Below are 57,671 nucleotides of genomic sequence, written 5' to 3'. Positions count from 1 at the left end.
CCGGCCAGGACAAGCGCTGTTTTCGCAATTGGCATAACCCCGCCCTCACCTCATCGGCTTCTTCAGGCTACAAGCCTAGCTGGCTGGCGACCGTTTCCACGAGAATGATGACGCTACGCTACACCCACACTTAATTGAGCATCGTGGTTTAGGTTAGCGTCTACACTCGAACTTAGGTTATGACGTTATTCAGATTTGGAGCTTTCTCCAATGCCCGGTGCACCTGAAACGACCAGTACCAAAAAGCTGAATTCGCAAAACAGCCATCCTCGCTGGTTGAGGCTGGCCCATTGGCTGAACGCCCTGGCGGTGTTGGTCATGGTCACGAGCGGATGGCGTATTTACAACGCCTCTCCCCTTTATGGTTTTGATTTTCCAAAGTCGATTACCTTGGGCGGCTGGTTGGGAGGCGCGTTGCAATGGCATTTCGCAGCCATGTGGGTGCTGGTTGTAGTCAGCCTGTTCTACATACTTTTCAATCTTTTTAGTGGTCGGCTGTCACGACGTTTTTTCCCTGTATCACCCAAAGGCTTTTTTCATGACCTGTGGTCTGCACTCCATGGTCGGCTGGGGCATGACGATATAAGCCATTACAACCATGTGCAGCGTGTGGCGTATTTGTTCGTGATGCTCGACGTTACCGTTCTGGTGATTTCCGGGTTGGTCTTGTGGAAGTCAGTTCAGTTTCCGCTACTACGCGAACTGCTGGGCGGCTACGACAGCGCACGGCACGTGCACTTCATTGCGATGTCTCTGCTGGTGGCGTTCATCGCAGTGCATCTGGTTATGGTCGCACTGGTTCCAAAGACGTTATTGGCCATGTTTGTCGGCCATAGGGAGCGCGTATGAGGAAGCGCGAGCAAAGCCCAGAGCTGGATGAGTCGTCCATTTTGAAGGATGCACGGAAAATTATTTCGCTCCAGGTCGAAGATCGCTCACGACGCTCCTTCCTGATGCGTAGCTTGACCTTGGGCGGTGTCGCCATGCTGTCCGGCTGCAATATCACCGATAACGATCACGTTGAAACGGCTCTGTCCTCCATGTCGCGCTTCAATGATAGGGTGCAGGGATGGCTGTTCAACCCGAACGCCATGGCCCCGACCTACGCAGAGTCGATGATTACACGGCCATTTCCCTTCAATGCCTTCTACGGCATCGACGAAGCGCCCGTCGTCGATGAAGACTCCTATCGACTGGAAGTAACCGGCATGGTCGCCGACAAGCACAGCTGGAAGCTTGATGAACTGCGAGCCATGGCCCAGACCGATCAAATCACCCGGCACATCTGTGTCGAGGGCTGGAGCGCCATCGGTCGATGGGGTGGCATACGCTTCAGTGATTTCCTCAAGCGCGTTGGTGCTGAGACCGACGCAAAGTACGTCGGCTTCAAATGCGCCGACGATTACTACACCAGTATCGACATGGCCACGGCACTGCATGCTCAAACGCTGCTGACGCTGACCTACGACGGTGCCGTACTGCCGCGTGAATATGGCTTCCCAATGAAGCTGCGCATGCCCACCAAGCTTGGTTATAAGAACCCAAAACACATACAAGCGATTTTCGTCACTAATACCTATCCGGGTGGTTACTGGGAAGACCAGGGCTACAACTGGTTCGGTGGCAGCTGACGTCCATGGCAACCTCATTGCGCGGCCCGGGCTGCGCTTATTCGCAACCTGAGCTTCAAGGAGCCTCAATATGAAAACTTTAACTACCGCAATCCTAGGTTTTTGCTTGGCAGTGGGCGTCGCAACTGTGTATGCCGATGACACGATGAACAACGACACTATGAAAAAGGACTCCATGTCCAAAGATACAATGCAAAAGGACACTATGAAAAAGGATGAAATGCACAAAGACTCAATGAGTAAGGACGCGATGAAGAAAGATAGTATGGGCAAAGACACGATGAAGAAAGATTCCATGTCCAATGACGGCATGAAGAAAGACGATATGAAGAAGAATGATATGTCCCAATAGATCAGAGCTTCACAGGAAAAATCAAATGCGTTTGGAAAGCCCGCCTCGGCGGGTTTCCTCGATGGCATTTACAGGTACTCTCCTGCTTCAACGCCGATGGTATGGGGAGCAAGCTGGAACGCTCTACTCTTCTCGGCAAAGCGCTTGTAGTTCCGAACACAGGAGATTTTTTTTGGTTGGCCAGGATAGTTATTTTAATGTTTACTCAAGTGAGGACTTTTTAATCAGATGACAACTATTGATACTAACCAATAAAATCACCTCAAGATATAAGAGCCAGGGATTCACTCATACATCGCGAAGGGGGAATTCCAAGGGAATGCTAGTATCTACTCCGGTGCTCTCAACAGTTACCCGACCGCCATGCAGTTACATAATCGAGCGAACGATTGCTAACCCCAGGCCACCAGAATCATCTAACTGATTGAGTGACGGGGCGCACCGGTAGAAGCGCTCAAACAGTCGAGGTAGATGTTCCGCTGAAACCAGGCGGCCTTGGTTGTGAACAGTGACTACACAAGGCGAAGAGTACGATTATAAAGACTATCCAATCTTGGTTGGATCCCGGCAACCCCTTCAGCCAAAATGGCCTTGCTCAAAATCCCGGAGGTACAGATACTTTGGACTTAAATGCATAGGCCATATCAATGCGCCCAACTACTGTGCGCACACTTGGATTGCTGATGCGGCCCGTCTGCGAGGACGCGCACCAGACTCTGGGGTAGGACTGTTGAGCGCTACCCCATAACTATCTAATTGCGCTTAAAGTGAATGACGTTGACAGCCAAAGACTCGGTGTATTGAAAGATCATCCGAACTGATCCATACACCTTCGGGTCTAGACTGTATGCATCCCAACCGCCCTTCTTTCCGAGCACTGGAAGCGTTACGGGCCCTTTTGAGTCTACCGGGGCACCAAATCTTTCTATCACCCAGCTTTGGTTTATCTGTTTGACCAAGGGCTCAGGCAAGGGGCCTTTATACTCTTTGGTGCCCTCAACAGTTTTAAGAAGTGTCACATAGACATGCTGAAGTATCTTCTCCTCAGAAAAGCTCAAGCTCAAACCGTCTTCGACAGTCAAATATGGCTCATGATCACCTTCAAATAAATACTGAAGGCTCTTTTTAGGAATAGTACCTTCCGCCAGCAATACAGAATAACTCTTACCGATACTTTTTACGTACTCGTCTACTTTAGTAGTCATTTGTACCACCCCTGCTCTTTGTGCAGATTATGCAATCACCGGCGAAGTCGACGACAACACCGTGCAGCGTTTGGCAGGCAAGGTTCCATGGGAGGTACGGCATGGTTGAGCGCGCAATGGAGCGTGATAGCCCTCTACGCTGACGCCAGATTCAATGCCCCTCAATTCGCTACAAAAAAGGCCCTTTCCGGGCCCTTTTGTACTCAAATCGAAGTCACTTGGTGAGCCAAGACTCGACCGTGTCGGAGCCGTGTTCTACCTTCCATTCTTTGAGGCCTTTATGGTTGCCGCCCTTGGTTTCGACGACTTCGCCAGTGTGAGGGTTTTTGTAGACCTTTACTTGGCGTGGCTTACGAGTGCCAGTCTTGGACTCGGCTGCTGGTGCGCGACGACCAGGCTTAGGATCAAGCAAGTTGATCACGTTCGGTAGGCTGTAGCCGTACTCAGCGAGCAAGGCGCAAAGCTTCGTTTCGAATTCGATTTCTTTCTTGAGGCCAGCATCGCCTTTCAGGGCTTCGAGCGCTTGGAGCTGCTCTGCTAGATGTTTTTCAAGTTGGCGGAACTCGGCGAGCTTGGACATGGAAAACCTCTTCTGGATTAATGTTCTAACGGTACACCAAAAAAAGAGATTTGCATTAATGGCAGGGACAAGTGGCCGATATTTCCGCCAATAATTTGAATCGCGCAGGCAGCACAATGTCACCAATTAAGTAACCGTCCGGCCCAGTCATCTACCCAGGCCCGCAAAGCCAAGACATGGTGTGCGCTTAAATTTAAGTGGGCACCAGTTCTAGCCTTTTAAGCGGGTACTTCATGCAGCCAACACGCCGTTCCTATTCCAAATCCTTCTAGGCCCAGGTCATTCAAGAGTGTGGCTAGCCCGGTGCCTAGATTGTATCCGCCAGCGATCCTCATCACTCATGTCGCACGCTTGGCGTTTAACTTCATACAAGCCGCCAATCGAATGCAGTGCCTACGGCGACATCAAATTCAAGAAGACGTAACGATAAGGAGCAACCCCGTCATGGCAACGTAAGCGTCTGCCAAACCCATCTTGCCTGAATCAATTCCTATGATTGACACATGGAATACGCGACCGGTACAGCATTGCTGGCCAATTCCAGCAAACCTAGAAATGCGTTGTGATGAATTTAAGGATACTGCCCGCAAGCGCCGTATAACGTATGCGCTCAACTCAGTAAGCCCACTTCACTTTCCTTGATATGCCCTATGAAATTGAAGCTGGAGTTCGGCTGGCGGCGCTTCGGCCAAGTTCCCAGAGCGCTGCACAAATACTTGATAACGACCACTTTCAAGTTTTATACGAGTCAAGTCGGCATTTAAATCTCCGCTCCCCCACGAGGTCAATTTTGGATGGGTGACTTGCTGGTTCAACATCTCTTTTCCGCTGGGGATTTCATTAATGCGGATTTGAAAAACAAAGGGGGAACCCGACTCTTGCCATAAGCCGTCCTTGAGGGAATCACCTCCTGCAAGCGCCCAAGCTTTTTTCCGTTCGACACCGTCGATGTATGGGTAGCTCAGAGACACGGTGTAGGTGTCAGGTTTGCTTACACGTACCACTAAGTTGGTCGTGCTTACTGGGCCATCGATTTCGAGCGGCACGCCATAGGATGGGGAGCGGTTAGCAGCCTGCAGCGCGGCTATCAGCGCGATAGTCACGATTACGAGCGCCAAAAGCGCTAGTACACCGATTAGTAATTTCCTAAGCAAAGCAAGCCTCCATGCACACACGTGCAGGGGTCAATATATCTGGATATCGTTAAATAAGGGAAACACGCACCGTGTGGTTAAACAGCTGCCCACTTTTGCGGCAGCAGCTCGTAAATCTCACTCGCACGCTGCGTCGGCAGCCGCGTCAGCACATCTTTGAGATAGGCATACGGATCATGCCCATTCATGCGTGCCGACTGGATCAAGCTCATGATCGCAGCTGCCCGCTTACCGCTGCGTAGTGACCCGGCGAACAACCAATTCGAGCGTCCAAGTGCCCACGGCCGTATCTGATTTTCGACCGCGTTATTATCGATGGGCACAGCGCCGTCCTCGAGATATCGAGCCAGTGCCGTCCAGCGCTTGAGGCTGTAATCCAGAGCTTTGGCGATAGCCGACCCTTCGGGCACAAGATCGCGCTGGGCCAGCATCCAGGTATGCAGTGCATTGAGTATCGGCGCCGCTTTTTCCTGACGTATTCTCCAGCGATCTTCGTCGGTCATATCCCGCGCTTGCCGTTCGATTTCGTATAACCCGCCAATCGAGTGAAGCGCCTGTTCGGCCAGTTGGCTTTTGTTGGTCGCATGCAGATCGAAGAACTTGCGGCGGGCATGCGCCATGCAGCCGATTTCAGTGATGCCTTGCTGGAAGCTTGCTTTGTAGCCGGCGAAATTGTCGCACACCAGCTTGCCATTCCACTCGCCAAGGAAGTTGCGCGCATGTTCGCCCGCACGGCTCGGGCTGAAGTCATAAACCACTGCCTTGAGCGGCGAAAAAGGCGTAGAGCAGTAAGCCCAGACGTAAGCACGGTGGGTCTTCTTCTGGCCGGGCGCGAGCATCTGCACTGGCGTTTCGTCAGCGTGGATCACGCCTTGGGCAAGTACCGTTTCGCGTAACGCATCGACCAGCGGCTGGAGCTGCACGCCGGTTTGGCCGACCCATTGCGCCAGTGTCGAGCGAGCCATAGCCAAGCCGGCACGGCCAAAGATTTTCTCTTGCCGATACAGCGGCAAATGGTCAGCAAACTTGGCCACCATCACATGAGCCAACAGGCCTGCGGTCGCGATACCTTTGTCGATCACTTGCGCCGGCACCGGTGCCTGGATAAGCGTTTCACACTCGCGGCAGGCCCATTTTCCACGTACGTGTTGCTCGACCGTGAACACGCCTGGCGTGTAGTCCAGCCTCTCGCTGACGTCTTCGCCGACGCGCTGAAGCTGGCAGCCGCACACGCACTGGGTGTTCTATTGTTCGTGACGGATCACGGTGCGTGGAAACTGCGGCGGCAACGGCGCACGCTTAGGCTGCTGGGGCCGAGATAGCAGGTGAGACTGCCAAGTTTGTCTGATGCGGCATCGGCAATTATGTATTCGCCTTTTCGCGCAAGCGCCTAGCCTTTCAGAACAGCATTTCTAACTAGGAGTGGGAACCGATAGCCTGGCTATCTACAGGCGCTCAAGGATGCCCCTCAGGACAATCCTCACTGTTGCGCACAGAAAGTGGTGCACCGATGCCATTATGCTGCAAAAATTCAGTGCGCTGAGAACCTGAACGGCTTCTCTTCAAATCTCAATCAAGAAATCAGGATCAAAACCAGTACTTTGATTCGGATAGCCCCTTGGATTTGAAACAATGCGGCACCTATTCTTGAGGAAATCTGCTGCGACGTGGGTATGTCCGTAGACCCAAAGATCGGCCTTACCCAATAGCTCCGGCCAATCATTCGCATAGGCTGCGACCAAGTGTTCAGGCAAGTCATCACCCACGTGATCCAACGTTGGCGCGTGGTGCGTAACCACTACGGTTATGCCGTCGAATGGCTTATCCAGCTCTGCAGAAAGCCAGGCGTAGGCTACCTTGGATTTCGCAATCAGGTCATCAGGGCGAAGCCGCCGGTAACTCGCATCTTTTCTGATCACTGTGAAATCGTTCATCCACTCCCAGGCGATGCGTTTCGCCGCAACGATATCTCCTGTCGACGAGTAATCTGTCCACGCTGTAGTGACCAAAAACCGGGTCTGATCCAAGATTAAAACCTCGTTTTCGAGTACGTGGACGTGTGGTTTTGCCGCTTCCTTCATCTTCCGCAGCGTGTGGTCAAGGTGGCCACCGTAGTACTCGTGATTTCCGCACACATAGATCACTGGACACTGAAAAGTTTCGTTCGCCCATTTCACTCCGCGTGATTTCAGATCAATGTCACCCGCAAGAATGACAACGTCAGCATCGCTTACAGGTGGATTGAACCGAGCAAACTCATTGTGCAGATCTGAATAGATTTGAAGCTTCATTGGAGTAACCGCCTTGACGGGACTTCGGTGTACCCAGCTTTGTGGAAATCGTGGTTGCCGTCGATCAATCTTGACGAACCTATAGATTTCCCGAAAGGTTCCCGCCCTATCAGGCACACAGCCCTCTACTGCAACACTGGCGGTGTGAAGTGATAACGCCCCTGCGCTGATCGTAGGTAGGTTTGGAGGCTAGCCCTACCAATCACCTTCTTGAACGATGCAACCACGTAACGCGAGCGCATGGTCGTAAGCACCCAGAATCGGCCTTCTTTGCGAGCGAACCGGATATCGGATGTGCGCATCAGATGGCCGTCTTCGAAGCGTCCAAACTGATCCGTTCTCTCATGACCGAACACAATGCCCACGGCAGAATTGGAGAAAATGAAGACATCACTGAGATAGGCGGTGATAGGAGCCGAGTAGGCCTGATCATAGGCGCGCGAGATGCGCTTGAGATGGAACTCAGTAAGCCGTTTGCCGTGCAGCTCAGCATTGATCGTGTTCAGCATTTTTATGCACTCCTGAGGCGTAATTGCTGGCTTGTAACGTGTTTTTTGATCGGTAACATAGCCGTTGTTACATTGGAAAAATTGCGTTACAGCTTTTGGTTGCGCTGCAAATACTCAGTAAATTCTTCGAAGGTCGGTCAGGGTACTGGCGTCGAAATTCCGGTCGTGAGTGTCGGAGTAGACCTCGCCCCCTTCGACCTCGACCAGACATACGACGACGTCATTTTTGTCGAAGCCAATAGACACAGACATCAGCTTTTCCATTTTCCAGTTCAGACTTTTATTCATCCATGGTGGAGTGACCACCTGAACATCGTCGACGATCAACTCCTGGCTTTGATTGGTGAAGAGGTCGTTGAGTCTGACTTCGTCATTGATCATGTGGACGAAGGTGATGAGGCGGCCTTCATGAAACTCCTGGACACTCACGTGATACCAGTGCATTGCAAGAACGCGCGACACGGAATTCCAGTGCGTGAGTCCTTCGCCAAACATCTCGGGAAGCCCGGCAATTTCTGAATTCTGGGTTCTGAACATTTCATGTCTCGACTCAAGCCAACGCCTGCGCAGTGACTTGTCAAAAGAAGGAGAAAATCGTTTTTAGGTCGGCCTTTTTTTCGTGGCCAGGGCCCATGAGGACGTAAATGGTGTGCTTGGTTTCAAACATCACGCCGTCCTCAAAAGAGATGCACATGCTGCTGCGCACCCAGTCGCCGGGTTGGAAGCGTTGCCTGCTGTCTTCCATGACTTTGTGGGCAAAGACGAAAAGCGGGAGGTGGCCGGCTGCTCGGATCTTGGCGAGATCGTCTTCGCTGACATCGGCGCGGAAGATTGTCCAATCCTCTACTAAGCAATACGGTTTGCGCGGATAGAGAGCCTGCACGAGTCCGATGAGAAATTCTTCTGAGTCCATCGATCCTTGGCGGGGCTCGCCTGGGCTGGCGAGCAGTTCGTCAGCACCTTTGTTTTGATCTGTGCTCACCCTCAAAATCTCCGCTGTATTCATTGCGCGATCCCTTCATAGGTGGCGCAATCGTAGGCCTGACCCGATCTCGAACAAACGTGATTGGCTGATCACGAACTTCGCTCGCTCAACCTCGGTGCATGAGGCATCTGAAGGGCTTGAAAACTGGCGCGCGCTCCATGAACACCCCAGCTTCACTGCTCCTGCAGAGAGGCCTTGGCGGTGTCCTGCCTCTGACTTTAAATCAATGTGCACCATCCCTTAGTACACTCGATGTTGCGGATAATACACTATATTGACGTTTATCCGTAAGGCTCAGTTATGGCTATATCCTGACTTTTGAGAAAGTCATGGATTTGAGAATCGCATTTGCAGGCGTGCTTCGGGCGCTCCGTCTCGTACGGCGCGCCAAGTACGCTGACGTCTCGGATGCGACTCACCGACGTAAAGTCAGTGCTCTCGAGAACGCGCAGACCAGCATCACCGTTGAGCAATTTGACGAGTTGGCGCAATCCCTTGACCTCGATCCCATAGCGATGCTTACCCTCTGCATTGCCCACCGCCAGGGTGAGCAGCCACTCACCGTAATTGGCCGGGCATTGACCGACGTGGCGGCCTTTGAAGCTGAGGGTGGCATGAAGGTGCTCGGTGACCAATTCGATGCTGACGGTAACCTCATAAAACGAGGACGCGGCAAACCGTTGAACGCAGAGAATGAGAGAGCGGTATTGGCACTCAAGGCAGAAGGTGCGACGCAGCAGCAGGCAGCGGCGCAGTTGGGGCTGGCGTTGACGTCGGTGAGGGAGTATTGGAGGAAGAGCTGATTATAAGGAGTTCACACCTGGCAAATGAACTCACGCTACTCTGGCGTGGCGCCTTGGTGGTGACTTGATCAAACACCAAGCTTGGAGCTTGCTAAATTTCCCTCCATCCTTCTACGATCTTACTGCCGTGGCTGGACTTCCACTCTCGCAGCTTCTTGTTGTTCGTTCCCTTTGTCTCAATTACTTCGCTAGTGAACGGATTTCTATAGAGCATCATCCCTACCTTTTGAGGTCGTAGGGACAGGGATTTCTTGGCATGTAATGGCCTGCAAATAGACTCTCTCACCCGCATCACTGTAGCGTCGATCCTTGACCGCAGGCAGTCCTATTAGCAGCTTATCAGGCATCTTTGTGAGCAAGGAAATGAACTGGATGCACTGGTCGTCAGAAGTAGTCGGCACAGGAGCTTAGTATCTCAACGTCGATCGTGAGCGGGAATTGGAAAAGAGATGTAGAGTAAATACCTGACTATTACCAATATGAAGGAAGATCGACTAATAACAAGGATGGCAGTGAGTGCGCATCAACTATATACCAAAAGGATTGAAACCATAACTACTTCTCATCCGTCGAATTTAGCGGGTCGCGCCAACCTTCTACGATTTTAGCACCATGCACCGCTTTCCACTGCTTCAGAAGTTTTTGGTTAGCCCCTCTAGTCTCTATTACTTGGCCAGTATGGGGATTTCGATAGCACTTCACTTGCCGTGGCTTTCTCTTAAAAGTGGGAGCGTTCTGCTCTTCCTCGCTAGGTATACCGGCAGCGTGACTAGGATCCAAAAGCAAGATGATGTCGCATGGTTCAAACTGATATTTTTTAGCAAGTACGTTCAGCTTACTCAGGAACTGAAATGCTTTTATCACCTCAGGATCGCGAGCAAGAGGTAAAGCCGCCTCGCACTCATTGGCAATGCGATCATTCGCAGCGAGAAATTCGGTAAACTTTTCCAAGATTTCCTCCTGCATCATCGCCGTAGTCAAAAAATAAATCAGGCCGGCGCGCTTTCGCGAGAGCGAAGTCGAACTGGAGGCTCGATGAGTTCTTGGCCGGTTGACAACGAGTTCCCATCGGACGAAGGCTGTTCACCGCCAACCATAGGAATTAAGTCCAAAAGCGGATTTAATTGCTGAAATGAAAACTTCTCTCGCGCCAGCAATATACTGATGACTTGTTTTGCAGTGTAACCAAACTCCAGCATCAGCTCTCTAAGCTGCGTATGGAACTCAATGTCTAGCACGTAATTCGGTTGATCCTTTTTTTTGGACAAGGCAAGTAGTGTCTTGGCCAATTGGTACTCCGCCAACCGGAATTCTACCAAGGTATGGGGTCTGCTCATGTCATTCACCAAGCCGCGTTGAGTGAGCGTCTGCCACCGAGTGTAGCCCATGCTAAAAGAGTAATAAACCTAAAATTGCTGTCACCGACCGGCCTGTAGATACGGTGAAACGTGACGCCAAAAACTAGAAATATTAGTAATCATACGAACATAGAGGCTTACCCACGGCAAACCTCCTTCGTGGCAGGGAATTCGTGATAGCGCATGACTATTACGCTAGAGAGCGGCAATTGGCTGTGCGTGAAATCATCATGTCAATTAACCAGTAAATCCTACTTTCTCACGCTGTGTGAGATCTCGATACCACCATTCAAAAGCGTCTAAACCAGCACTTTCCAGCAAAACGACAAAACAGCTCAGGGGGGCTTGCCTTGCTGCGCTAAATTTCTTAATCGATCCGGCAAATCGTCAATATTTGGAATATTCCGACCGTAGGTGTGGAAGGAGTCTGCAAGCGTGAGCTTTCCAGGGTACGCAGCATTTTTTCCTATGGTGCTAGCGTGATCATCCAGGTGTCGCATCCACGCCCAACGCGCTTGCGGCGTCCATCAAGGCAGCAGCCAGATCACCATGGAGTTTGGCTTGAGGGCGAGTACGTTATCTTCACCGCAGCAAAAACAAAATTACTAGGGATACTTAGGTGACATTCACGCAACTAAAAGCCAAGGCTTATTTTGCCGCACCAAAGTTTCCGAAATCCGTAGCGTGATCTTATGTACATGTCATGTACACGCCCACCGTTCGAGAAAGGTTTGGCTGAATCCACTTACGAAAAATCTGTGTACTAGCGCATGTTTCCAAAGTCTACAAAGCGCAATTAATCTTTAGACTGTAGCAGTCTGATAAGCACCCAGGACACTTCGCGAAACTCGTCCTTGGTCAAAGTACTGTCCGCTTCATAAAGCAAACGACTCAAACCTTCACCCAAATAATTTCTAGTGGTTGCAGCGGCTATCTGCATCTTGGTCGTTGGGAAAAGTGAGAACACTGGCCGAATAGTGTCGCGTATAAAACATGCCTCTTTATAGGTGATCACCCCATAAGAAACACCCATAAGCCAGTAAGCAACCGCTAACTCACGGGGCGTCGCAGTATCAATGGACACTTCAGGTGCTGTCAGCCTGCCGGCATTTGAGCGGCACTGCCCGCCTGGTGCGCTCTGAAAACAAGCCCGGGCTATGCCAGGACTCAATTTGGGCGGATCAGCTTGATGCAGCCAAATGCCCATGAGAAATCGCAGTGAGTTGCGGGAAAGAGGAATCCTCGGGTGGTTGCATGTATGAGTCTGATACCAGCACTGTACTCTCTTCACCAATAGGAGAAGTTTCTCGTTGTTGGCAGCAGCTTTTCTGCAGGAGGTGCTCATGATCGGGAAGTTGGTGAGCAGCCTTGATGCAGGGCTCTCCAGGTGCTCTTTAAACCCCTGCCAGCCCCTTTCCCTCAGATCCTTAGTGTACTGGATTAGTCTAGAAAGGAGCATTGGCCGGGGATGGTTCAAACACACAGCTGCCCCGCTGATACGCCATGACTTGCGCCAAATTGGCACCAGCAGATTGCTGATATCTTCTTTAAAACATTCAGAGCAATACTTGCTGCTGAGGCTTGGTACGGTGACGTCCGATTCTGGCATTCGAAACCGAATCGCGATTTCACTCTGCTGCACTGGGGTGAAGTAGGACAAAAACGTAGGTGATTCGTACAGAAAATCAGAATCACCTTTCAAATAGGGGTCTTTGGCAGCGAGCTGCTCGAATGCTGCTGTCAGCGCACTATCAAAATACCTTTTTTGGTACATCCTGCTCATCCACGACGACATTGTTTCATCGTGCACTGGCTTGAGCGATCCTATGAATGCGCGCATCGGCTCTTCATCCTGTAGATGGGTAGAGTCTTATCACCATCGCCAACAGCCTTCTGGTGTAGGTCAAACCTGTATTAGTGTGAGTAGTCATCTTCGACTACCTGACCTGCCTGCATTTGCAACTCATGACAACACGAGCGATCTGCCATTGTTTTTAAATGCAGCCAATCAAGATTTCTAACGGTGAGACCCACCCGGCCTTGGGACTGTCGATATAGAGCATCCAGATCGAGCGATTTGAACTCGATTCGCATATTAGGATTGGCTTCGAAAAATGCTTCAACGAACTGAATGTAGCTCTCATCAAACTTCATCGGAGCTAAAAATTTAACTTCGGCAGAAATACCGGCGCATATGAAATTTGCATGGTAGGTCTCAATTGCATCGGCACTCCCTGACATGATGACGAAGGGCGGCTTAGGCAGGCACGTCATCTGCAAAATAGCTTGTGAATTGCTTTGCGCGACTCGTTTAGCGGCCTGCGTGTATTTTTGAACATCATCTATTATTACCGCATCATATCTACGGAGCCGCATGGTCTCGGCGCAAAGCATCGTGAGTCCGTCACTTCCTTCGACGTTCACGATCCCAATGCCCATTGAGCGCATAATTTTAGATGCTAAATATCGATTACCGAGGTACAAACCATCATCCAGGTACAGAACACGCCTCCCGCGTTTAACCGCCCTACTGGCGATTTGGCTTAGAAGCGCAGATCCTCCTGAGCCGGTGGGCGCATTGAGACATATAGCCTTGGCAACAGCCCCATCATAGTCGCCGAGCGCGCCTAGACAATATTTCAGCGCAAGCTCATTACCACTGAAGCGATTCCAGGCATGCAAGTTTTCATACGACCGATGCGCTAGCTTCACTGCCTTCTCCCCAAACTACAATGCACGCTGGTGCAGTAGCAGTAATTCTTGAATATCGACGTCGCCCTTGAGCCTCGCACGTGCGCTTTTAATGCTCCCAACATCGATAGATTCTTCGCCGGTAACCACTGCGTACCGACAAGCTTCCTTCATGATGTCAATGATCGCACGGAGAGAACTGCCAGGCTGACCACCCTCATAATCTTTACGACGATTTTTTTTATCGGTTGGATTAGTTAGTTGCGCCAGCTCATAAAGCTCGCTGAGAAACTCTTCGGAGGTAACTTCAGATACCTCCAACAAGGGCATATGACACATAAAGCTTGCAACAAAGGACGCAAAAATGTTGTCATTTTTCCAGTCTGGAAGAGTAAGGCTGCGAAGCCCGAACCTTGATTCAATTTGCTGATCCTCTTCCAAAAGTTCTTTAAGCTCTTGAATTCCGCACAGGATAACGTTCAATCCCCACTCGGGGCCGGTAAAGCCTTTCAATGCCTCCAGCGTGTTATGAAGGCGTTGCTCAGACATCCGTTTCTGCAATCCATGAATCTCATCAAAAACGACCGCTCGGATATTCTCTGTGCGGACTGCTTCCTGAGCCTCTGTGTAATCTCGTGCGCTCAAAGTATAAGCGCGCCCGCGGACAAGCTTGCCTAGCTCTTGCAGCAGTCGTTTCTCCAAATCAAGGCCACTTTTACGATTGGACATATCAATATAAAGTACCTTACCTGCCCAACCGGTCTTGCCAGCGAAACTCTCGTCCCTCCATCTCTGAGCAAGCCTGCTTTTACCTACACCCGGAGACCCCACCACAGCCATACATGGGTTGCTAGCAACTCTGGGCCAGCCAACCAATGCCTTAACACATTCCGTGGCCGCCACAGCGTATGGGTGTGTTATCCAAACATCGCGACAGCATTTAACTGCCCGCTCATCTCTCGGAAGCGAAAGGTACTCGCGCGCCAGGGGGGTCAGGGAAGCATTCATAGGTCTTCATCCATTTCCATGATTACCACTGGAAGTGACTTGCGGGAGGTAGAAGGTTCGGATGGAGCGGCATTAGGAGCTGAGCCGAAGTGTCCCATGCGGTTATTCTGCGCGACATCCTCTTGCGCCCTCAGGATTACTCTGCGTTCGGTTTTACCCATATCCTTCTGATGATTTAGTTCAGCCTGAGCATCGAGACGCTTGCGGTTTGCAGACCGATCTGCGCGGCGGGCCTTCAGGATAAGTTTCTGTTCGGATAATGTTTTGGCAGAGTCCTGAATATTGACTATGCTTAGCGGATGCCAGTAATTACCATTTAGACCCCAAATCCTATGGAGATTATTAGGATCAATTTTGATCATTATCTTCTCCCCCACCATGTTCCTGAATGGGCCGAATTCATAGACTAAGTCCCTAGTAACGACCCCGTTACGCGCCACCGTAACAGACTTACCTTCGAGAATATCGATGACAAAGCGATCTGGATCCGAAACAGCTGACGGCGCTAAAATGACGCCGTTGTGAACGCCGTATTTTCTTTCAAATCGCTCGTTTGGTGACAAACCATCACGGCCTTTCCGATTATTCCATTTGCATATCCATGCAACAATAATGGCTGTTAGTCGTTCAAGGGTATAAATCCCTTTCTCGCCTGGACGATAACCAGGCCCTTTCTTAGGCGCCGAAGCGGTTCCTCCGTCTAAAGTTTGAGCAAGACCGCGATTCAATATTCCAAGCTGCCGCTCTATACCCCCTCCAGATTGAGGCCGGAGGCGAGGCACATGAAGAATATCCTGATCGTTACATGCCAGCTTGAAACTAAGAGCCTGTAAATCAGATCCATGATCTACTCGGTATTGTTCTGGTTTACCGTATAACGGCCAGTGCAGGTGTGACATGCCGAGCCGGGCGAGCAAACTGCTCTTGGGGCAAAGTGCCATGCGTATTGCCGCCGAAATGCTAGCTCGTTTGGGCGCGCCATAGAGCAATGCAAACCCGTAGATGCCTTCGATATCGACATCCCTTACCAATGTCAGATGAGGCCTGCCAAGTGCCTCCCCGGTTTTAGAATCGATGGCGTGACAATCCAGCGGGGTATGATCAATTTCATGTATCCTGCCAGGATAATCGTCTTCCACCTTAGGTGTAGGAAATGCACCATACTTCGCATTCGCTGCTGCAGCACCATCTGAAGATCGAAGTTGTTCCCTAGCTGAGATTTGTTGCCAACGCCGCCATACGGTAGTTCGAGATGGCGAGGATTTATTGGCATCTCTACAGCGGAGTTCAATTTCATCCATCACCTCCGCGTCGTTGGCCCCGTAGCCTTTACGATGAGTTACGAATACTGCTTGGATAATCTCATCTACATAAGGGTCGATTCGGTTTTCTCCAGCTTGACGACCAGATTGACCAGGCAACTGGGCATGCCAGTCTGAATTGGTAAGGTGAATACTTTTGATTCTATGGAAAACTGTAGGGCCAAGACCCAACTCCTGAAGAGCTTGCGGTTTGGAAATCGGATTGTCCTTTCTGCAATGCCTGCTCAGGATTTCCGTCCGCCGCTTTGCCTCGATTTCTGCATCTAGGTCTACATCATCGACTGCAATAGGCTCATCCAGCTTTGCTTTGACTCGGGAGATCTCCCGGTGCTTAGCCACGGCGGTGAGCGCAATATCCTGAATGTGCTCATCAATTCTTATGACGTTGGTTATGCATACTGTTCGGATAACGTCAGCGACAACTTCCGATTTCAGGGTGACCTTGTTACTCGAAAGGTCAAAGCCAATCACCCTGTAGAAAGAAGGTGTAAAAGGCGTATTCTGATTTCCATTGGTAGGGTTTGACGCCCCTTCAACACCATTCTGGTTGGCTGCCTGACCAGCAGATATCACGCTATTCGCCAGATCCGCTGCCTCGTTCTCTTCATCGACTGTTACGATAGTCTCAAGAGGCAATGAAGCGTTCATGGCTCCATCTCCTGAATATCAACACGAAGCTCTCGCAGTGGATATAGATTATTAAGCACGAAAGCCAAGTCTGGCTCTGCTAGCTTATGCGTGAAGAATGAGATGATCCCGTCAAAACGGCGAAGTACTAAAGACTTAGTGGGAAAGCGGACGCCTGCAGTGCAGCAGTAGACTTGAATTAATCGAATCATGTCTACTTTCGTACCCCAGATCGCGATCTTGCCTGACGCATTCACAGTCAGATTTGACAGCAAAACCTCGACAATAATTGCTTCCCGTACGAAGTCCTCTTTGAATGGTGCGATAGTGGTTGAATGCGTAGCCGAACTGTCTGTGTTGTTCAGACCATCAATTGTCCGGATTCCGCGACTGAGCTTATCCGTAGGCATTACACCGCTGAACGCGGAAGTGTACGCGTACGCCGCTGCGACCAGATCCAATTTGCCATCCAAATTTTCATAAGCGGGAGGATGGGTCTCGGACACAAGCAAAGTCCGGAGCCGCTCGACTGCATCAGGTACAGGAATATGGACGACGTGCTCCTCTTTCGCTGTCCGGACGGAGCCGTCAGACCACCTTTGCAGCTTGACCCGATTACCCACCAAGACCTTGCCCGTGATCAGGCACAGTTCTGAATCGTTAAGCTGGAGGACTAAAGCACCTAGGTAAGTCATGAGTGTCGTCTCGGGATGAGTGTGGACACTACAGGTTTAGCACTATATTAAGAAATCGCGAGGGAAATTTCGCAGGATTGTAAGCTATTGTTTTTAATATATTTAATATTTATGGATTTCATAAAGCTACGGTTTTAAAAGTATGAAAAACCGGTATTTTGTGAAACTCAGTTAAAAAATCAGGTAATTCAGACTGTTAGTAGGGCTTCGTAGGTTTGAGGAAACAGACAGTAACCGTGCCTTACACTAGAGTACCCGGAAGTAAAAATCTAAATTTATAGGAAGTAAAAATACAATCTTGGGATTATACCCGGCTTAGGATTTAGGAATGAGTAGAACTCCAGATTGAGCGTTTCGGGTTCGGGCGGCTTGATCTTTGTCAGCAACAAGGCGAGACGGGTTTACAGTGCAGCAAGGTGCCAACCCAAATCGCCAGCGTCAGCCCCACCTGCCTAGGAATCACGTACACGGCGAACCGCCGCCCCATCGCGGAGACTTAGCCAGACGCCACGTAGCCAACTGGCAAGGTCAGTTTGGCGGACGTACTTTGGGTGACGTACCCAAGAAAAGTCGAATTTACTGACTACACCTTCTGAGGCCACTGAGCTTCCACGACTGGGGTATCGACCGTCATGAATCGACGACTGACAGTCCCATACAGGGTCCATCCGAGCATGGTGACAATACCGCCCAACATCATTGCATCGGCACCGGAGCTATAGAGCGCGTAGTAGCTATACGCAGCCGCGACATAGGCAATGCCATTGGTAAGCAAGGCCTTGCGAGGAGTGACACCAGCCGCCTTCTGAATCGTCATCAAAGCGGCCATCGACATCAAGTACGGGACCAGGTTGGTCACTACCGCCAGGTTGACGATCATGTCGAACTGTTTGCTCAGGTCCGGACTGATGGTCATCAGCGTCAAAACACTCTGACAGACCACCAGCACCAGCATGCCTACGATGGGGGTGCCGGACTTGGTCGTCTTGGCGAAGATCTTCAGGAAATAGCCAACATCGGCCGAGCTTTTGAACACTTGGGCAATGGTGAACTGCCAACCGAGCAGCGAACCGATACAGGCAATGATCATCAGCCCCATGACAATGTTGCCTATCAGTGGGGTGAACATGGTGGCGAACGCCAGCCCGAAGGGCGCGGTGGAGGCGGCAAGGTCCATGTTCGGCACAATCCCGGCGATCACATTAGTCGACGCGATATAGATGACCGCTGCACCGATCGTCCCGCCCAGTACTGCGATCGGCACATTACGCTCTGGATTTTCCACTGCGTCGGTGTTCGCACACGCCGATTCGAGACCAAGAAAGGCCCACAGGGTTATCGAAATCGATGCGCCAACCGCATGGAAAATCGGCATGTCGTGTGGGTTCCAGGCGGCAACGTACAGCGATGAGTCGAACCAGAACCAGCCCAGTATCGAAACCCCCAGCACCGGAATGATGACGCCCATGATGGTAACATTGCCGATCTGGCCGGTAATGTGGGGGCCGCCGAAGTTAGCGATGGTGGTCAACCACAGCAGCACCACGGTAGCTACCGCGACGCCGATAGGCGTCAACGTCACATGGAACAACTCCGTTGCATACCCCACCGCCGTAATCGCGATGGCAACGTTGGCGATCAGCAGCGACACGCCATAGGTGTAGTTAGACATGAAGTTGCCGGAGCGACCAAAGGCGTATTCGGCATACCCGCCCATACCGCCAGGCTTGCGGCTGAAACGCCCGCACTTGGCGAAGGCATAAGCCAGGGCCAGCGAGCCAAGTGCCGTCACGATCCACGAAAAAATCGAGATCGTGCCCACTTGTGCCAGCTTGGACGGCAGCAGGACGATACCCGACCCCAACATGTTGATGGCCGTTAGCACGGTGAGTTGCACCACGCTCATCTTCTTCACAACAGTGGCCATATTTGAACTCCAAAAACGCTCCTTCGCGGAGCGCTGCATTGCGGATAGACGAATACCGGGATGAACTTCCAGTGCCCACTCAGGAACGTTTTATTGCTTGATGACGTAGCCATACGCCCGAATGCGACCACCCTCTTCCGTCTTGAGGTAAACACCCTGTAATTCGGGATTGAAGCCAGGCAAGCGATTGATTGCATCCTGTAGCGCCAGGAAATAGCTCAGCGCCGCACCCGACCACACTTCACCGGGGACCACACACAGAACCCCCGGCGGATAAGGCAGAGCCCCTTCTGCGGCGATTCGTCCCTGGGCGTCTTCGAGCGCGATCAGCTCTACTTTGCCGCGCACAAACTCAAGATTCGCCTCGCGGGGGTCCATGACTACGGCGGGCATATGAGCTTTGCGGAACATGTCCTTTTGCAATTGTTTGACGTTATGTCCGGCGTAGAGCTGGTGCATTTCCAGGCACAACTGACGAATGCTGTAGTCCTTGTAGCGGGCTTCGTGGGCGCGATAGATACCCGGCAATACCTCGGCCAGCGGCGCGTCGTCGTGGATAAACCGCTCGAAGCGCGCGATCTGCGCGACCAGGTGCTGCATCTTGGCCTGGCTTTCGGCTGGCGTGAGCAAGAACAGAATGGAGTTCAGATCGCTTTTTTCAGGGACCATGCCGTACTGACGCAGGAACGTGGCGAGGACCCCGGCATGGATGCCGAACTCCGCGTATTCGCCCGTCGCCGCATCAATGCCCGGGGTGGTGAACAGCAATTTGCACGGATCGATGAAGTATTGATTCTCGGTATAGCCCTCGAAGGCGTGCCAGCGCTCCTCCGGATGAAACATGAAGAACCGTCGATTAGTGGCGATTTCATCGGTCGGATAATCCTGCCAGTAACGCCCGTCGATGGTCGGCGGCACGAATGGTCGAATCAAGGTGCAGTTATCCATCACCAATTTTCGGGCGTCGATACCGGCGCGAATGCATTCGTCCCAGAGCCTATGACCACTGCGACCGCTGTGCATCCGCGCATTGACATCGAGTGAGGCAAACAGCGGGTAAAACGGGCTGGTGGACGCCTGGGCCATGAACGAGTTGTTCAGCCGATGATGATTGCAGTAGCGCTCCTGGCCTTTGATGTGGCGATCCTTTTTATGGATCTGCGACGCCTGGGAGAAACCCGCCTGCTGCTTGTGAATCGACTGCGTGACGAAAATGCCAGGATCGTCTGGTCCCAGTTCGAGCAGCATCGGCGAGCAATCCTTCATCATCGGAATGAACTGCTCATAGCCGACCCACGCCGAGTCGAAGAGGATGTAATCGCACAGATGGCCGATGCTATCGACCACCTGCCGGGCGTTGTAGATGGTGCCGTCATAGGTGCCCAGCTGAATCACGGCCAGCCGGAATGGCCGGGGATCGTCTGCCTTGCCTGGCGCAACCCGACGCAACTCATCGCGCAGGTAAGATTCGTCAAAACAGTGCGCATCGATACCGCCGATGAAACCGTAGGGGTTACGCGCGGTTTCCAGGTACAGCGGCGTAGCGCCCGCTTGAAACAAGGCGCCCTGATGGATTGATTTGTGATTGTTGCGATCGAACAACACGACATCGCCCGGAGTCAGCAAGGCGTTGGTCACGACCTTGTTCGACGCTGAAGTGCCGTTCAAGACAAAATAGGTTTTGTCTGCGTTGTAGACTTTCGCGGCGCGCTTTTGCGCTTCCAGAGGCGCCCCTTCATGGATGAGCAAATCGCCCATTTCCACGTCGGCGTTACAGCGGTCGGCACGAAACAGTGTCTCGCCAAAGAAGTCGAAGAATTGGCGGCCGGCCGGGTGCTTGCGAAAGAACTGTCCGCCCTGATGTCCCGGGCAAGCAAACGTCGAATTGCCGCGCTCGACATAGTGTTTGAGCGCACCGAAGAACGGCGGCAGCAATGCTTCCTCGTATTGACTGGCCGCTGTTTCCAATTTGTCGCCGTAGTACTCGGCCTTACCGCTGCCCAAGTCGAACACGCCGCTGATTTGCAGCAGGACATGCTCAATGCTGGGCAGGTTTTCCCCAGACAATTCGTCCTTGGCGCTAACGGCAAAGAAGATCGGGATATCGAATCCGGATCGACTGATGACATCGAGCAAACCGTTTTGAACATCCGCGCCGGTAATCACGGCGGCAGCAACATCCGTCAGGTCGGTTTGAGAAAAGTCCACGACTTCACGCGAGGTTAAAAAACTGATGCGTGAGGCTGCGTTAGCGGCCACTTTTAGTTTATTCACCGATGTTATCCCTGTGGAAGGCCTGAGCCCCCAGTGCTGGAGCCTGTACCGGGGTTGTTATGCAGCGGACCAGATAACGCCCCTCTTCCACTTCGACGCCATGAGTGTCATGAGTGAACCCAGGGAAATGCCGGTCAAAGCTTTCCAATGCCTTGAGGTAGCCGAGTACCGCACCATCGGCTGCGCCAGCGTTCTCACCCGGCATCAACAATGGAATACCCGGCGGATAAGGTACAACGGCAGTGGCCACGGTACGGCCCGCCATCCTGTCGAGGGACACAATTTCCACGTTGCCGCGTACCAGTTGCTCATAGGCCATTACTGGGCTCAGATCAGGTACCGGTAACATCGAAAATGCTTGGGACATTGTTTCAGTGGTGCGCAACTCGGCCATCGCGACAAACATGGTTTCACAGAGGTCACGTAGCCCCATGCTTTGATAACGCAGCGGATGGGCGGTCAACAGCCCGGGCAAGACTCGATCCAATGGAGCGTTGGCGTCGTAATCGCGCTTGAAGTCGAGCAATGCGTTGACCAACGTCCCCCATTTGCCCTTGGTGACGCCGATGGAGAACAGCACCAGAATCGTGAAATCGGTGGTTTTCTCGACCACGATGCCCTGCCGGTCCAGGTAGGCCGTGACCACTTGGGCAGGTATACCCAGCTCGCCCATGCCGCCGACAGGCAGAATGCCCGGCGTGGTAATCGAAACCTTGATCGGGTCGAGCAGGCAATAGCCATCCTCTATATCGCCAAAGCCATGCCAGGCGGCATTGGGCTTGAGGAACCAGCAAGCCGGGTCGCTCGCCAGCAAGGCCTCGTCGGCGATATGAAAAGGTATTGTCTGGCCTGTCTTGGGCAAGGTCACCGTATCCGGCTGCCAGACATTGAAAAACCACTCATCGCGGCCTTGAAACTCGCCATTGAGCCGCGCGAGCATGCGCCGAAAGGCAATCGCCTCGCGAATGGCATCGCCTGTCAGGGCCTTGCCGCCCGGGCCGTCCATCATCGCGGCGCTGACATCGTTGGAGGCGATGATGGCGTAATTCGGCGAAGTCGAAGCATGCATCATGAACGACTCGTTGAATCGTGCATGATCGATAGGGCGCCGGCCGTCTCGAACATGAATCATCGAAGCCTGGGACAACGCCGCCAATAATTTGTGAGTGGACTGGGTGGCAAACACCGTCGGCCGGTCCGGGCCGTGATCGCCCGGCTCGCCATGCATGGCGAAACGTTCGCGATAAATCGGATTGAAGCGTGCATAGCCGAACCAGGCTTCGTCGAAATGCAGGCGGTCGACGCTAGCGCCCAGCAACTCCTCGACTCGCGACACGTTGTAGCAGAGGCCGTCATAGGTAGAGTTGGTGATGATCGCGTGCATCGGCGTCGGGTCGGTCCCATCAGTCACCAGCGGGTTGTTGGCGATGCTCTCGCGGATCGCCTCAACGGTCAGGTGCTGCGGGGGGATTGGCCCGATCAAACCGTAGTGATTACGCAGCGGCACAAGATAGGTGGGTATCGCCCCAGACATCGTCATGGCGTGCTCGACCGACTTATGACAGTTGCGGTCACACAGGGTGACCTGGCCACGGGTCACACTGGCCATCAGGATCACCCGATTGGAGGTCGAGGAACCATTGGTGACATGATAGGTGCGATGGGCGCCGAAGACCCTGGCCGCATACACTTCGCTGGCGCCGATGGGCCCGGAGTGATCGAGCAACGAACCGAGTTCACCGACAGAAATCGACAAGTCGGAACGGAACAGGTTTTCACCAAAAAAATCGAAGAACGCGCGCCCTACTGTCGACTTCAAAAAGGCTGTGCCACCGGTATGCCCCGGGGTGTGCCAGGAGTATTCATAGACCTGGGAAAAGCGTACCAACGCGCCGAACATCGGCGGCAATACCTCGTCTCGATAGCGCTGGATGGCCGCAATGATTCGCCCACCGATAAAGACGCTAGTGTCTTCCAGCAGCCAGATGAAATCATCCGATTTCTGCATGGCATCCAACGCAATGGTGGCTGCACTGCTGCGGTCGGCCAGGAGAAAAATCGGCACCGCTTCACTGCGTTCGCGCACGGCATCCAGCACGCTCATGGCTATCTCATGGCTGTCGTCCAGACTCAGGTCCCAATCGAGCAGCACACATTGCACCATCGGGTCGGAATGGATGATGGCAATCGCATCCAGTGCCGATTGCGCCAATATGACTTCCACCTGACGCCCTTCCAATACCTCGGCTAACTCTCTCACCGCGCGGCCTGCCGCCGTTTTATTTGAAAGCTCTTCATGTATGAGTAAGGCTTTCATACCGAGACGTCGTTGCTGCTCAAGGGGCATCGCAACCTCCAGATTGGATAGGTGAAGCCGGGAGCGAGTCAAGATTCTAACTCCGTAATCAATTGCGCAAGTGTATGTAGTCGAACGCGAACTATAATCAACGACAGAACCATACTTCGGAGTATTGCTCTACGGAATTCAGCTGGAATTGATTTATTTAATTGTTTTCAGTACGGTGTGACCGATACAAACCGTGGTTTCAGCTATTAGGTGAGCGTGATCGCAAAATCCATGTCGTATACCGTTACCGCTTGACTTCGACCAAAGTAAAAAACAAAAAGAGCAAAGCTCATCGGTAGATGCTTTTTACCCCACAACATTAATCGCGAAATAAACGCAGGCATGAAAAATTTTTGACTGTTGGGCTTGAGTGCCCACTTTCCAAAAATCCGCTCCGGAAATCACATTGACAGCCAATACTGCTTTTCCCCATAACTCTTTTCCTTCTCCGCAATCATAATGCGCGCGCTTAACTCAGGAAAGCATCGGAATCTACTCACGCAATACTGATTAAAACGATAGTTCGACCCAAAGGAAAGAGTGCTTAATCCTTTTGGATTGGCACAACCATGAGTAAATATACTCAGATCATTTATCGTATTCTTCCTTCATCGCTAAACCTTGTTTGTATCAGCTTCGCTGACAAAACTTTTCAAGCAGCGGTAAATCCATGATTTCGACGTTACGACCTTCAAAAGTCATAAGCCTTAGATCGCGCAGCCGCGCAATGGCTCGGCATATCGTTTCGGATCTGACGCCAATGTAGGATGCAATATCCTCACGCGACATACGCAGGTGGAAGCACTGCGCGGAGTAACCCCTCAGTGCAAAACCCCTGGAGAGACCGAGCACGAAGATTGCCAAGCGTTTTTCCGCATTGCAATGCCCCAGAGTGATCAACATGTTCTGGCTGCGGATAATTTCCCGGCTCAGCATTCTGTTCAAGCTCAACTGCAACAGAGGTAAATCCCGAGCGAGACGTTCCAACCGATGATAGGAAATCAGGCTGACTTCACTGTTTTCGAGTGCCAACGCTGTGCATACATGACGCTCTCCAGTGATTGCTTCTAACCCAATCGGTTCGCCGGACATTGCGAAACCCGTAACAAGGCTATGTCCTTGCTCGCTGACAAGAATGGTTTTAAAACTTCCAACCCGGACAAAATACAAATATTGCGAAGAACCGCCCGCATGATAGAGGTCGGCCCCCTTTGCAATACGCACTTTGTGAATGATTAATTCGTCAAACCGCTCGCGGTCCTCATCGGAGCATTTTGACGACAAAAAAAGATCATGAATTGCGGATTGATTAAGGGCTTTTATCGAAGGGTAAGGACGCGCAAAAAATGGCGTCAACGGCCTCGTTTGTTCGGTATTGATCAGCATCATTCACACTCCAGCATTTATCTATTGCGCGGCAATTCAGGAAGCCCATCAGCAGTAGTGTCAACCGAAGGCTGGCGTCAGGTCGAGTTCGTGAATGATCTCGTTATCGCCAGTTGCCGGGTATCGACTATGAAACCCAAGGCTGCGCGCCAGGCGATGCATGCCGAAGTTGTTAGTCTGGTGAATCGACATCATCTTTTTGAAGCCATTGCGTTGCGCCGCGACGATCAAGTGCTCCATCAATAGCGTCCCAATGCCTTGACGTTGCCAGCGATCCGCGACTACTACTGCACACTCACACTGCTGGACATCGGCAGAGTCGGCGTAACGGCTGATCCCGACCTCAATGAGATGCCCATTTTCATGAACCATCGCGATGTATGCCATTCGATTGCGGTAATCCACGTCCATCATCTGGTCCAGGAGTGACACGTTCTCGTGCCCCATCGCCCCGAAAAAACGGGTGCGAAACGACTCGGCAGACATCTGGTTAATAAACTCGAACTCGAGTTGGCGATCTTGCTCATGCAGCGGACGGATGAGTACGTGGGCGCCGTTGTTCAAGGCTTCGATCCAATGCTCATCGGGTGACGCGTGCCCCAGCGCCGCAAGAATTTTTTCTACTGCATAGTCAGTCAACATATTGAGTGCCTGTATCAAGGAGTGAAAAATGGCGTCAGGTGATGAGTTGCCAGGTATGGCGGGCAATTTCTTCGTCTTCCTGAGAAGCAAAAACTTGCACCGCACAAATGGATTCAGAGGTACTTATCAGGTCACTGCCCAACTGATTCAGCGTGCTGTCCAGGGACAAACCGATCCAGGCCAGCCCTTCACAAATCTGCGCGCGTACCGCGGCATCGTTTTCGCCAATCCCCCCGGTGAAGACCAACGTGTCGATACCCCCAAGCACCGCGATCATTGCAGCGATCTGCTTGTACGCCGAATAACAGAACATCTCGATCGCCAAGCGGGCGTCAGCCTCAGCCGGCGCCGCGATCTTTAGTGCGCACATGTCAGCGCTAAGTCCTGAGATACCAAGCAAACCGGATTGTCGATCAACCAACTCCTCGACCGCCGTCACATCAAGTCCTTTCTGGCGTATCAGGTAAATAAGGACCCCGGGGTCCAGGTCACCGCTGCGGGTGCTCATGATCATTCCACCGCTGGGGGTCAATCCCATGCTGGTGTCTACTGACTGACCTGCACGTACCGCGGTGATGCTCGCCCCGTTGCCCAAATGGGCGATGATCAGACGCTCGGGCAGACTGGACCCGAACCGCCGGACAATGGACTCGCAAGACAACCCGTGAAAGCCATAGCGCTGGACCCCCTGCATACAAAGCTCTCTGGGCAATGCCAGCACACGGGCAACCGCAGGCATTTGTGCGTGAAATCCCGTATCAAAACACATCACCTGTGCAACCTCCGGAAAGTGTCTGGAGGTTTCCTCAATAACTGACAGGGCCATCGGTGTGTGCAAAGGAGCAAAGTCGATCACCTGTTGCAGTTGCTCAAGCACCTGCAGGTTGATGCGACATGGCTGGCGAAACGCAGGGCCGCCATGTACGACGCGATGCCCTATGCCATCCAAAGGGCCCAATCGCGTCTGCTCCAACAAGCGTTCAATCTCATGCAACGCGTGCTTCGTCGTGATCATGGGCACAGCGTGTCCAATCAACGGGTGCTGGTGTGCGTCGATCGCATCAAAGCGCCCGGCCTGTGTATCGAGCGCCTGCGCTTCACCTGAAATCAATCTCAGGACGTGATCAAACGTGACTCGATAAACACCGAACTTGAGTGAGGACGAACCGCTGTTGAGCGCCAGAATAAGTCGCACCCGTCCAGAGTTCGGTTCGTCGTCCGGCTCGGCATTCGCGGGGTTCAGACTGTCCATTGCCAATCCCGTACATGCGGCAAGTCTTCGCCCTGCTCGCTGATGTATCGCTTGTGGCACTCGATCATGGTCCAGTAGCGCTCTCGTGCACGGTCAACTTCACTAGCCAGCCGCGGGATGCGTTCGATAGCGTCCAACGCCAACTGGTAACGGTCCAGATTGTTGAGCACCACCATGTCGAACGGCGTGGTGGTTGTGCCCTCGTCACGGAAACCGCGTACATGAAAGTTGTCATGATTGGAGCGTTTGTACGTCAACTTATGGATCAGTGCGGGGTACCCGTGGAAGGCAAAAATCACCGGCCTGTCATGGGTAAACAATTCGTCGAAATCCTTGTCCTGCAGGCCGTGGGGATGCTCGCTATTGGGCTGCAAAACCATAAGATCAACCACGTTGACCACACGAATGCGTATATCGGGGATGTACTCGCGCAACAGCGTAACGCTGGCCAGCGTCTCAAGCGTCGGCACGTCGCCGGCACAGGCCATGACGACATCCGGCCCCTCCGATCCCTCAGTCCCCGCCCAGTTCCAGATTCCCGCCCCGGCAGTGCAATGACGATGCGAGGTCAGCAGGTAGTTAAGCGACGCGATCGGCTTACGCCACGCAATGGCCTTCGATTCTTTGAGCCACTTCGCGTATTGGTTGAACATTGAGTCGATGATGTGGATGAACGCTTCATAGCAGGAAAACAGGCCGTGGCGCCCGGTTAACAAGTAGCCCTCAAGCCACCCTTGGCACAGGTGTTCGCTCAAGACTTCCATCACACGGCCATCGGCGCTGAGATTGAGATCGATCTCTTCAATCGCGGCCAGCCAGGCTTTGCCAGTCACCTGATACACCGCATCCAGACGGTTCGATGCGGTCTCGTCAGGCCCGAACAGCCGAAAATTGCTGGATTCGAGATTGCGCTGCATGACGTCGCGCAGATAGTTACCCAGTACGCGAGTCGCTTCGGCCCTGACTGCACCGGGTCGGTTAACGGGGACAGCATAATCGTGGAAGTGAGGCAGCGACAACGGACGCAACAGCTCTCCCCCGTTGGCGTGAGGGTTGGAGCCCATTCGCTGATGGCCGGTCGGAGCCAGTTCAGCCAGCTCGGCACGAAGTTGGCCGTTTTTGTCGAACAGCTCTTGCGGCCGATAGCTGCGCAGCCACGACTCAAGCTGTTGCAGATGTTCAGGTTTGCTGAAGTCGGCAATTGGCACCTGGTGTGCACGCCAGGTGCCTTCGACTGGCAGTCCGTCGACACACTTGGGCCCGGTCCAGCCTTTGGGGGTGCGCAAGATAATCATCGGCCACGTCGGCCGTTGCGGTCTTTCACCTTTGGGTGCCTGACGGGCTGTTGCCTGAATGTCGCGAATGCTCTGCATAACGGTATCGAGCGTGGCCGCCAGTGCTTGATGCACCAGCAACGGGTCATCGCCCTCGACGAGATAAGGCTCATAGCCATAACCCCGCATGAGCGAGATCAATTCCTCGTAAGGGATACGTGCCAACACACTCGGGTTGGCAATCTTGAAACCGTTGAGATGCAGAATCGGGAGTACGGCGCCATCACGAATCGGATTGAGGAATTTGTTCGAGTGCCAACTGGCTGCCAGCGCGCCGGTCTCGGCTTCACCATCACCAATCACGCAGGCAACGATCAACTGTGGATTGTCGAAAGCCGCCCCGAAAGCATGCACTAGGGAGTAACCCAGCTCCCCACCTTCATGGATGGATCCGGGTACTTGCGCCGAGACGTGACTGGAAATCCCGTTTGGCCAGGAAAATTGACGGAAGAGCCTGCACAGCCCGTTGCGATTACGCTCGATCGCTGGATAACGCTCGGTATATGAGCCCTCGAGATAGGTCTGCGCAACGATACCGGGGCCACCATGGCCAGGCCCCGCAATGAAAATCATATCGAGGTCAAAAGCTTTGATCACCCGATTGAGGTGCACATAAAGCAAATTCAAACCCGGCGTTGTCCCCCAATGGCCCAGCAGTCGTGGCTTTAGGTGTTTAAGTAACAAGGGCGCTTCAAGCAAGGGGTTGTCTTGCAAGTAAATCTGCCCGACGGACAGATAGTTGGCTGCCCGCCAATAGGCATCCATGACCTGTAACTGTTGAGTCGTAAGTCCCTGGCGCATTGCTTTCTCCTTAGCGGATGGCTATCAGCTGTACAGCCGACGGAACACCGCGGGCAACAGTTCCGGCAGATCTTCTGCCATTAATCCAGGGCCGAATTCCGCAGCCGCCGCGCCGTGCAACCAGACTCCCGCAGCGGCACTGTCAAAGGCCGACATTCCTTGCGCGAGCAGGCCCAGGATAATTCCACTCAAAACGTCGCCCGTGCCAGCGGAGGCCAATGTTGGCGGCGCATTGGCGTTAATGATTGCTCTGCCATCCGGGGCGGCAATCACGGTGTCACTGCCTTTGAGGACGACTACCGCCCCGCTACGCCGGGCGGCGGCTCGGGTGCGGGTCAGCTTGTCGCCAAAGGGATCAAAAACACGACGGAACTCATTCTCATGGGGCGTCAGTACGCAAGGACCGTGAATGGCTCGATCCAGCGCACCGGGTTCATCCTGAAATGCGGATATCGCATCGGCGTCGATGATGGTTGGGCGGCCAGTGGCAAGCATTGCCAGTGCATGGCCGAAGGTTTCCTTGTCCACCCCGGCACCCGGGCCGATCAACCAGGCGGAAAAGCGACTGCCATTAAGCAAGTGACCAAAATCTTCCGGCGTCACCCATGGACGCACCATGATGCTGTTCAGCGCTGCGGCGTAAATGGGGAACGCTATTTCAGGCACCGCAATGGTCGTGAGCCCAGCCCCGGCTCTTGCTGCACCTCTGGCAGCCATTCGGGCAGCACCGGTCATTGGATACCCGCCAAAGATCAGTGCATGGCCACGGCTATGTTTGTCGGTGTCAGCCTTGGCTTGCGGCAGGTTGGCCAGCCACAACGCGGGATGATTCTCAAACGTCTGGGGTGCGATGGAGTCGATCACCGCTTTGGGAGTGCCAATGTCGGCAACGATAACTTCGCCGCACAGGTCCCTCCCCGGTAGCAGCAGATGACCTGGTTTTTTGCGGAAAAAAGTCACGGTCAGGGCTGACGATACCGCCCCTAACGCTTCTCCGGTATCGCCCATTACCCCGCTAGGTGTATCAATTGCGACGATGGGTGCGGTGCCATGGCTGGCGGCGGCAAGCGTTTCCAGCGCCTGGCCTTCCAATGGGCGACTGAGACCTGCCCCGAACAGAGCGTCAACGATCAATTCGGCACCTTCGAGCACCGAGGGACTCAACGCTTCCACTTCCCCGCTCCATCGCTGGGCATGTTGCCGCGCTTCGTCTTTGAGGCTGAATCGGCTACCCAGCATTGCCACCCTCACCAGCCAACCGGCTTCTGCCAGCAGATGCGCGGCGACAAAACCATCACCACCGTTGTTACCTGGCCCGCACAGCACCAGCACAGGTCTTGGTGTCCAGCGGCACTCGATTTCGTGCGCCACTGCCGCACCGGCATTGGCCATCAATTCAAAAGAGGACACACCGGCAGCGACCGATCGCCGATCAACATCCGCCATCTGCCGAACTGTCAGCACGGCAGTCTGGCGACTAGTCAGTACAGACTCGGAAATCAACATATTCATGCTCTGCCACTCTTTCAAAGCGCACTGAAGTCAATGACCACTCGCGATGGAACATCACCGCGTTCGAGGCGCTCGAAAATCTGGTTGATCGCCGACAACGGCTGCAATTCGATGTCTGCCTTGACCTTGCCCTGAGCAGCAAAGGCCAGAGCCTCGGCCATGTCCTGGCGATTGCCTACAAACGAACCGCGAACGGTGATGCAATTGGCGACCACGTCGAATAGCGGCACTGGAAACTCACCCGGCGGCAACCCCACCAGCACACAAGTCCCGTGTTTACGCGTCATGGCGACGCCTTGATTGAATGCGCTGAGCGAAGGCGCCGTGATCAGCACACCATGGCCACCGCCGCCAGTAGCCTCTTTTACCGCTTCGACCGGGTCGCCCGTTTTTGCGTTAACCACGGCATCGGCTCCAAGCCGGGTGGCATGGGCCAGTTTGCGGTCATCAATATCAACGGCGCAGACTCGCAGCCCCATGGCCTTGGCATACTGAACCGCCAGGTGACCCAGTCCGCCCACACCAGAAATCACAATCCACTGTCCGGGCCGGGCACCGGTTTCCTTGATGCCTTTGTAAGTCGTGACGCCGGCACAAATGATCGGCGCCGCCTCTCTTGGATCAAGGCCATGGGGAATGTGCGCGACGTAGTTCGGGTCGGCCAGAATGTATTCGGCAAAGCCGCCGTTCTTTGTGTAGCCGCCGAATTGTGCTTGGGCACACACAGTCTCCCAAGCCGACAGACAGTATTCACAATGCCCGCAGGCCGAATACAGCCACGGCACACCGACCCGCTCGCCTTCCTTGACACTGGTTACTCCGGCTCCGAGTGCTGTGACGATACCGATGCCTTCGTGTCCCGGAATAAAAGGCAAACCCGGTTTGAGCGGCCAGTCGCCACGAGCCGCATGCAGGTCGGTATGACAAACCCCGCAGGCCTCGGTACGAACTAGAATCTGCCCGGGACCGGGGGTTGGAATATCGCAACGTTTAAGCACCAGCGGCTGGCCGAATTGTTCAACGACGGCAGCCTGCATTTGGAGTGTCATGGGAGCTTCCTTTTTGAGCGGTCCCGTACGTGGGGCCACATGAAGTGACAAGAGCCCTGAATGCGCGCCAAGCGCTCTTAAACCGGAGCGTCGATGGAGACGTAACGCACCAGTTTTTTGTTAACGAAGGCCTGGATGCCCATATCGCCCAACTCACGCCCGTAACCGGAGTTCTTAATCCCGCCGAAGGGCAACTCAGCATCTGACCAGCTGATGTTGTTGATAAACATCATGCCGGTATCGATCCGGCTAGCGACTCGCAGACCACGGCCTACGTCCCTTGTGAACACCGAGCCACCTAGGCCGAAATCCGAGTCATTGGCTAGCGCGATCGCCTCTTCTTCATCCTTGACCCGGAAAAAAAGCGCGACAGGGCCAAAGAATTCATCTCTGAAAGCCGGATTGTCGGGCGCAATGTTGGTCAGGATGGTCGGACTCATGTAAGCGCCCGGACGACGAATTCTCTCGCCACCAAGCAGTACCTCGGCGCCGTTAAAAACAGCGTCTTCGACCTGTGCCAACAATTGTTGCAGGGCGGACTCAGTCGACATGGGTCCCAGTGTTGTGCTTTCGTCCATCGGATTGCCTGGCTTAAGCGCGGCCAGTGCTGCCTGAAAGCGCTCGATAAATACATTTGCGACTTCTTCAAGCACGATAAAACGCTTGGCGGCGCAACAGGTTTGCCCGCAGTTGTACATACGGCCCCAGACCGCCCATTTGATGGCGAGGTCGAGGTCGGCGTCCTCCAGGACGATAAATGCGTCGCTGCCGCCCAGTTCCATCGATGAAGGCTTGAGGTTGGCTCCGGCCCTCGCCGCGAGACTGCGGCCGGCGGCTACGCTACCCGTCAGGGCGACACCTTTGATGCGTGCGTCGTCCACTACGCGGTCCGACTGCTCATGGGAAATCATCAGGTTGGTGTAGAGGCCCAAGGGTGCTCCGGCCTCGACCAACAGCGACTCGAAAGCCATCGCGCATTGCGGAACACAACCGGCGTGCTTGACCACCAACACATTGCCCGCCATGAGATGCGGCCCTGCGACACGTGCCAATTGGTAAAAAGGAAAGTTCCAGGGTTCAACGCCGAAAATCACCCCGATAGGGCTGCTTTCCACATGGGCTTCGCCCTGTTGGGGGTGGAGTCTTCGGCGTGCTAAAAAACGCTCAGCATTCTTTGCGTAATAATCCAGAATATCGGCGCTGAAGGTCACTTCACCACTTGCTTCGCTGATGCGTTTCCCCATCTCCAATGTTGCCAGTCGAGCCAAATCATCAATCCTGGAATGCATCAGTTCTGCCGCCCTGCCAATCACTGCGGCACGTTGCGCATAAGAGGTGTGTTTCCAACTCTGAAAACAATGATCTGCGGCAGCAAGCTTTTCTTCCAGCTCGAGATCGCTGATTTGTTCAAAGCTTTCCAGCAACTGGCCGTCACTGGGATTAACACTTGTATAAGCCATGACGAATGCCTTCACTTGAGTGAACACAGGCCGATGGATTTCGGCTGAGAGCCCACAAGGGTTATTCCCTATGGGAGTGCTCTGGTAGTGGCTAAATGCGCAGCTCTCTCGAAACGAAAGCGCCCTGATTTCAATCCCCGAGCACAGCTCGCACCGCATCGATATCGTGGCTGCTGCCATGCACCATCAATAAATACTCGTCAGCCTTGAGGGCAGTTTCGTATTTGATGACCTGGTCTTTGCTTAACCCCATATTTAAAAGCGCTGCGCCGAGTGCGGAGACACCGCCGACAATCACAGCGCCCTCCAGCGCACTCACCAACATGGCCACCAAAGGACCCGCCAAGGCAACGAGCCCCAGGCCAGGTAGGAAGAAAAATGCCGGAGTAATAAGCAGCCCCCAGACACTGCCCCAAAGAGCTCCCATAGCGCCCCAAGACTTTACTTTGTCTCCCAACTGGTAAAACCCGATCGGGTGTTCTTCCGTGTGATAGCCCTTACCCACGATAGAGAGTTTCTTTACGTCAAAGTCTGCCTGGCTCAGAGCACGTATCGCACTTTCGGCTTCGGCATGGGTTTTAAAGATGTAGAAATCAGAACGGTTAATGCTCATGGTCTGAGGCCTGCTCATGGGGTCGTATCTGAAAACGGTGCAAGACACACGAGTTCCGATGCCGAACACCGCATGAAGATCAGTAGCTGACGATGATGTTGTTCTGCACATTCTTTACGCCAGCCGCACTCCAGGCTGAATGCATCGCCAACTCTCGCTCCGCCCAGTTGTCGACTGTCCCGGACAAGGTCACATCAGCACCGTGGACTTCGACCGTAATCTTCTGCGAGTCAATAATGGCCCGACGCTTGAGCGCATCCGTGATGTCGGTCTTCACTCCTTTTGCCGATATCGTGGACTTGATCAAAATGTTGTTACTGATCCCCCTGACGCCCATCAGGTTACGGACCGCGCCTTTGGCTTCCCTGCGCTGGTATTCCCACTCCACATCACCGGACAGAGTCACCCAACCACCTTCAACCTGAACCTTAATCGAGTCCTTGGTCAGGTTGGTTGTCCACTCCAAGGCACTTTCAGCAGAAAGCGCAATATCGGCATCGTTACGCTGACTCGCGCCCGGCAGTTTGACGTCCATTTCTATGGCCAGCGCGCGAACACCCGAGACCTTCTGCACGGCTTGTTCAGCGGCCCATTTTTCGACGTAACTGTTGACGTGTCCGGCGAGGGTCACGATGCCATCCTCGACCTCAACACCGATCTGTTCGGCATTGACGGAGGGGTCCCAGCGCAGCTCTGCAAGGATGTCGTTTTTTAGTTCCTTATCGGTTTTCATCAATTCAATCCCGAATAATGTGGTTGCCGGTGCGGCTTTTATGACAGGGCCGTGCGTCAGTCAGTCCCTGGGCCTCAACGCCAAAACGACCGTTGTGGCTGCGCAGTGGCAGAGTCAATCAAGTTAGGCGCCTGATTTGCTCATGAGTAGCCTCGGAAACTACCTACACTCTCGGCTGAAGCCATCGCGCAACAGGTCAACTGCAATGAGCAAATTCATGCGTCGTCATGCCGAAACCCATAACAGCAGCCGTATAGGCTGGCTCAGAGCGGCTGTGCTGGGGGCAAACGATGGAATTGTGTCAACCGCCAGCCTGTTAATCGGCGTTGCAGCCGCCAGTACCACGCACAACACGCTGATCGTGACGGGTGTCGCGGGGCTCGTCGCGGGTGCCATGTCGATGGCGGCAGGTGAATATGTTTCCGTACACTCCCAAGCCGATACCGAGCACGCTGACCTGGCAAGAGAGAAAAAAGAGATCGAGACAAAGCCTGCGGCTGAACACCGAGAGCTGGCACGTATCTACGTCGGCCGAGGGGTTGAGCCTGAACTGGCCAGACAGGTGGCCATCCAGTTAATGGCGCACGATGCCCTTGGTTCACACGCCCGAGATGAACTGGGTATTTCCGAGGAACTGAGTGCCAAGCCTCTTTCGGCAGCGTTTGCGTCAGCGACGAGTTTCATCGTCGGCGCCATTTTGCCGGTCGCCGTAACGCTGATAGTGCCGCTTCAGAACGTGATCCTTTGGATATCGATCATGTCACTTGTTTTCCTCGCCACATTGGGCGCCGTCGCCGCAAAGGCCGGGGGCGCTCCCTTGCTGGCGGGGGCCTGGAGGGTGACATTTTGGGGGGCGTTGGCGATGGTCATTACCGCCGTGGTTGGCAGACTATTCGGGGCGATTGAATAGCGCTAATAACGTGGCTGTCACGCTTCAGGAGTGGGAACAAATCATCGTCAGGAATTCATTTTCGACACTGACGCCAGAAGGAGCTTTGTCATCCGAAAGGATCAGCTCGCCGCTGTAATAGGCAAAGTAAACCGAGTTTGTCGTACCTCGCTGGCGAGCAAAGCCACACACGGCAAGGTCACGGCGGTCGGTATTCACGGCGGTCGCGTAGAGCGGGTCGAACACCCATCCGTCACCCTCCAGCCCGGTCAGTGCTTTGGTCTTGGTAACGTAGTCGTCCTTGGCTGTAACCGGCACTTTGATGCGGGGCTGATTGAGATTTTCGATAGAGTCCGGCGTGGTCACCGTTTTTTCAGTCGGAGCATGTCCGCAGCCGGCAAGGCAAGCACACATCAGACCCAGCAAAATGTTCATTTTCATAGTGGTGCCATTCAATTGAATTGAAATGCGTCTGTCGCTAATTGGCGCGACCGGCCTTTTTGAGCATAAGTTGTGCGCGCTCATTGGCTTCGTCTGCCGATTTCTTTGCCTCCAGGGCCGCACGCAGTGCCTGATCAGCTTTGGCCGCCGATTGATCCGCGTGCACTCTGGCCGCTGTTGCCATGTCTTCGGCGCCGCTTATCCGGGCATCAATCTCCTGTCGGCGGTGACTGCAACCGGCAGTCATCGCCAAGACCACGATCAATGAAGCAGTCAGGGTGAGTTTTCTCATGGTGTCACTCCTTGGCGCCTGAATAGGCGAAGTTCGGTCTGCCGATGCAGAGAGATCACCCTATTCGGTAGTTGGCTCTGAAAAAAGGCTCGGAAACTACCTAGGCAAGGGATGTGCAGATCAGCAGCACTTAAACGCCCATGTCATGCAACGCCTTGAAGGCTTTGAACAAGACACGAGGATCAGTCGCGCCCTTGTAGACTTTTGGCGGTTTGCGTTTGAGCCCCAGCAAACTGGAAACTGCGCATTGCGCAGTACGTATCGAGTACTCCACGGTGAAGACGACGTCGTTAGGCAGTTCACAGTACTGCCCTATAAAGGCCAGGTTTTTGTATCCCTCGGGCACGACCTGAGGTCGATCGCCCTCCTCTCGCGGCATGAACTGACTGGTGATGAACGGCATCATGCAGGGAATGCAGATTGCGCTTTTCAGGATGGCCTGGCTGTCTGAACCAAAGTGCAGATGCCCAAGCAACTCCGTCATGATTTCCCGCCCGGTACAGGCAGACATCGGGATATTGACGAAATTGCCCGGGACGTCGACATGCAATCCGTAGCCCCAAAACACGCTGACTTCCTCGGGCTGGTCAATAAAGTGGGGCTGGAATGGCACCACTATCGACATCAACCAGTTGGACTCAGGAAAGGTTATTAAACCGCCCTCCCCCGGTACGTTGCCGGTAAATTCCACGGTCCGTCGCAAAAAGACCGGATCGCTGAGGGTCGTCGTAAACGATACCCACTTGGTCGCATCGATATGATTGGAAAACACCTGTGGGTGGCCAAACTCGGGCCTGCCTTTTGCCAATGTTTCCCAAAGAGCCCAAGCGCCTTTGATCGCTTTGCTTTTCAATTGTGGAGCCTGATCCATGCCTCCAATGCTCGACGCTTCGGTCATGGAGCCAAGCGTCACTAACACGTAATCAAAGCTTCGAACATCGACGACTAACTGCCCGCCATTGCGCTCGTAGAGGATACGCTTGACGCTTTTGCCGTTGCTTTGCTCACGCAAATGCATATCCGTCACGCAAGCCCCTTGCTCAAAGACCACGCCGTGCTCGACCAGCCATTTGTGCAAGGGCCTGACCAGCGAATCGTACTGGTTGTAGACCGTTCGCATGATGCCTTCGAGCCGATTGAATCCCGCCACCATGTGTGCGAAGCGCACGATGTAGCGACGGAATTCCGCGGCACTGTGCCAGGGTTGAAATGCAAACGTGGTGCACCACATCAACCAGAATTGAGTCTGGAAGAACGACTCAGAAAACTGATCGGCGATCGTGGTTCGTCCCAATGCTGCTTCCGACTCGATTGCGATCCTCTCGATCGTCAGAATGTCACCCTCGGTAAGTCCGAATTCCGGAGCCGTTTCCCTGAGACCGTTGCGGGCAAGTCGTGACTTGGAAGACGTGTGCATCCGTTCATTCCAGGCGAGTGTCTCCTGCGTGACGGTTGTTTTGCCATCAAGGGTCGGAATCGACGCGAACAACTCCAGAGTGCATACATACTTGCTCTCGAACATCCGTCCCCCACGAAGCACATAACCGTCCTGTGCCGATCCTCCACCATCAAGACTACCCCCGGGCGTGTCGAGTTTTTCGAAGAGGGTGATGTTGCGCCCCATGACATCGCCATCACGGATCATGAACGCGGCCGCAGCCATAGCCGCTATTCCCCCGCCTACGAGGTAGAAACGTGGCTCAGTTTCACTCGGTACATTTGTTTGCGAGTCATCTTTATCGGTCATGGGTCGTACTCTGAGTGCCGAGTCGTCGAAAAGCACCCCCCGTAGAGATGCACCGGTCTGAATTTCAGGGTATGAGGAATCACAGTGGGGGCGACAGACTCGGAAACTACCTAGGGGTTTTCTGTAAGCAAGGCATTCTATAAGCGACCGTCGGTCGGAGACCTTTGACGACATACACTGGTACAAACGTAGGCGCGGTTCAGCAATGGCGGGGTAACTTTTAGCAGGTCAGTTGGGAATGCCATTTACAACGTTGCTGACTCGAACAGCATTGAAGAGTGGATATTGCGTAGCGACTAAAGGGGTGTAGGATCCAAGGAGACGTATTCCTTCGGAATGCATTGCTGCGAGATCACAATGCCTGTTCGCCTTCCACTCGACGCTGGAACGGCCACGCCCAAGGTGATTACCCCATCTCCTTCAGCCGATGCTGCAACGCTGGGCTCGAAAGAGCAATTGACACCAAAGAACACAACCGAATCCACTCACCAGTTGCGCTCCTTGAACATCGAGCTGACTGAGATGAATGATCAGCTTTGTGCTTCGCTCGAACAGCAACGGACCGCCTCACTTGTTTCACTGAACGTGCTGAATAGCATGAACATCGCGGTCATTCTGTTAGACGCAAATCTGAATATCCGCTTGTTCACCCCTGCTAGTCAGTCACTATTCAACATTCTTACCCAGGACATTGGGCGACCACTGGCTGACCTATGTCCGATGGCAACCGATGTGAATCTCCTGGATGATGCCAGGACGGTCATGCGTGATATGACTCCGCTGGAGCGAGAAGTCGAATCGCGTAGTGGAGTGAGTTTTACCCGTCGGATTTCGCCCTATAACAAACAAGATGATTTTGTTGAAGGTGTGATCATTACCTTTACCGATATCTGCGATAAAAAGCAGGTCACCCAAGCGCTTGAAGACGCAACGCAGAAAGCGGAACTCGCTAACGCCACCCGGATACGCTTTCTCTCCTCCGCCAGTCATGATCTGCGCCAGCCTTTACAAACACTCAAGTTGTTGCAAGGCCTGCTGCTGGGCATTCTCAAAGATGAGCAACCTCGAAAGCTGACGGTCAGGATTGGCGAAACCGTGGGCGCAATGTCCGGAATGCTGAATGCCCTTCTGGATATCAACCACATTGAAACCGGCGCGATCCTGGCAAACCCCGTCAGCTTTCGAATGAGTGACCTGCTGGATCGACTCGCTGACGAGTTCCGCTACAAGGCAGGTGCCAAAGGTTTGAAACTGAAGGTAGTTCCTTGTCATCTTTCGGTGGAAATTGACCCGCGCCTACTGGAGCAAATGTTGCGCAATCTGCTGTCCAATGCGCTGCAGTACACCCATGAAGGTCGGATACTTCTGGGCTGCCGCCGCCACGGCCGGTGGCTCAGCATTGAAGTCTGGGATACCGGTATAGGCATGGGGTCATCGGAGCAGGAATTAATCCTCAAAGACTACGCGGCGCCTGTAGAAAACTTCAGCCTGGGGAATGGCACAGGATTACTTATCGTTAAACGCTTGTGCACCGTCTTGGGCCACCGTTTACGTGTGCAATCGAGTCTTGCAAAAGGGTCTGCATTTTCTGTTGACGTTGCTTTATCCCGTGAAAGCGCAGCCCTGCCAAGCGCGGCGCAAGAAGATGATTTACAAGAGCACGGCCCAGTAACCAACAAAGAAATGATCCTGATTGTCGAGGATGACGTTGAACTGCTCGAATTACTGGGCGGCCTGCTCAAATCCGAAGGATATCAGGTGGCAATGGCGATCGACGGTGTCACGGCGCTCGAAAGCGTCACACATCGAGGTGTCCAACCTGATCTGATACTGGCTGACTTCAATCTGCCAGGATCGATCAATGGCTTGCAACTAATCAGCCAGCTGCGCAAAAGACTGCACCGCAGCATTCCCGCCATCATTCTGACTGGTGATATTTCACGACAGACCTCCCGTGACGTGGCGTTCGAGCACTGTACTCAGCTCAACAAACCGGCGAAGCTCAAACAGGTCATTTTTGTTATTACTTCCTTGCTTGCACAACAACGCCTGGCGATTGTTGACGATGAGGAACTCGATAAAGCCGAGTCCTGCGATACCAAGACATCAATCATATTTGTAGTGGATCGAGACGATCTTTTTCGCGATACGATTCGAGGTGTGCTTGAATCCAGCGACTACCTAGTCCAGGACTATGCGTCATGCGAGGCGTTCATGAAGGACTACTCTCCCGGCCTACGTGCATGTTTACTGGTGGATACTCATCCGCTAGGGATGGAAGGCCTTGAACTCCTGCATCGATTGAGACGCAACGGCGATAACCTGCCCGCCGTAATGATTAGCGGTAGCAGCGAAGTTTCAATCGCCGTAGATGCCATGAAGGCAGGTGCTTCAGATTTTATTGAAAAGCCATTTGGTCGTAGCGAGGTACTTCAAAGTGTTGCGAGAGCCTTGGAGCACTCACTTGACGCAAATAAAAAGCTGGCATGGACTCAGGAAGCCACTCATTGCATTGATAGCCTGACCCTCCGGCAGCGACAGATCATGCACATGGTACTTGCAGGGCATCCGAGCAAAAACATCGCAGTAGAGCTCGGAATCAGCCAGCGCACGGTTGAAAATCATCGGGCTTCGATCATGACCCGCACTCATTCCAAATCTATTCCCGCACTGGCTCGTATTGCACTGGCAGCCAATTTTCAGACTTCTGCGCCGTCGGCCTCCGGTGTGAGCACGCTGCGTAAAAACTAAGTTTCCTACAGACCAGCAGTAATTCGTTCATGTCTTTGATCAGATAGCTGCCTACAATTTGCGTGACCCCCGTCAACGCCGTACGTAGCAACTCCGGTTCAGTGCGATAGCGCAACGGCGTATAGCCATAGGTGTTGGCGCCGTTGAACGCTGTTATCGGTTCATTGCGCTGCCAGATCAGTTCATCGCCGCGTTTCATGACGCCGCTCACAGCAATCGTTGGGTACACCACGCTGCTGAAGCCTTGAGTCAGAGCGAAACCCCAGTTCAGGATGATCAGTTCAATCTGTGCATCGGCAGGTTCGTTTTCAGCAGCGATCTTGAAACGCCCGGTAGCGACCAGTTGCTCCTCGGAACTCTTTTTGACCAACTCACCCAAGTTGATATCAGCGGTTTCCATGTTGTAAACAATCGCATCAACCGTAGACATTGACGCTAAGTCGCCTGCTTTCAGGCCGACGGCAAATCCAGCTCCACCCGAAGCAGCTTGGTCAGGTTCGATGCACCAGCTGCCATCCCTACACCGGCACCGACGCCTGCGCCCAATGCAGCGCCCCATGCTTGTTCACGTCCCATGTAACTCATTACCCGGGGTTTCCACGAAACCGGGAGAATTTTCACTATGTGTATCTGGGCACGGTATTCGGGTTTGAATTTCTGGTTGGCACATCCGACAAGGAAAGGAATACGAAATTGCACTCCACTTGACCACCCGCTTGCATTCGACCTGACCAGTCATTTGCATTCGTTCTGACCACCGATTGCATCGGATTTGACCAGCACGCTTTGTAACCATGATCGGCAGAGAACGGCCAGAAGTGGACGTTCAATTTTGCTCAAGCGCCTGATCCATCAACCAAGGACGACGATAGAGGCTTCACTCATGCCAGCACCACGCAATCTACTTGTACAGACCGCAGCGAAATCCGTCCTGTCGCAGCTCGTTGATCATATAAAACCAGACGTAACCGAGTCTTCAATCGCGGAAATTGCAGCTGATCTGCTGAGGCAATCAGGGTTTCCTGATACCTGGTATTACGATTGTCCGGCATTCGTACTACTCGGATCGCGCAGTTCGATTTCTGTGTCAGGTCGAGACTATCAGCCGAGCAGCGAAAAGGTGGGTCTGAATAATCTTGTGACCGTCGATCTCAGTCCCCGATCAGGGAGTGATTGGGGCGATTGCGCACGCTCATTCTATGTCGAGGAAGGTGTGTGTCGATCGGTGCCGCGCAGTGATGAGTTCACTCAAGGGCATGAAGCTGAACGTAGTCTGCATGCTCTCATGCTACGTACTGTCAGCCCTGAAACCACTTTCAATGAACTGTACGAGTTGGCGAATGAGTCAATAATCGATATCGGTTTCGAGAATCTCGATTTTCTTGGCAACGTTGGTCACAGCATCTGCGAGCAGCGCGATCAAAGGCTTTACATTGAATCGGGTAATAAACGGGAGTTGGGCGAGGTGGCGTGCTTCACATTCGAGCCACATATCCGGATCAGAGACGGTAAGTGGGGTTACAAGCATGAAAACATTTACTACTTCGACGACGATGGCGTCGCTTGTGAGTTGTAAACGACTCCACTACTGCCGTTCCACAAATGAGGCTATTTTGTGAGGCTGTAGGTCGATAGTTACACGTCACGAATGTCTGCTTCTGGCCCAGAGTGTGTAAAAACGCCCTGGTAAACCCTTGCTATGATTTCTGAGAATCTCATTGCAAGGGAAACCCATGAAACGGTTTATCCAGGGTGAACACCGAGGTCAAAGCACCTTACTTCCCGAAAGCCTGGACGACTACGTCAGCGATACCAATCCAGTGCGTGTGGTCGATGTCTTCGTCGATGAACTCGACCTGGCCAAACTGGGTTTCGATGGCGTCATTCCAGCCGAAACCGGCAGACCTGCTTATCACCCCGCGATCCTGCTGAAGATCTATATCTACGGTTACCTAAACCGTATTCAATCGAGCCGACGTCTTGAGCGAGAAGCCCAGCGCAACGTCGAGCTGATGTGGTTAACCGGGCGCTTGATGCCCGACTTCAAGACCATCGCCAACTTCCGAAAAGACAACAGCAAAGCCATTCGCGGTGTCTGCCGCCAGTTCGTTTTGCTCTGCCAGCAGTTGGGGCTGTTTAGCGAAAACCTGGTTGCCATCGACGGCAGTAAATTCAAGGCCGTGAACAACCGCGACCGGAACTTCACCAGCGCCAAACTGAAGCGGCGCATGGAAGAAATCGAGGCGAGCATCAGCCGTTATTTGGCCTCGCTCGATGCGGCTGATCGACAGCTCCCTAGCGCCTCCAAGCCCGACACGGTGAGTTTGGAAGATAAAATCGCCAAGCTCAAAGCACAGATGAAAGAGCTTCAGGGGATTGAGTCTCAGCTCAACGAATCGCCAGATAAACAGGTTTCGCTGACCGACCCGGATGCCCGTTCGATGATGACGCGCGGCAGCGGGATCGTTGGCTACAACGTGCAGACGGCTGTCGATACGCAGCACCATTTAATCGTTGCTCACGAGGTCACCAACAGAGGTTCTGACCGTGACCAACTCAGTTCAATGGCGAAGCAGGCCCGTGAAGCCATCGGCGTAGAAACGTTGTCGGTAGTTGCCGACCGAGGCTACTTCAAAGGCGAAGAAATCCTGGCCTGTCACGACGCAAGCATCACCGCCTACGTGCCGAAGCCGATGACTTCAAGCGCCAAAGCTGATGGCCGATTCAACAAAGATGCCTTCGTGTATAACGCGACGAAAAACGAATACACCTGCCCGGCGGGAGAGGCACTGATCTGGCGATTCTCCAGCGTTGAGAAAGGCTTGTATATGCACTGCTACTGGAGTTCAAAGTGCCAGAGTTGCACGCTGAAAACCCAGTGCACGCCAAGCACAAATCGTCGAGTAAGGCGGTGGGAACATGAAGCTGTGCTGGAGGAAATGCAGCGTCGGTTGAACCAAGCACCAGAGATGATGAAGGTTCGAAAACGGACAGTTGAGCATCCCTTCGGCACGCTCAAGCAATGGATGGGCGCAACACACTTTCTGACCCGAAAGCTGAACGGGGTGAGTGCGGAGATGAGCTTGAATGTGCTCGCCTATAACTTGAAGCGGGTTATGAAAATCATCGGTACAGAAGGCTTGCTGAAGGCGATGGCGGCGTAAAATCCGCAGCTTTTACTGCTCCAGGAGGTGCCAACGTGCTTCATAAACACTCTGACGCGCTATCGGCGCCGATCTTGGCAAATGTTCGGGAAATCGCCTCGCCCAGGAGCGCTGGGCTTAGGCATCCAACATACGGAAAGTGTTTTTACACACTCTGGGCCGGTTGCAGCCCTTTGCGACAGGCAACAATTGGCCGATTTCTGTCTGTCATCACTCTCTATATTATTGAGTCGAAAGCGGAACCATCTTGAAAGTGTTCAATTCGTAAAGCGTTTTTTGCCCCACAATGACACCAGAATGCCTGTGGCAATCGACACCATTGGAATGCTTGAAGCAACGCTCAGTGTCGGAAACACCAACAGTATTTGCGAGTCGTTACCGCCGAGCATCATCGAAGCCCCAATCCCCATCAAAATACCCGCCAACAAATGAACGCCAGCCTTTGACGGGGTAAAGGCCTCGAAACGAAACATTTTCCTGTACACGGTAAAACTCAGCATGCCTGCCAGCAACATGACAAACACAGCAATACGCCGGGCGCTGATTGCCATATCGGCTTGCCAGAACAACTGCGAAACATTGTAAAAGAACACACTCGGTGTCCATAACGGCTCGAACGTATAGAGCGCACTCGTCAACGCACCCAGCAGCATGCTGGAGAAAACAAGGTGTTTATTACCATGTATGCAGACCAAAAAAGTCAGCACCAGCGCCACTACACCGATCAACAGCCAGTAATGCCGGCTGGAAATTTCCGGCATCAGAATGGTCTTCTGTTCGGGCATCATGCGCATGTAATACCAGAGCACGATCCCCAGGACCCAGCCGATCATTGTGAACAGTTTATTGAAATTGCCACTAGCAAACCTGGTCAGCGTACCTACGCTGCAACCATTGTTCAGCACCGATGCCACCCCGAACAACAAGCCTCCCGAAACCAGTAAAGGATAGGAAATACCCGGCGAGTACAGCGGCAGGCTGACCTCGGAGAAACGATAGAGCGGGGCCAGCAGCAACCCGAACAATCCACACGATGTCAGTGCCACAAACAACGTCGGGCGCCCCGCCAGCAATTGTTCGCTCGCTTTGACAAGGCACATGCCCATGCGCTGCGAAACCCAGCCAATCAGGAACGCTAATACCAACGCCATCAATAAAGAGAAAACCATGTTCGTGCGCCACTGCTGATTTGAATGGACCGGGCTTCACCAAGCATCAGCGTAGCCCTCGATTAGGCTACCTGTGTATCGGACATAGTCGTAAGCTGACGGTCGCTGTGTATCGCCCTCTGGTCTCATAGAGGTTGAATGACTGTTCCTGTCCTAGGCTGTGTAAGAACGTTTTTGAGCGCGACTGGTACTCGAAACCGGACTGCAAATCGCACTTCTACGCGAAATCGGCATTTGCTGACATGCCGATAAATTTCAGATTTAACGCAGACGCGCACACTTCAATTTTGGCGGAGTGTTTTTACACACTCTGGGCCGATCGCAGCCACTCAAATGCGTCAACGGCTCGCCGAGGCAGCGCAGGTGTCCAGCGAGGACTTGGGCGTTGAAAAACATGAAAGATGTAGTCAGCGGACTCGTTGGCAGCCAGAGACACCGTTGATGCGGCCAATCGCTCGCGCAGCACTGGTTCATCAACCCGAACTTGCCACTCTAAGTCAGGATAGTCCTCTGAAGTGCCTGTAACGCTGTGTATCGCTTCGAGCAGTTTTCCCCTTGGTGGAAAGTAAACGGCCAGCGCGTTGTCTTTCCAACTTGCCACATTCAGGCCCAGTTGCGCGCAGATGGCGATTTTGCTTGATGCATCGGCTCTGTCTGCTTGTCGAGATTGACTGACGAGTGCTTCCAGAGCCGGATCTGCACGCCCATCTGTGCAGAGAATGTCGTCGCTCTCCCAAGCCTGTGGTGGGCACGCTTTGTTATCTCGACGTAACGCGATGAATGGGTTGATTTCCATCGGATAAATGCGACAAACCTGGGGGCGTTCTTCGTAGATGCCGCAAAGATTGTCAGCTCTGAGATTAGGGCATTGTTCAATTGCTTTGCCGGCAAACACAGCGATGACCTGTATCTGGGTCTTACCACAATTTACGCTTACAGATCGGCCTTTGGCGTGGGCAAATTCCGCTGATGAACGAGGCCAACTCGATTCATCAAAGGCCTCAAGAATCACCGCGATGTCGTGACCGCGGTTTAACCATTGTTGTGCCTCAGCCAATGTCAGCGGTATCAGTCGGCCCTTGCAGCAAATGCCGCAGCCTACACAGGAGAATCGGACGGTGCTGCTTTGCATATTGTTCACCTGTACGTGAAGACAGCCTGACGAAATTTGGGGGCGTGATATGGATTGCGCTAAACATGAATTGGCAGGCGATAAACCGGTAGCTGGATTCGCTTGGTTAGTTGCTCATTGCGGACGCAATGCGCGCGTATGCTCGGCGCTCGTCCATATGAGGGCGCCCCCAGGATTGTTAACTTGTACAAGTGCTTTTCTCTTGGAGTGACGACAGTCTTTACGCTGAATGTGTGCCGTCGGGGTGCCGTTAACTAATCGAAAACTATGCGTTCTAGACTTTGCTTTTGGCATAAGCCCATCCTCCTTAGCGCAAGGCGTCGTAAGAAAAGATGGGTCTATTTTGGTCTCTTGTGAGCGCCGAGGCGCAAAGTGGAATAGCCCAGTGGCAGCTTAGTGCTTCCTGCGAAAGCAGCTATAACCAATCGCTATAAAAGATTAATTTTTGAGCAGTCAGCCAATCTATTTTTTACCGACTAAAGATGTACACTGGAAGATAAAGTCTGAAAATGTCAAAAAACTCTTAAGATACATTACGTTGAGAGGGTACTGTTTTTTTATTTTTAGTTCGGTGTGCTCGTGCCTTACATTTGAACAATTAAGCGCTATACGGTGAATCGAAGGACTTTGTAGATCTCGCAAACCACCTGCATCGTTGCGTCTTCGATCGTTCCTTCATTACGGCATAACACCCAGCCGTGATCGGCAATCGCTCGTTCGAACGCCTGGGTGCAAGCGACATGATCCTCCAGCTTGTACATCACCGTACTGCTCAACCCACGCCGTCGTGCCGCAGCTCTCGCCCATGACAGTTCAGGGTCGGTGACAACCCCGACATGCAGGTCTGGCACTTGCACGTTTCGATCAATGTTCAACTGCAGAATCTCTGCAAACGGGATCATTCGGCGAAACGCTGCATCAGACGGGTACCAGCGGTCGATCAGGATGAGGCTGTCGGGCGGCTGTTTAGTCAGCACGTGCTGCGAAATCCAGGCACGACTATCAGCAAAGCGTTCACAAACCCTCAACTCCAAATCCCGGGTAGGATTTCTGACGAGTTTGTTCACGAGGGCCATAGTTTCACCCCTGTAGGGATCGCTTTTACTCTCGCAAAGCCGGATCACCTTTTTGTTGTCGGCCCTCAGTACTTTCGTAACGGCCTCCAACAGTGTGGTTTTACCGGCGCCCTTGGGGCCATCCAGAGAAACAAACAGCGGACGATTCATTCTTCACATAACGGTTGATATACGGTTTTTTAGCCCGGTTCTTTCCCTGGAACCGCTTGGCGCGACGACACGGAGAAGGACCGGATGAGCAGATGTCGACGAGCACTCTAACCCGGTTCTCGGCTAACGGGCTTCAAAATCCAGGTTTTCAGCCTTATTCATATCCGCTATTGAACCTCCGTCGCGTTGCACCCTCTGCATCCTTTGCTATATCTAAATTCCACAACGCAATCTAATGAGGCAACGGAATGTCAGTCGCGAAGAAAATGAGTGTGGGGCAACTGACGATGTTGACGGCCGTCAACATGTTGGGCTCGGGCATTGTGTTGTTACCCACCAAACTCGCCGAAGTCGGCGCCATTTCCATTCTTTCCTGGCTGATCACTGCAACTGGCTCACTGGCTCTGGCGTATGCCTTTGCCCGGTGCGGGATGCTCAGTCGCAAGACCGGCGGCATGGGTGGCTATGCCGAATATACGTTCGGCAAGGCCGGGAACTACCTGACCAACTACACCTACGGCGCGTCGCTGCTGATTGCCAATGTGGCGATCAGCATTACGGCGGTTGGCTACATCCAGGTGCTGTTCGACGTGAAGCTGGACTCGCTGCAAGTGGGTCTGGCGACCATTGCCTTGCTGTGGATTACCACCTTCGCCAACTTCGGTGGCGCGCGGATTACCGGGCGCATCGGTGCGGTGACGGTTTGGGGGGTTATTGCGCCAGTGGTGCTGGTGTCGACCATCGGCTGGTTCTGGTTCGACAGCAGCACGTACGCCGCTGGCTGGAACCCGCACAACAAGGGCTGGATGGAAGCTGCGGGCGCTTCCGTGGCGATCACCTTGTGGGCGTTCCTGGGGCTGGAATCGGCGTGCGCCAACACCGATGCCGTGGAGAACCCCGAGAAGAACGTGCCGATTGCGGTCCTAGGCGGCACCCTGGGGGCGGCGGTGATCTACATCGTTTCCACCAACGTCATTGCCGGCATCGTCTCCAACCCCGAGCTGGCCTCCTCCACCGCCCCGTTCGGGCTGGTGTTCGCCAAAATGTTCACGCCGCTGATCGGCGATATCGTGATGGCCGCGATGATTATGGCCTGCATCGGCTCGCTGCTCGGTTGGCAATTCACCATTGCACAGGTGTTCAAGAGCTCGGCGGACACCGGCTATTTCCTGCCGATATTCGCCAAGGCCAACAAGGCCGGCACGCCGATTGTCGGCATGCTGATCCTGCTCGCCGGGCAGACCGCGTTGGGCCTGCTCACCATCAGCCCGGACCTGAGCAAACAGTTCGACACCCTCGTCAACCTGGCGGTGGTGACCAACCTGGTGCCGTACATCCTGTCCATGGCCGCGCTGGCGACCATGCAGAAAGTGTCCAACGTGCCCGCTGGCAAGGCCCTGGTGACCAACATCATCGCCTGGGTCGCGGCGGCCTACAGCTACCTGGCGCTCTACAGTTCGGGCGAGCAGGCACTGATGCTCGGCGGCGTAGCGACGATCTTTGGTTACACGCTGTTCGGCTTCGTCAATAACCGCCTGATCCGCCTCGAAGCTCTCAATAACAGCGTGCCGACCCAAACCGTCAGCGCGCAGCACATCACGGGCGAGCCGGTGCCGGTCAACCGCTTGCAATCCGCCACTTTGGAGCCTCAGTCATGACGCAATATCGACAAACCCTCGGGATGCTCACGCTGCTGGTGAGCAACCCGCCGGACAAACGCACCGTCTTCGGTCGCGCCCTGGATCAATTGATCCACGATGTGGAAGAACGCGCCGTCCACGTCATCGCCTCGGAAACCCTCAGCGATGCGACGTCGATCCTGTGCACCGATCCTGCCGTGCAATGCGTGTTGCTCAGCTGGGAAATGGACAAGAGCGAAAACCACGAAGAATGCATCAAATTGCTGGTTAGCCTGCGCGAACGCAATACCCGCGTGCCGGTGTTCCTGATCAGTGACCGCAGCACCGCGTCGAACATTCCGCTGGTGGTGATGCAGCACGCCGACGACTTTATCTGGCTGCCCGAGGACACCAGTCGTTTCCTCAGCGGGCGCATCCTCGCCGCCATCGAACGCTATCGCCAGGCCGCGCTGCCGCCGATGTTCGGCGCGCTGGTGAAGTTCGCCCGTACTTATGAATATTCCTGGCACACCCCCGGCCATGCCGGCGGCACCGCGTTTCTGAAAAGCACGGCGGGCCGGGCGTTTTATGAGTTCTTCGGGGAAAACCTCCTGCGTTCCGACCTGTCGATTTCAGTCGGCGAACTCGGTTCGCTGCTCGATCACAGCGGCCCGATCGGCCAGGGCGAACGCTACGCCGCCAAAGTCTTCGGCGCCCACCGCACCTATTACGTGACCAACGGTTCATCGACGTCCAACCGCGTCATCCTCATGGCCAGCGTCACACGTAATCAGATTGCCCTGTGCGATCGCAACTGCCACAAGTCCGCCGAACACGCGATGACCCTGTCCGGGGCGATCCCGACCTACCTGGTGCCGACCCGCAACCGCTTCGGCATCATCGGCCCGATCCTGCCGCAAACCCTGAGTGCCGAAGGCGTGAAAGCGGCCATCGCCAACAACCCGTTGGTCAAGGACGGCATCGACCCGACGCCGGTCCACGCGATCATCACCAACTCGACCTACGACGGCCTGACCTACAACGTCACCCGGGTTGAAGAGCTGTTGGGCCAGAGCGTGGATCGCCTGCATTTCGACGAGGCCTGGTACGGTTACGCGCGGTTCAATCCGTTGTATCGCGAGCGCTTCGCGATGCACGGCAGCCCGGACGATCACGACGCGTCCAAGCCCACCGTGTTCGCCACCCAATCGACCCACAAACTGCTGGCCGCCCTCTCCCAGGCCTCGATGATTCACGTGCGCAACGGTCGCAATCCCATCGACCACGGGCGTTTCAACGAGTCGTTCATGATGCACGCCTCCACCTCGCCCAACTACGCGATCATGGCCTCCTGTGATGTCAGCTCGGCGATGATGGAAGCCCCGAGTGGGCAGATCCTCACCACCGAGTCCATCGAAGAAGCCGTGTCGTTCCGCCAGGTCATCTCGCGCATGCACAACGAGATGCTGAGCAAGGACGACTGGTTCTTCACCTGCTGGCAGCCGCCGTCGGTACACGTTGGCGGCACGACCGTTCCATTCCATGAAGTCGATCCGGTGCTGCTGAAAACCGAGCCGAACTGCTGGGTCCTGCACCCGAACGAGGTGTGGCACGGTTTCGGTGACATTGAGGACGGCTACTGCATGCTGGACCCGATCAAGGTCTCGGTGCTCAGCCCCGGCATGGGCGACGACGGCAATTTGCTCGACTCAGGTATTCCGGCCTGTGTGCTCACGGCGTACCTCGGTCGCCAGGGCATCGTGGTCGAGAAAACCACCGATTTCACCATCCTGTTCCTGTTCTCCATCGGCATCACCAAAGGCAAGTGGGGCACCCTGGTCAACGCCCTCCTCGACTTCAAGCGCGACTATGACAACAACGTCGAGCTGGAGCTGTGCCTGCCGGACCTGCTGGCCGCCAACCAGACGCGATACGCCGGCATGGGCCTCAAGGACCTGGCCGACGACATCTTCGCCGCCATGAAGAAACACAAGACCACCGCCAACATGGCCCAGGCTTTCGGCATGCTGCCCAAAGCCGAATTCAGCCCGGTGCAAGCCTACGAGAAACTGGTGCGCAACGACATCGAACGGGTCACCCTGGAAGAAGCCGCCGGACGCATCGTCGCTACCGGCATCGTGCCGTATCCGCCAGGCATTCCATTGCTGATGCCAGGCGAAAACGCCGGGCCTGCGGACGGGCCGCTGCTGGCGTATCTCAAGGCGCTGGAAGCCTTCGACAAATCCTTCCCCGGGTTCACCCATGACACCCACGGGATCGAAAGCGAGGCCGGGGTTTATACCTTGCTGGTGCTGAAATGAGGTAGGCGGTTCGCCGGAACATAAAAACGCCCTGACGACCTGTCGGGGCGTTTTTGTATCTGCAAGAAGTGCGTGAGCGTATGGCCCTGTTCGCCCCGGCTCGTTGGCCGCCGCCGGGCGGAGTGGCAAGTTCCAAGCGCTGACGTACACTGCGTACACCCACTGCGAACGAATGACGGTTCATGGATCGACAGGTCCCACGGCAATCCGGGCATCACGTAACGATCTGGGTGAAGCCAGCATGAAAACGCTCACGACCCTTTTCACCCGTCTGTTTGCTGCCAGTCTTTGGGTGGCGACCAGCACCTGTGCCCAGGCGGCCGACCCGCCACCCCCGCTCAAGACCACCTTCGACTGTGCCCAAGCCAAAGCCTCCCTCGAAAAGCTGATCTGCCGTGACCCGCAACTGTTGCAGATGGACATGGAACTGACGCGTCTCTATCGCCTCGCGCTCACCGATGAACGTTCAGTACCGGCGCCGGACAAAATCATCGTCGACCAGAAATTCTGGGCTTTGGAACGCAATCAGTGCGCCACCGATCTGGAGCCCAAGGTATGCGCGATCCGCCGCTACGCCGAGCGCGCCCATCAGTTGCGCCAAGGCTCGGCGATTGTGCGGACCAAGGACCCGGACCGACTGACCGAAGGCCCGCAAACGATTCGATGTCCCGGACTTGATACGCCGATTGCCGCGACCTTTTTCAGCACCCAGCCGGCGGTGGTGTACCTGAAATGGGCGAACACCTCGGTCACCCTGAGCCAGGTGCCGAGTGATGCCGGCGCCCGGTACTCCGGCAAGGATCGCCAGGGGATTTACAGCTTCTGGCAAGACGGCAACACCGTCCTTTTCCAGAAGCCAGGCTCAGGGCAAATGAGTTGTACGGCTGAACCTGAGGGTTGATTCAACCCAGGCAAACGTCGTCATCCACCGCAAACGCATCACGCAAATAGTCGGTAAACGCCCGCACCCGCGCCGATTGGCGGCGATCCGGAGCAAACAGCGCATGGATCGGCAATGACGGCGGTGTGTAGCCGTCCAGCAACGCCACAACGCGCCCGGCCTGCAAGTCCTCACGAAACAACCACGAGGGCGACAGGGATACGCCCAAGCCACTGAGCACCATCTGCCGAATCGCTTCGCTGTTGTTGCTGCGCACATTGCCTTTGATCTGGACGCTGCGCCATTGGCCGTCGTGCTCGAAGCGCCAACTGTCGAAGTGCTCCAGTTGATTGAAGGCCAGGCAATTGTGGTCGCTCAAATCATCCGGTGCCGCCGGCACGCCGTGCTGTTCAAGATAGCTGGGGGCCGCGAACACCCGGCGTCGCGTCAGACCAATGGGCCGGGCGATCAGGCTGCTGTCCTTCAACTCGCCAATGCGCACGGCGACATCAATCCCCTCGCTGATCAAATCAACGTTCTCGTCGCTCAATTGCAAATCGATCGACACGTCGGGATGTTGCTGGAGAAAACCGTGCAGCCGAGGCGCGATCTGGATCCGTCCGAAACTGCCTGAAGAAGCGATGCGCAATGGCCCGGCCACCCGCTCCTGGCCGGTCTGGAAGCTGTGTTCGGCATTGTCCACCGCCGCCAGAATCTGCCGACAATGCTCGTAATAACGCTGACCTTCGTCCGTCAGACTGAGGTTGCGCGTGCTGCGGGCGAACAGCCGACCGCCCAGCCTGTTTTCCAGGGCGCCGATCTGCTTGCTGATGGTCGGCTGGCTGAGCCCGAGCTCCCGGGCCACGGCCGAGAAACTGCCCCGCTCCACCACCCGCAGGAAAACTGCCATCGCTTCCAACGTATCCATGACTGCCTACTTGGCGATGATTTGGAATGAATACTATAGGTATTTACGCTCTTATCGGAATCGCTCGACTGCGTGAGACTGTGCCCATCGCCCCAAAACAGTTCAACAGGAGTTCCCATGAGCCAGACCACCATGCACGCCGCCGTCGCCTTGAATGCCGGTGCCGCCCTGCAACTGCAGAACCTGCCACGGCCTGAAATCAAGACCGACCAGGTGTTGATCAAGATCATCGCCAGTGGCGTGAACCCATTGGACACGAAGATCAGCAGCGGCCAGGGCGGTCATGCGCGGCAACCGTTGCCGGCTGTGTTGGGCATGGACCTGGCCGGGGTTGTCGAAGCGGTCGGTGTCGACGTTACGGCGTTCAATATCGGCGACGAGGTCTACGGCATGGCCGGTGGGATTGGCGGTCACCAGGGTTCGCTGGCGCAATACATTGCCGTCGATGCCGATTTGCTGGCGCGTAAACCGCGAAACCTGAGCATGCGCGAAGCTGCCGCCCTCCCCTTGATTTTCATCACCGCCTGGGAAGGCTTGGTAGATCGGGCCAATGTCCGAGCCGGGCAACAGGTGTTGGTGCAAGGTGGCGCCGGGGGGGGCGGGCATATGGCCGTTCAGATCGCCAGGGCTCGCGGGGCCGACGTGTTCGCCACCGGCAGTGGCAAGGGCCTGGCAATCATCGAGGGCTTCGGCGCCACGGCGATTGATTACCGCAGTCAGGCGCCGGCCGATTATCTTGAGCAACACACCAACGGCGAAGGGTTTGACATCGTGTATGACACGGTCGGCGGCGCGACACTGGACGCCTCGTTCGATGTCTTGAAGGTCTACACCGGCCACGTGGTCAGTTGCCTGGGCTGGGGCGAACACAAACTTGCGCCGCTGTCGTTCCGGGGCGCGACCTATTCCGGCGTTTTCACGTTGCTGCCGCTGATCACCGGAAAAGGCCGCAAGCACCACGGCGAGATCCTCGCTGAGGCCACGCGGATGGCTGAAGCCGGGCAACTGCGGGTGCTGCTGGACGACCGACGCTTTACCCTGGAAAACGTCAATGACGCTCACGCCATCGTTGCTGCGGGACAGGCAATCGGTAAAGTAGTGATCGACATCTGACCGATCCCTGCCTGGATACTCATGAATGAGCGTTAAACCGAAACTCCGCATCCTGTGCTGCGCCGGCCTCAGCCTTATCGTCCTCGACGCCCAGGCCAGCGCGCCACCCGAAACCTTGCAACCGCTGTTGGTGACGTTGAACGAACGCCTGAACATCGCTGACCTGGTCGCCCTGACCAAATGGGACAGCGGCAAGCCGATACAGGACAGCCCCCGGGAAGCGCAAGTGATTGCCAACGCCAGGAAGCTCGCCGCCGAACGGAAACTGGACCCGGAAGACGTCGGCCAGTTACTGGCGGCGCAGATGGAGGCCAACAAACTGGTGCAATACGGCCTGCTCGCCAAATGGCAAGCCACCGGCAAGGCACCAGACACCCCGCGCCCAGACCTCGCCAAACAAATCCGGCCACGCCTGGATGAGCTGCAAAACCGCCTATTGCAGCAATACGCCGACTTCACTCCGTATCGAAAGGATCCACAGTGCGCGGACTGGATCGCAAAGGCACGCGCCCACCTGGCCACCGATCAGTTGCATGAACTGGCATTGATCCGCGCCACGGGGGAGTTGTGTACCGGTAAACCGTAACGCGATCCGTAGCAGTTGGCGCTCGGCTTGTAGCAGCTGTCGAGCCCCAGCGAGGCGGCGTCTGGCGTTATAGCAGCTCTGCTACAACGCCGAACGCAGGCGACGCCACGCGCTCACGTACTCGGCGATTTATGCCACGGATAGCCTTTCGCGCTGAGTTCAAAGGCGTAATCAAATAACCGCTTCATGTACGCGCCATCGAATTTGCGACTACGAGCACCATCAAAATCGGCGCCGATGTACGCCAGGTTGAAGTCCGCGCCGTCCTGTTGGGCAATCCGGTAGATTCGATCGAGGTCGCTGATGCCCTGGGTCTGGATCAAGGTGCTGATGGCTCGGCCGCCGATACTCAAGGTACGACGCTTGGTGCCGGACCACTGCGGTTCCAGTTTGCCGTTGCGAATGACATAGAAATGCCGTTCCCGGCGCAAACGCGCGCCGGTCACCTGGTTCAGCGCCATCACGGTGCCCGGTGGGTAAAGGAACACCTGGGTGAGGACGCCGCCGTCCACGTGCATTTCCTGGAACTGTTTGTCGTCGACTTCTACATCGATCATCACCGGTGAGACCGCGCCGGGAATGCTCATCGACGCCACCATGATGTTGCGAAACAGTTCGAGCGCTCCTGGTGCACCGCTGGCGGCAATCGCGCCCATGTTCCAGGTGACGGCCCGCCCTGAATCCAGGTCGGTGGTGCCGATCATCAGCAGTCGTCCCTTGGCGTATTGCTCGGCGATGGCCGCCAGCACTTCGGCGCTGACGTACTTGGCAATCAAGCGCGACAGTGGCTTGCTATCGGCCATACCGTCGCTCGCCAGGCGGGTCAGCATGCTGCGCGAATGGAACACGTCTTTGGGACCGATGCCCTTGCAGATCCCCAGAATGATCCCGTCATACTCAGGCCCCAGGTAAGCAAACGGGGCGACCAGGGCGCCGGCGCTGATGCCGGTGACGACCTTAAACACCGGTCGGGTGCCATGCAGGGACCATCCGGCAATAATGCCAGCGGCGAAGGTGCCGGCGTCGCCACCACCCGAGACGGCCAGCATATCGGCCAGCGGCAGCCTGTCATCCGGTGCCTCGGTACTGGCGAACGCCTCGTACTCTCGATGGTTGGCCTCACTCGCATCCCGGATAAACGACGTCAGGTCCTGGTCCAGCCAGTAACGCGCATTGGGGATACCGGGGATGACCGCTTGTTCCGTTAGCGCTTGAGGCACCGCATCACGACGTTGCAGGCAGCCTTGGCGCAACATGTTCAGCGTTGAGGCGCTGGGCCTGGGTAGAAAGGGTTTCAACACGCCTCCTCCGGTCCCTGCCATCGACAGAGAACGTGCTCGACTATTCGGTGAAATGGCCTCGCCCATCATGCGCGCGCCCTGCAACCGTGACTACCCACTCAGGGACGCCCGGTCTGTCTTGCAATGGATTCAACGCAGCTTCAACGGATCGACCAATTGCGCCGCAATCGCCATCCCCACCAGGTCCGGCAAGGTATTGGCCTGCATCCGTTTCATCACCCGTGAGCGATACAAGTCGACGGTTTTCGCGCTGACGCCCAATTGCTCGGCGATTTCCTTGGTGGTGTAACCCTGCACCAGCGGCAGCAATACGTCGCGCTCCCGTGGGGTCAGGGTCAGCATGCGTGCCTGCAATTCTTCGTGGCCCACATTGCCCGAGCGATTGGCCGCGCAGTTGCTGAGGGCCTGTTGCACGCTGTCGAGCAGCAGCTGTTCGTTGTAGGGTTTTTCGATGAAGTCATGGGCGCCGGCCTTGAAGGCACGGACCACGATCGGCACGTCGGCGTGACCGCTGACGAAGATGATCGGCAGATTCAATTCGCGCAGGCGCATTTCTTCCTGAACGTTCAAACCGCCCATGCCCGGCATGCGCACATCGAGCAACACGCAGGCGTTGAGCCGTGCGTCGCAGGCCTCCAGAAATTCGACGCCGCTGGTAAACGGCAAGGCCTTGAGGCCCACCGACTCCAGCAGCCAAACCGTCGAATCGAGCATGCCTTGATCATCATCGACCACGTACACCACGTGCTCCGTCACACCTGCCATTGCGTCATTCCTGTTGTTGTTTTATGGGGCCAGCCAGTGGCAAACGGCAGTAAACCAGCAGCCCGACCGGTTGCCGGCGCGCCCGTAACTCGCCGCCGAAACCTTCGATGATGCTGCGGCTCATGGACAATCCCAGGCCCAGGCCATCCGGTTTGCTGGTGAAGAACGGGGTGAATATTTGCTCCAGTTCCGGTTCGCTGACGCCCGGCCCCTGGTCATGCACGCTGATCTCCACCGTGGCCGCACTGCCCTGCCCCGCAGCCATCACGATCAGCGACGGGCGGCCCGGATGTTGTTCGCGGTTGGCATCGATGGCGTTGCGCAACAGGTTGAGCAGTACTTGTTCCAGCAGCACCCGGTCGGCATAAACGGGCGGCAGATTATCCGGCAGTCGATCCTCGATTGTCACTTGGCAATGGGTCGCTTCCCAGGCACACAAGCGCACCGCTTCACGGGCGACATCCACCATGTTCAGCGCCTGCATGCGCCGCTGGCCCTTGCGCAGGAAGCCGCGCAAACGCCGGATGACTTCCGAGGCATGGGTGGCGTGCAACGTGATGCGTTCCAGGCCTTGGGCCACCCGTTCCGCCGCCTGGGGATTGGTCGCCAACGCCTGCATATACCGCTGGCTGGCGTTGGCGTAATTGACCACCGCCGCCAGTGGCTGGTTGATTTCGTGGGCGATGCCCGAGGCCAGTTCCCCCAGCGTCACCAGGCGCGCGGTGTGGGCCAGTTCATCTTCCAGGCGTCGGCGGTTTTCTTCGCCCTGTACCCGCGCGGTGATGTCCCGGGACACGCACACCACT

The 57,671-nt window shown here is 54.6% G+C and carries 51 protein-coding genes and 3 pseudogenes (2 of these 54 running past the window's edge); 13 read left to right on the top strand and 41 right to left on the bottom strand.

Going from position 1 to position 57,671, the window contains the following annotated elements:
- Positions 1 to 35, bottom strand: the 5' end (the start) of a protein-coding gene (locus tag FQ192_RS22135) for a patatin-like phospholipase family protein (protein WP_149660449.1). It extends 838 nt beyond the left edge of the window; the window shows 35 of its 873 coding nt (coding positions 1-35); the start codon lies at positions 33 to 35; its stop codon lies off the left edge, out of view.
- Between the two features lie 175 nt (positions 36 to 210).
- Between FQ192_RS22135 and FQ192_RS22130 the strand changes: the two genes are divergently transcribed.
- The 3 genes from FQ192_RS22130 to FQ192_RS22120 all read left to right on the top strand — a co-directional run bounded on the left by FQ192_RS22130 (position 211) and on the right by FQ192_RS22120 (position 1,983).
- Positions 211 to 849: a cytochrome b/b6 domain-containing protein gene (locus FQ192_RS22130; RefSeq protein ID WP_149660448.1), complete on the top strand. Its 639-nt coding sequence runs from the start codon at positions 211 to 213 to the stop codon at positions 847 to 849.
- On the top strand, positions 846 to 1,631 hold the full coding sequence (locus tag FQ192_RS22125; RefSeq protein WP_149660447.1) for a molybdopterin-dependent oxidoreductase: 786 nt from the start codon (positions 846 to 848) through the stop codon (positions 1,629 to 1,631). The genes FQ192_RS22130 and FQ192_RS22125 overlap by 4 nt, the downstream gene beginning before the upstream one ends.
- Positions 1,632 to 1,701: 70 nt before the next feature.
- Positions 1,702 to 1,983 (top strand): pentapeptide MXKDX repeat protein, encoded by a 282-nt coding sequence (locus FQ192_RS22120; protein WP_054044309.1) that lies wholly within the window; start codon positions 1,702 to 1,704, stop codon positions 1,981 to 1,983.
- A 288-nt stretch (positions 1,984 to 2,271) separates the two neighbouring features.
- Here FQ192_RS22120 and FQ192_RS35095 read toward each other — a convergent pair.
- From FQ192_RS35095 to FQ192_RS22070, 9 genes and pseudogenes are all read right to left on the bottom strand, one after another.
- Positions 2,272 to 2,496, bottom strand: a pseudogene (locus FQ192_RS35095) (ATP-binding protein); the annotation flags it as partial.
- A gap of 239 nt (positions 2,497 to 2,735) precedes the next feature.
- Complete coding sequence (locus tag FQ192_RS22110; protein WP_149660446.1) at positions 2,736 to 3,188, bottom strand: DUF6392 family protein; 453 nt, start codon at positions 3,186 to 3,188, stop codon at positions 2,736 to 2,738.
- Positions 3,189 to 3,402: 214 nt separating this feature from the next.
- Positions 3,403 to 3,768 carry a histone-like nucleoid-structuring protein, MvaT/MvaU family gene (locus FQ192_RS22105; RefSeq protein WP_149660445.1) on the bottom strand — a complete coding sequence of 122 codons (366 nt, stop codon included), beginning with the start codon at positions 3,766 to 3,768 and terminating at the stop codon, positions 3,403 to 3,405.
- 629 nt (positions 3,769 to 4,397) lie between these two features.
- The gene (locus FQ192_RS22095; protein ID WP_149660444.1) at positions 4,398 to 4,871 is read right to left on the bottom strand and encodes a DUF5625 family protein; all 474 of its coding nucleotides are present in this window, start codon (positions 4,869 to 4,871) and stop codon (positions 4,398 to 4,400) included.
- 128 nt (positions 4,872 to 4,999) lie between these two features.
- Positions 5,000 to 6,232: pseudogene (locus FQ192_RS22090) on the bottom strand (IS66 family transposase); the annotation flags it as partial.
- A 252-nt stretch (positions 6,233 to 6,484) separates the two neighbouring features.
- Entirely contained in the window at positions 6,485 to 7,213 is a 729-nt protein-coding gene (locus FQ192_RS22085) for a metallophosphoesterase family protein (protein WP_149660443.1), read from the bottom strand.
- A 125-nt stretch (positions 7,214 to 7,338) separates the two neighbouring features.
- A complete protein-coding gene (locus FQ192_RS22080; protein WP_149660442.1) occupies positions 7,339 to 7,722 on the bottom strand; it encodes a hypothetical protein in 384 nt (127 codons plus the stop codon).
- Positions 7,723 to 7,836: 114 nt separating this feature from the next.
- The gene (locus FQ192_RS22075; RefSeq protein WP_149660441.1) at positions 7,837 to 8,259 is read right to left on the bottom strand and encodes a hypothetical protein; all 423 of its coding nucleotides are present in this window, start codon (positions 8,257 to 8,259) and stop codon (positions 7,837 to 7,839) included.
- Between the two features lie 40 nt (positions 8,260 to 8,299).
- On the bottom strand, positions 8,300 to 8,728 hold the full coding sequence (locus FQ192_RS22070; protein ID WP_149660440.1) for a hypothetical protein: 429 nt from the start codon (positions 8,726 to 8,728) through the stop codon (positions 8,300 to 8,302).
- A gap of 308 nt (positions 8,729 to 9,036) precedes the next feature.
- On the opposite strand from FQ192_RS22070, the gene FQ192_RS22065 reads away from it, so the two are divergent.
- A complete protein-coding gene (locus FQ192_RS22065; protein WP_149660439.1) occupies positions 9,037 to 9,510 on the top strand; it encodes an XRE family transcriptional regulator in 474 nt (157 codons plus the stop codon).
- 91 nt (positions 9,511 to 9,601) lie between these two features.
- On the opposite strand, the gene FQ192_RS35090 is transcribed toward FQ192_RS22065, so the two are convergent.
- The 20 genes from FQ192_RS35090 to FQ192_RS21970 all read right to left on the bottom strand — a co-directional run bounded on the left by FQ192_RS35090 (position 9,602) and on the right by FQ192_RS21970 (position 34,541).
- Positions 9,602 to 9,724, bottom strand: coding sequence for a hypothetical protein (locus FQ192_RS35090; RefSeq protein ID WP_372242356.1), 123 nt, complete (start codon positions 9,722 to 9,724; stop codon positions 9,602 to 9,604).
- Between the two features lie 341 nt (positions 9,725 to 10,065).
- Positions 10,066 to 10,461: a histone-like nucleoid-structuring protein, MvaT/MvaU family gene (locus tag FQ192_RS22060; protein ID WP_149660438.1), complete on the bottom strand. Its 396-nt coding sequence runs from the start codon at positions 10,459 to 10,461 to the stop codon at positions 10,066 to 10,068.
- A gap of 38 nt (positions 10,462 to 10,499) precedes the next feature.
- Complete coding sequence (locus FQ192_RS22055) at positions 10,500 to 10,847, bottom strand: hypothetical protein (protein WP_256672336.1); 348 nt, start codon at positions 10,845 to 10,847, stop codon at positions 10,500 to 10,502.
- Positions 10,848 to 11,664: 817 nt separating this feature from the next.
- Entirely contained in the window at positions 11,665 to 12,708 is a 1,044-nt protein-coding gene (locus FQ192_RS22050; protein ID WP_149660437.1) for a TniQ family protein, read from the bottom strand.
- Between the two features lie 74 nt (positions 12,709 to 12,782).
- Positions 12,783 to 13,580: an ATP-binding protein gene (locus FQ192_RS22045; protein WP_149660436.1), complete on the bottom strand. Its 798-nt coding sequence runs from the start codon at positions 13,578 to 13,580 to the stop codon at positions 12,783 to 12,785.
- Between the two features lie 15 nt (positions 13,581 to 13,595).
- A complete protein-coding gene (locus FQ192_RS22040) occupies positions 13,596 to 14,567 on the bottom strand; it encodes a TniB family NTP-binding protein (RefSeq protein ID WP_149660435.1) in 972 nt (323 codons plus the stop codon).
- The gene (locus tag FQ192_RS22035; RefSeq protein ID WP_149660434.1) at positions 14,564 to 16,537 is read right to left on the bottom strand and encodes a Mu transposase C-terminal domain-containing protein; all 1,974 of its coding nucleotides are present in this window, start codon (positions 16,535 to 16,537) and stop codon (positions 14,564 to 14,566) included. The genes FQ192_RS22040 and FQ192_RS22035 overlap by 4 nt, the downstream gene beginning before the upstream one ends.
- On the bottom strand, positions 16,534 to 17,211 hold the full coding sequence (locus tag FQ192_RS22030) for a hypothetical protein (protein ID WP_149660433.1): 678 nt from the start codon (positions 17,209 to 17,211) through the stop codon (positions 16,534 to 16,536). Before FQ192_RS22030 ends, FQ192_RS22035 begins: the two co-directional genes overlap by 4 nt.
- Positions 17,212 to 17,794: 583 nt before the next feature.
- A complete protein-coding gene (potE, locus tag FQ192_RS22025) occupies positions 17,795 to 19,138 on the bottom strand; it encodes a putrescine-ornithine antiporter (protein WP_149660432.1) in 1,344 nt (447 codons plus the stop codon).
- Positions 19,139 to 19,228: 90 nt separating this feature from the next.
- Entirely contained in the window at positions 19,229 to 21,412 is a 2,184-nt protein-coding gene (locus FQ192_RS22020; protein ID WP_149660431.1) for an ornithine decarboxylase, read from the bottom strand.
- Positions 21,405 to 23,759: an Orn/Lys/Arg decarboxylase N-terminal domain-containing protein gene (locus FQ192_RS22015; RefSeq protein ID WP_149660430.1), complete on the bottom strand. Its 2,355-nt coding sequence runs from the start codon at positions 23,757 to 23,759 to the stop codon at positions 21,405 to 21,407. Before FQ192_RS22015 ends, FQ192_RS22020 begins: the two co-directional genes overlap by 8 nt.
- A 630-nt stretch (positions 23,760 to 24,389) precedes the next feature.
- Positions 24,390 to 25,148, bottom strand: coding sequence for a helix-turn-helix domain-containing protein (locus tag FQ192_RS22010; protein ID WP_256672334.1), 759 nt, complete (start codon positions 25,146 to 25,148; stop codon positions 24,390 to 24,392).
- A 57-nt stretch (positions 25,149 to 25,205) separates the two neighbouring features.
- On the bottom strand, positions 25,206 to 25,787 hold the full coding sequence (locus tag FQ192_RS22005) for a GNAT family N-acetyltransferase (RefSeq protein WP_149660429.1): 582 nt from the start codon (positions 25,785 to 25,787) through the stop codon (positions 25,206 to 25,208).
- 34 nt (positions 25,788 to 25,821) lie between these two features.
- A complete protein-coding gene (locus FQ192_RS22000) occupies positions 25,822 to 27,039 on the bottom strand; it encodes an acetate/propionate family kinase (protein WP_149660428.1) in 1,218 nt (405 codons plus the stop codon).
- Positions 27,027 to 29,174 carry a phosphoketolase gene (locus tag FQ192_RS21995; protein ID WP_149660427.1) on the bottom strand — a complete coding sequence of 716 codons (2,148 nt, stop codon included), beginning with the start codon at positions 29,172 to 29,174 and terminating at the stop codon, positions 27,027 to 27,029. The genes FQ192_RS22000 and FQ192_RS21995 overlap by 13 nt, the downstream gene beginning before the upstream one ends.
- A 24-nt stretch (positions 29,175 to 29,198) precedes the next feature.
- Positions 29,199 to 30,686, bottom strand: a complete 1,488-nt coding sequence (locus tag FQ192_RS21990) for an NAD(P)H-hydrate dehydratase (protein ID WP_149660426.1) — start codon at positions 30,684 to 30,686, stop codon at positions 29,199 to 29,201.
- A gap of 14 nt (positions 30,687 to 30,700) precedes the next feature.
- Positions 30,701 to 31,735 (bottom strand): alcohol dehydrogenase AdhP, encoded by a 1,035-nt coding sequence (gene adhP, locus FQ192_RS21985; RefSeq protein WP_149660425.1) that lies wholly within the window; start codon positions 31,733 to 31,735, stop codon positions 30,701 to 30,703.
- A gap of 77 nt (positions 31,736 to 31,812) precedes the next feature.
- The gene (locus tag FQ192_RS21980; RefSeq protein WP_149660424.1) at positions 31,813 to 33,195 is read right to left on the bottom strand and encodes an NAD-dependent succinate-semialdehyde dehydrogenase; all 1,383 of its coding nucleotides are present in this window, start codon (positions 33,193 to 33,195) and stop codon (positions 31,813 to 31,815) included.
- A 130-nt stretch (positions 33,196 to 33,325) separates the two neighbouring features.
- The gene (locus FQ192_RS21975) at positions 33,326 to 33,808 is read right to left on the bottom strand and encodes a general stress protein (RefSeq protein WP_149660423.1); all 483 of its coding nucleotides are present in this window, start codon (positions 33,806 to 33,808) and stop codon (positions 33,326 to 33,328) included.
- Positions 33,809 to 33,887: 79 nt separating this feature from the next.
- Positions 33,888 to 34,541 (bottom strand): BON domain-containing protein, encoded by a 654-nt coding sequence (locus FQ192_RS21970; RefSeq protein WP_149660422.1) that lies wholly within the window; start codon positions 34,539 to 34,541, stop codon positions 33,888 to 33,890.
- A 205-nt stretch (positions 34,542 to 34,746) separates the two neighbouring features.
- Between FQ192_RS21970 and FQ192_RS21965 the strand changes: the two genes are divergently transcribed.
- Complete coding sequence (locus FQ192_RS21965) at positions 34,747 to 35,451, top strand: VIT family protein (RefSeq protein WP_256672333.1); 705 nt, start codon at positions 34,747 to 34,749, stop codon at positions 35,449 to 35,451.
- 24 nt (positions 35,452 to 35,475) lie between these two features.
- Here FQ192_RS21965 and FQ192_RS21960 read toward each other — a convergent pair whose 3' ends face one another.
- The 3 genes from FQ192_RS21960 to FQ192_RS21950 all read right to left on the bottom strand — a co-directional run bounded on the left by FQ192_RS21960 (position 35,476) and on the right by FQ192_RS21950 (position 37,910).
- Entirely contained in the window at positions 35,476 to 35,871 is a 396-nt protein-coding gene (locus FQ192_RS21960; RefSeq protein WP_149660421.1) for a hypothetical protein, read from the bottom strand.
- A gap of 37 nt (positions 35,872 to 35,908) precedes the next feature.
- Positions 35,909 to 36,163 (bottom strand): Lpp/OprI family alanine-zipper lipoprotein, encoded by a 255-nt coding sequence (locus FQ192_RS21955; RefSeq protein ID WP_149660420.1) that lies wholly within the window; start codon positions 36,161 to 36,163, stop codon positions 35,909 to 35,911.
- Between the two features lie 130 nt (positions 36,164 to 36,293).
- Positions 36,294 to 37,910 carry an oleate hydratase gene (locus tag FQ192_RS21950; protein ID WP_149660419.1) on the bottom strand — a complete coding sequence of 539 codons (1,617 nt, stop codon included), beginning with the start codon at positions 37,908 to 37,910 and terminating at the stop codon, positions 36,294 to 36,296.
- Between the two features lie 357 nt (positions 37,911 to 38,267).
- Here FQ192_RS21950 and FQ192_RS21945 point away from each other — a divergent pair, with 357 nt between their 5' ends.
- The gene (locus tag FQ192_RS21945) at positions 38,268 to 40,661 is read left to right on the top strand and encodes a response regulator (protein WP_149660418.1); all 2,394 of its coding nucleotides are present in this window, start codon (positions 38,268 to 38,270) and stop codon (positions 40,659 to 40,661) included.
- A gap of 28 nt (positions 40,662 to 40,689) precedes the next feature.
- On the opposite strand, the pseudogene FQ192_RS35085 reads toward FQ192_RS21945, so the two are convergent.
- Positions 40,690 to 41,246 (bottom strand): annotated as a pseudogene (locus FQ192_RS35085) (hypothetical protein); the annotation flags it as partial.
- 247 nt (positions 41,247 to 41,493) lie between these two features.
- On the opposite strand from FQ192_RS35085, the gene FQ192_RS21935 reads away from it, so the two are divergent.
- Positions 41,494 to 42,237, top strand: a complete 744-nt coding sequence (locus FQ192_RS21935) for a M24 family metallopeptidase (protein WP_256672330.1) — start codon at positions 41,494 to 41,496, stop codon at positions 42,235 to 42,237.
- Positions 42,238 to 42,394: 157 nt separating this feature from the next.
- Complete coding sequence (locus FQ192_RS21930; protein WP_149660417.1) at positions 42,395 to 43,825, top strand: IS1182 family transposase; 1,431 nt, start codon at positions 42,395 to 42,397, stop codon at positions 43,823 to 43,825.
- A 257-nt stretch (positions 43,826 to 44,082) separates the two neighbouring features.
- Here the strand turns inward: FQ192_RS21930 and FQ192_RS21925 are convergent, their stop codons facing one another.
- The 3 genes from FQ192_RS21925 to FQ192_RS21915 form a co-directional block, all read right to left on the bottom strand.
- Positions 44,083 to 44,994: a YeeE/YedE thiosulfate transporter family protein gene (locus FQ192_RS21925; RefSeq protein WP_149660416.1), complete on the bottom strand. Its 912-nt coding sequence runs from the start codon at positions 44,992 to 44,994 to the stop codon at positions 44,083 to 44,085.
- 301 nt (positions 44,995 to 45,295) lie between these two features.
- A complete protein-coding gene (locus FQ192_RS21920) occupies positions 45,296 to 46,126 on the bottom strand; it encodes a YkgJ family cysteine cluster protein (RefSeq protein WP_256672329.1) in 831 nt (276 codons plus the stop codon).
- 605 nt (positions 46,127 to 46,731) lie between these two features.
- On the bottom strand, positions 46,732 to 47,352 hold the full coding sequence (locus FQ192_RS21915; protein ID WP_149660415.1) for a dTMP kinase: 621 nt from the start codon (positions 47,350 to 47,352) through the stop codon (positions 46,732 to 46,734).
- A 248-nt stretch (positions 47,353 to 47,600) separates the two neighbouring features.
- Here FQ192_RS21915 and potE (FQ192_RS21910) point away from each other — a divergent pair, with 248 nt between their 5' ends.
- The 3 genes from potE (FQ192_RS21910) to FQ192_RS21900 all read left to right on the top strand — a co-directional run bounded on the left by potE (FQ192_RS21910) (position 47,601) and on the right by FQ192_RS21900 (position 52,193).
- Positions 47,601 to 49,010: a putrescine-ornithine antiporter gene (gene potE / locus FQ192_RS21910; protein ID WP_149660414.1), complete on the top strand. Its 1,410-nt coding sequence runs from the start codon at positions 47,601 to 47,603 to the stop codon at positions 49,008 to 49,010.
- Positions 49,007 to 51,292 (top strand): Orn/Lys/Arg decarboxylase N-terminal domain-containing protein, encoded by a 2,286-nt coding sequence (locus tag FQ192_RS21905; protein WP_149660413.1) that lies wholly within the window; start codon positions 49,007 to 49,009, stop codon positions 51,290 to 51,292. The genes potE (FQ192_RS21910) and FQ192_RS21905 overlap by 4 nt, the downstream gene beginning before the upstream one ends.
- 241 nt (positions 51,293 to 51,533) lie before the next feature.
- Positions 51,534 to 52,193, top strand: a complete 660-nt coding sequence (locus FQ192_RS21900) for an MliC family protein (protein WP_149660412.1) — start codon at positions 51,534 to 51,536, stop codon at positions 52,191 to 52,193.
- 1 nt (position 52,194) lies between these two features.
- On the opposite strand, the gene FQ192_RS21895 is transcribed toward FQ192_RS21900, so the two are convergent.
- Entirely contained in the window at positions 52,195 to 53,100 is a 906-nt protein-coding gene (locus tag FQ192_RS21895) for a LysR family transcriptional regulator (RefSeq protein WP_149660411.1), read from the bottom strand.
- 117 nt (positions 53,101 to 53,217) lie between these two features.
- Between FQ192_RS21895 and FQ192_RS21890 the strand changes: the two genes are divergently transcribed.
- Both FQ192_RS21890 and FQ192_RS21885 read left to right on the top strand, forming a co-directional pair.
- A complete protein-coding gene (locus FQ192_RS21890; protein ID WP_149660410.1) occupies positions 53,218 to 54,213 on the top strand; it encodes a zinc-dependent alcohol dehydrogenase family protein in 996 nt (331 codons plus the stop codon).
- A 25-nt stretch (positions 54,214 to 54,238) separates the two neighbouring features.
- Positions 54,239 to 54,799 carry a chorismate mutase gene (locus tag FQ192_RS21885; protein WP_149660409.1) on the top strand — a complete coding sequence of 187 codons (561 nt, stop codon included), beginning with the start codon at positions 54,239 to 54,241 and terminating at the stop codon, positions 54,797 to 54,799.
- Between the two features lie 113 nt (positions 54,800 to 54,912).
- On the opposite strand, the gene FQ192_RS21880 is transcribed toward FQ192_RS21885, so the two are convergent.
- The 3 genes from FQ192_RS21880 to FQ192_RS21870 form a co-directional block, all read right to left on the bottom strand.
- A complete protein-coding gene (locus FQ192_RS21880; RefSeq protein WP_149660466.1) occupies positions 54,913 to 56,055 on the bottom strand; it encodes a patatin-like phospholipase family protein in 1,143 nt (380 codons plus the stop codon).
- Between the two features lie 174 nt (positions 56,056 to 56,229).
- Positions 56,230 to 56,865 (bottom strand): response regulator transcription factor, encoded by a 636-nt coding sequence (locus tag FQ192_RS21875; RefSeq protein ID WP_149660408.1) that lies wholly within the window; start codon positions 56,863 to 56,865, stop codon positions 56,230 to 56,232.
- Positions 56,866 to 56,869: 4 nt separating this feature from the next.
- Positions 56,870 to 57,671: the 3' portion of a sensor histidine kinase gene (locus FQ192_RS21870; RefSeq protein ID WP_149660407.1), read on the bottom strand. The gene runs 647 nt beyond the window's last position; the window shows 802 of its 1,449 coding nt (coding positions 648-1,449); its start codon lies off the right edge, out of view; the stop codon is at positions 56,870 to 56,872.

Origin of the sequence: Pseudomonas sp. ANT_J12 (genome assembly GCF_008370045.1) — a bacterium.
In the GTDB taxonomy this organism is placed as follows: domain Bacteria; phylum Pseudomonadota; class Gammaproteobacteria; order Pseudomonadales; family Pseudomonadaceae; genus Aquipseudomonas.
Note: the sequence above shows the minus strand (reverse complement) of the source record. Positions and strands in the feature narration are given on the sequence as shown.

Excerpts from the sequence above, each read along its gene's own strand:
- FQ192_RS21875 (WP_149660408.1), bottom strand. The coding sequence starts at position 56,865 with ATGGCAGGTGTGACGGAGCACGTGGTGTACGTGGTCGATGATGATCAA.
- FQ192_RS21895 (WP_149660411.1), bottom strand. The coding sequence starts at position 53,100 with ATGGATACGTTGGAAGCGATGGCAGTTTTCCTGCGGGTGGTGGAGCGG.
- FQ192_RS21900 (WP_149660412.1), top strand. The coding sequence starts at position 51,534 with ATGAAAACGCTCACGACCCTTTTCACCCGTCTGTTTGCTGCCAGTCTT.
- FQ192_RS22005 (WP_149660429.1), bottom strand. The coding sequence starts at position 25,787 with ATGTTGACTGACTATGCAGTAGAAAAAATTCTTGCGGCGCTGGGGCAC.
- FQ192_RS22105 (WP_149660445.1), bottom strand. The coding sequence starts at position 3,768 with ATGTCCAAGCTCGCCGAGTTCCGCCAACTTGAAAAACATCTAGCAGAG.
- FQ192_RS22040 (WP_149660435.1), bottom strand. The coding sequence starts at position 14,567 with ATGAATGCTTCCCTGACCCCCCTGGCGCGCGAGTACCTTTCGCTTCCG.
- FQ192_RS35090 (WP_372242356.1), bottom strand. The coding sequence starts at position 9,724 with ATGCTCTATAGAAATCCGTTCACTAGCGAAGTAATTGAGACAAAGGGA.
- FQ192_RS22050 (WP_149660437.1), bottom strand. The coding sequence starts at position 12,708 with ATGCGCGCATTCATAGGATCGCTCAAGCCAGTGCACGATGAAACAATG.
- potE (WP_149660432.1), bottom strand. The coding sequence starts at position 19,138 with ATGGCCACTGTTGTGAAGAAGATGAGCGTGGTGCAACTCACCGTGCTA.
- FQ192_RS22125 (WP_149660447.1), top strand. The coding sequence starts at position 846 with ATGAGGAAGCGCGAGCAAAGCCCAGAGCTGGATGAGTCGTCCATTTTG.
- FQ192_RS21965 (WP_256672333.1), top strand. The coding sequence starts at position 34,747 with ATGAGCAAATTCATGCGTCGTCATGCCGAAACCCATAACAGCAGCCGT.
- FQ192_RS21970 (WP_149660422.1), bottom strand. The coding sequence starts at position 34,541 with ATGAAAACCGATAAGGAACTAAAAAACGACATCCTTGCAGAGCTGCGC.
- FQ192_RS21920 (WP_256672329.1), bottom strand. The coding sequence starts at position 46,126 with ATGCAAAGCAGCACCGTCCGATTCTCCTGTGTAGGCTGCGGCATTTGC.
- adhP (WP_149660425.1), bottom strand. The coding sequence starts at position 31,735 with ATGACACTCCAAATGCAGGCTGCCGTCGTTGAACAATTCGGCCAGCCG.
- FQ192_RS22015 (WP_149660430.1), bottom strand. The coding sequence starts at position 23,759 with ATGCCCCTTGAGCAGCAACGACGTCTCGGTATGAAAGCCTTACTCATA.
- FQ192_RS21950 (WP_149660419.1), bottom strand. The coding sequence starts at position 37,910 with ATGACCGATAAAGATGACTCGCAAACAAATGTACCGAGTGAAACTGAG.
- FQ192_RS22130 (WP_149660448.1), top strand. The coding sequence starts at position 211 with ATGCCCGGTGCACCTGAAACGACCAGTACCAAAAAGCTGAATTCGCAA.
- FQ192_RS22065 (WP_149660439.1), top strand. The coding sequence starts at position 9,037 with ATGGATTTGAGAATCGCATTTGCAGGCGTGCTTCGGGCGCTCCGTCTC.
- potE (WP_149660414.1), top strand. The coding sequence starts at position 47,601 with ATGTCAGTCGCGAAGAAAATGAGTGTGGGGCAACTGACGATGTTGACG.
- FQ192_RS22035 (WP_149660434.1), bottom strand. The coding sequence starts at position 16,537 with ATGAACGCTTCATTGCCTCTTGAGACTATCGTAACAGTCGATGAAGAG.
- FQ192_RS21955 (WP_149660420.1), bottom strand. The coding sequence starts at position 36,163 with ATGAGAAAACTCACCCTGACTGCTTCATTGATCGTGGTCTTGGCGATG.
- FQ192_RS22030 (WP_149660433.1), bottom strand. The coding sequence starts at position 17,211 with ATGACTTACCTAGGTGCTTTAGTCCTCCAGCTTAACGATTCAGAACTG.
- FQ192_RS21925 (WP_149660416.1), bottom strand. The coding sequence starts at position 44,994 with ATGGTTTTCTCTTTATTGATGGCGTTGGTATTAGCGTTCCTGATTGGC.
- FQ192_RS22085 (WP_149660443.1), bottom strand. The coding sequence starts at position 7,213 with ATGAAGCTTCAAATCTATTCAGATCTGCACAATGAGTTTGCTCGGTTC.
- FQ192_RS22000 (WP_149660428.1), bottom strand. The coding sequence starts at position 27,039 with ATGGACAGTCTGAACCCCGCGAATGCCGAGCCGGACGACGAACCGAAC.
- FQ192_RS21990 (WP_149660426.1), bottom strand. The coding sequence starts at position 30,686 with ATGAATATGTTGATTTCCGAGTCTGTACTGACTAGTCGCCAGACTGCC.
- FQ192_RS21905 (WP_149660413.1), top strand. The coding sequence starts at position 49,007 with ATGACGCAATATCGACAAACCCTCGGGATGCTCACGCTGCTGGTGAGC.
- FQ192_RS22110 (WP_149660446.1), bottom strand. The coding sequence starts at position 3,188 with ATGACTACTAAAGTAGACGAGTACGTAAAAAGTATCGGTAAGAGTTAT.
- FQ192_RS21880 (WP_149660466.1), bottom strand. The coding sequence starts at position 56,055 with ATGTTGCGCCAAGGCTGCCTGCAACGTCGTGATGCGGTGCCTCAAGCG.
- FQ192_RS22080 (WP_149660442.1), bottom strand. The coding sequence starts at position 7,722 with ATGCTGAACACGATCAATGCTGAGCTGCACGGCAAACGGCTTACTGAG.
- FQ192_RS22010 (WP_256672334.1), bottom strand. The coding sequence starts at position 25,148 with ATGATGCTGATCAATACCGAACAAACGAGGCCGTTGACGCCATTTTTT.
- FQ192_RS22070 (WP_149660440.1), bottom strand. The coding sequence starts at position 8,728 with ATGAATACAGCGGAGATTTTGAGGGTGAGCACAGATCAAAACAAAGGT.
- FQ192_RS21945 (WP_149660418.1), top strand. The coding sequence starts at position 38,268 with ATGCCTGTTCGCCTTCCACTCGACGCTGGAACGGCCACGCCCAAGGTG.
- FQ192_RS21960 (WP_149660421.1), bottom strand. The coding sequence starts at position 35,871 with ATGAAAATGAACATTTTGCTGGGTCTGATGTGTGCTTGCCTTGCCGGC.
- FQ192_RS21885 (WP_149660409.1), top strand. The coding sequence starts at position 54,239 with ATGAGCGTTAAACCGAAACTCCGCATCCTGTGCTGCGCCGGCCTCAGC.
- FQ192_RS22120 (WP_054044309.1), top strand. The coding sequence starts at position 1,702 with ATGAAAACTTTAACTACCGCAATCCTAGGTTTTTGCTTGGCAGTGGGC.
- FQ192_RS21890 (WP_149660410.1), top strand. The coding sequence starts at position 53,218 with ATGAGCCAGACCACCATGCACGCCGCCGTCGCCTTGAATGCCGGTGCC.
- FQ192_RS21995 (WP_149660427.1), bottom strand. The coding sequence starts at position 29,174 with ATGCGCCAGGGACTTACGACTCAACAGTTACAGGTCATGGATGCCTAT.
- FQ192_RS21930 (WP_149660417.1), top strand. The coding sequence starts at position 42,395 with ATGAAACGGTTTATCCAGGGTGAACACCGAGGTCAAAGCACCTTACTT.
- FQ192_RS21975 (WP_149660423.1), bottom strand. The coding sequence starts at position 33,808 with ATGAGCATTAACCGTTCTGATTTCTACATCTTTAAAACCCATGCCGAA.
- FQ192_RS22055 (WP_256672336.1), bottom strand. The coding sequence starts at position 10,847 with ATGAGCAGACCCCATACCTTGGTAGAATTCCGGTTGGCGGAGTACCAA.
- FQ192_RS21915 (WP_149660415.1), bottom strand. The coding sequence starts at position 47,352 with ATGAATCGTCCGCTGTTTGTTTCTCTGGATGGCCCCAAGGGCGCCGGT.
- FQ192_RS22075 (WP_149660441.1), bottom strand. The coding sequence starts at position 8,259 with ATGTTCAGAACCCAGAATTCAGAAATTGCCGGGCTTCCCGAGATGTTT.
- FQ192_RS21980 (WP_149660424.1), bottom strand. The coding sequence starts at position 33,195 with ATGGCTTATACAAGTGTTAATCCCAGTGACGGCCAGTTGCTGGAAAGC.